This is a genomic window from Flavobacterium sp. LM5 (assembly GCF_002017945.1).
GTDB classification, from domain to species: domain Bacteria; phylum Bacteroidota; class Bacteroidia; order Flavobacteriales; family Flavobacteriaceae; genus Flavobacterium; species Flavobacterium succinicans.
In genome coordinates this window covers 57,672-115,342 of the sequence record NZ_MUFX01000006.1, presented here as the reverse complement: position 1 = coordinate 115,342, position 57,671 = coordinate 57,672, and the positions used below count along the sequence as shown (strand labels likewise).

Genomic DNA, 57,671 nt, shown 5'->3' with positions numbered 1-57,671 from the left:
AAATGCTCGACACCCTGCAAACCGTCAAAAAATTCAAGCAACTCTATAGTCTGGTTTCTATTTTAGGAAGTGGCTATGTCGAATTTGATAATTTCGATTTTGGAAGTGTCTACTCCACCTTCGGATTCAACGATGTAGAGGGAATTCGTTTGCGTTTAGGAGGCCGAACGTATTTTGGCCCCAATGACACTTGGCGTTTGCAAGGCTTTACCGCCTATGGTTTTGACGATAACAAATTCAAATATGGCGCTTCGGGCAAATGGATGGTCGACAAGAAAAACCGCATCATTATCTCCGGAGGCAATCGTCGTGATGTAGAGCAAATAGGGGCTAGCTTAACCACGACCAACGATGTTTTGGGTAGAAGTTTTGCCTCTTCAGCCTTATTTACCACAGGTAACAACGGCAAACTAACCAATATTAATCTAACCAACGTTTCCTTTGAAATTGAACCCATCAAAAACTGGACGTTTCAAGCAGGACTTTCGCATCGAACGCTGGTATCGGCATCGCCTACCTTTAGCTTAGACTACTACACCACACTACCCTCGGCTGCAAATCCTTTGGGAGTAATAAAAAGTGAGGTCAAACAATCAGAAGCGAACCTTCAAATCGAATACACCCCCAACCGACAAACCATTGGTTTTGGCGTAGAGCGCGATATTGTGGACAATCCGTACAGTCGTATTTTTATCAACTTTAGTCATGGATTCAAAGGTGTTTTAAACAGTGATTTTAAGTACGACAAAATTCAGTTGTATTACAAACAACCCTTCATTATTGGTCCCCTCGGAAGAACCAATTTGATTCTGGAAGCCGGCAAAACATTTGGCATCATACCCTTGGGATTAATGAGCGTCATTCCCGGAAATCAAACGTATTTCAGCATCGAAAACACGTTTAACAATCTGAATTTCTATGAATTTATAAGCGATCAATACGTGACCTTGCAGTGGAATCACAACTTCCAAGGCCGCTTGTTTGCCCGAATTCCATTCATGCGAAAACTCAATTGGCGAGAAGTTGTGGGTATAAAAGGGGTTTACGGCACCATTTCAGATGCCAATCGAGCCATCAACGCTTCAGGAATTCCCTACCTCGCTCCCGAAAACATCTATTGGGAATACAGCGCAGGCATTGGCAACATTTTCAAAGTATTCCGCATCGATTTTGGCTGGAGAGGCAATTACCGAGACCTGCCCGACGCGCAAAATTTTACGGTTAAAGGCACTTTTGGTTTTAATTTTTAGGAGCTATTCCAGCTGTACGCTATATCTCTAGTGGCGAACCCCGCCACTAGAGGATGCCGCTTCCATCTGGGCTAAAACACATCCGTTATGCAAGAACCATTTACTTTTTTAATTGCACAAGAACCTGTTTTCAAAGGCATCTACGACCAATACGGTTTGCCCACTATTCCGCAACGCCCTGAGGGTTTTGAGACCTTGGTCCTTTTAATTTTGGAGCAACAAGTCTCGATTGACTCCGCCAAAGCCACATTTTTAAAACTCAAAACAATTGGCACGGCCATCCATCCTGAAATTCTGCTTGATCTTTGCGAAACACAATTCAGAACCGCAGGAGTGAGTCGTCAAAAAACCAGTTACATCAAAGCACTAGCATCTGCCATCCTTTCCAAGGAACTCCTTTTAGAAGCCTTAGCCACAGCACCACCTTACGAAGTACGCGAAACATTACTCAAAATAAAAGGTATAGGCCATTGGACCATCGATATCTATTTGATGTTTGCTCTTAAAGCCCCAGATGTGTTTCCACTTGGCGATATTGCTGTAGTCAACACCCTAAAAGAATTATTTAACGTACACGAAAAATCCGAGATGGAAATATTGTCACAATCTTGGTCCCCGTATCGTTCGTATGCTACGTATTTATTATGGCATCATTATTTAGGCAAACGCAAACGCACCATCAATTATAACCCTTAACAACTGGAAAAGATATCCGTAGATATCTTTACTTTTTATTGGTGAAACTGATTGGTTTAACTACTTTTGCAAAAAATTATAAAACGTTAAGACTTACTAAAAATGACTGCAGACAAATTAAAAACTTTCGATGTATTGATCGAGATACCAAGAGGAAGTAGAAACAAATACGAATATGATTTTGCCATCAAAAGAATGCGTTTCGACAGAATGTTATTTTCTTCTATGATGTACCCAGCAGACTACGGTTTTATTCCTGAAACTTTAGCTTTAGACGGCGATCCATTGGATGTATTGGTATTAGTAAACGAACCTACTTTTCCTGGATGCGTAATGGAAGTAAAACCAATTGGCGTTTTTCACATGGCAGATGATAAAGGTCCAGACGAAAAAGTAATTTGTGTACCCGTTTCTGATCCTATTTGGAATTCATTAGAAAATCTTTCAGATGTAAATCCACACTTATTAAAAGAAATTGAACACTTCTTTCAAGTTTACAAAGATTTAGAAAACAAAAAAGTAGATGTTGAAGGTTGGGGAGATGTGAATGAAGCCTATGCTATCATTCAAGAATGCACCAAGCGTTTTGATGATATCGAAAATAAACCAGAGGGATTATTTAGTATAAAATAATTTTACCCTTCCTATTTTATAAAAAAAGCAATACTCAGCAATGAGTGTTGCTTTTTTTTGCTTAAATTCGTTTCCAACAAGATTTTATAATTAATTAAAAATAACATTTTTTTTATGAATACATTTATGATTTATGTGCCAATTGTCATGGCACTTATTGGACTTCTGTTCATGTTCGCAAAAAGAGCCTGGGTGCTCAAACAAGATGCTGGAGACGGCAAAATGAAAGAGATTTCAGATTACATATACGAAGGAGCTTTAGCTTTTTTAAAAGCAGAATATAGATTATTAGCTGTATTTGTTCTTATCGCAAGTGCAGTATTGGCAGGGATCACTTTCTTGCCTGGCGTAAAAACCCATCTATTAATAGTTATAGCCTTTATTTTTGGAGCATTCTTCTCTGCATTGGCGGGGAATATGGGAATGAAAATCGCCACCAAAACCAATGTAAGAACCACACAAGCGGCACGTACTAGTTTACCTCAAGCTTTGAAAGTGTCTTTTGGTGGCGGAACTGTAATGGGATTAGGTGTAGCCGGTTTAGCTGTTTTAGGGTTGACCGGTTTTTTTATTATCTTTTTCAGAATCTTTATGAACGGAGAATGGACGTCTACTGAAGACATGACCATTGTTCTGGAAACCCTAGCTGGTTTTTCTTTAGGAGCTGAATCTATCGCTTTGTTTGCTCGTGTTGGTGGAGGAATTTACACCAAAGCGGCCGATGTGGGTGCCGATTTAGTTGGTAAAGTAGAAGCTGGAATCCCTGAAGACGATCCAAGAAACCCCGCTACAATTGCAGACAACGTAGGTGATAACGTAGGTGACGTTGCTGGTATGGGCGCCGATTTATTTGGTTCGTATGTAGCGACTGTATTGGCTGCAATGGTTCTTGGAAACTACGTGATTAAAGATATGGGTGGTAAAATCGAAGATGCCTTTGGCGGAATTGGTCCAATTTTATTGCCGATGGCGATTGCTGGTTTTGGAATTTTGTTTTCTATTATCGGAACGATGTTGGTAAAAATCAGTAGTGATGATGCCAAAGAAGCTCAAGTACAAAAAGCCTTAAATATCGGAAACTGGGTTTCTATTGTTTTAACCGCTATTGCTTGTTTCTTCTTAATCGATATGATGTTACCAGAAACAATGCAAATGTCATTCTTTGGCGAAGGAGTTCAAGACATTTCTTCTATGAGAGTTTTCTATGCCTCTTTAATTGGATTATTTGTTGGTGGAGCCATTTCATCAGTAACAGAATATTACACTGGTTTAGGAACAAAACCAGTAATGGCTATCGTCCAAAAATCATCAACTGGTGCTGGAACTAATGTAATAGCTGGTTTAGCAACAGGTATGATTTCTACTTTCCCAACGGTATTGTTATTCGCAGCTGCTATCTGGTCTACTTATGCATTAGCTGGATTTTATGGTGTGGCTTTAGCTGCTTCAGCAATGATGGCGACTACTGCTATGCAATTAGCTATTGATGCATTTGGACCTATCTCAGACAACGCAGGTGGAATAGCTGAAATGAGTGAGTTACCCAAAGAAGTACGTACCAGAACCGATATTTTGGATTCTGTTGGAAATACAACCGCAGCCACTGGAAAAGGTTTTGCTATTGCTTCTGCGGCTTTAACTTCATTGGCTTTGTTTGCGGCTTATGTAACTTTTACAGGAATTGACGGCATCAACATTTTCAAAGCTCCTGTTTTAGCGATGTTATTTGTGGGAGGAATGATTCCGGTAGTGTTCTCTGCTTTAGCAATGAATTCTGTTGGAAAAGCTGCGATGGATATGGTGTATGAAGTACGTCGTCAGTTCAAAGAAATTCCTGGAATTATGGAAGGAACAGGAAAACCAGAATATGGTAAATGTGTGGAGATTTCAACGAAAGCCGCTTTACGCGAAATGATGTTACCTGGTATTTTAACTATTGGTTTCCCAATTGCAATTGTTTTACTTGGAAAATTAGTGTATGCAGACAACAACCAATTGATTGCTGAAATGTTAGGAGGCTATATGGCTGGAGTAACGGTATCTGGAGTATTGTGGGCAGTTTTCCAAAATAATGCTGGAGGTGCTTGGGACAATGCTAAGAAATCTTTCGAAGCTGGGGTTATGATTAATGGAGAAATGACATATAAAGGTTCTGATGCACACAAAGCGGCGGTAACTGGAGATACAGTTGGAGATCCATTCAAAGATACTTCTGGACCTTCTATGAATATTTTAATTAAATTGACTTGTTTAATTGGGTTAGTGATTGCTCCTATCTTAGGAAGTGGACATTCTGATACGGCTGCTACAGCGTCTTGTTGTAAAAATGGTTCTAAAACTGAAATGATGTGCGAAGCCAAAAAATGCGATCCAGCAAAAATGGCCACTATGACCAAAGACGAGTGCGCAGCGATGTGCAAAGAAAATGGTTGTTCAGAAGAATGTACTGCCAAATGTTTGTCTATGTATGACGCTGACGGAAAATTTATAGGCGAAAAAACAGAAACAATTTCATTGACCACCTCTAAAGATGTTCGTGTGGAAATGACCAACGAAAACGGAAATTCCAAAGCGACAGTAACCACTACAGCCAATGGAACGACCACCACGCAAACTTTTGAAGGAACCGAAGAAGAAGTGAAAGCGAAGGTGCAAGCTTTGAAATAACACTATTACTATGTTAAGTTAATTGCTTTGGCACTAGTTCAAACTACAAACACCTCACAACATTATTTTGTTGTGAGGTGTTTTTTTTATCCAATCAACAAAAAAGCCTTGCGTCTGCAAAGCTTTTAGTTTTTTATAAATGTGGTAATCTGTATCTCTAAAACAATCCGTTCAATTCTGCGTCAATTCTGTTAATGATATTACCTAAGTCTTCGGGATTATCTACAAAATTGATATTATCTACATCAATCACCAAAAGTTTCCCTTTGGTATAACTTTGAATCCACGCTTCGTAACGTTCGTTCAAGCGGCTCAAATAATCAATAGAAATAGAATTTTCATAGTCGCGTCCGCGTTTGTGAATTTGACCTACCAAATTAGGAATGGAACTTCTTAAATAAATCAATAAATCTGGTGGTTGCACCATCGTTTCCATCAATTCAAATAAGGAAGTATAATTCTGAAAATCACGATTGGTCATTAAACTCATTGCATGTAGATTCGGAGCAAAAATATGAGCGTCCTCATAAATGGTACGATCTTGAATGATTTTTTTACCACTTTCTCTAATTTGCAAGATTTGTCGGAAACGACTATTTAAGAAATAAATCTGTAAATTAAAGGACCAACGTTCCATTTGGTGATAAAAATCGTCCAAATAAGGATTATCGACAACATCCTCATAATGAGGTTCCCACTTGAAATGTTTCGACAATAATTGTGTTAAAGTAGTTTTTCCTGAGCCTATGTTTCCTGCTACTGCTATATGCATTACGGTAGTATGATTTTAAAATTAGAAATTCCTTCGGCGGTAAAAATAGCTAAATTTTGCGCTTGGTAATAGAAATTTTGAAACCTTTTTTCCGTTAACGATATCTTAGTACGCAACCAAGAACTGTCTTTTTGACGAGATAAATAAAACAGCGCATCGCCTTGTGAAAAAAACACACTATTAGAAGAAATTATTTGAAGCTGATCCGCTGCTGGAAATTCGCCCAAAGGTGTAATGTTGCCAAAAATAGAACAAGCGTAGCCCTGATTATTTTCATCGATCCATACAAACGAATTAAAGTCGGTTGCATAATAATTAATTTTAGTGGTGAGCGGAGTTCCGACCGTTTTATATGTTTTTTTAAGGTAATCATACAATCCTATATGCTGATTGAGACTATTATAAACCCAAAGCTGATTGAGCGACGCAATCCCCATAGCAGTAACATTCATTGGAACGCTTTCTTGTGAGAAGTCAATTTTTTGAGTTTCATTTAATTGATTATCAAGCAAAACCACCGTATTAAAATCTTCATAATACAGCATCAATTTGAGTGGATTTTGAATGTCAACTTTCGTGATTTTTCCTAAGGAAATATTCTTGTATTCCAACTGTTCTTTGTGGAGGGTTTTGCTAAATACGTTGCCTTGCACAGCATAAACATACTGAAAGGAATCAGTAGCGTAATAGGAATACGAACCTGAAAGCGTGTTGTTTTTTTCAACTGCTATTAGGTTGTTTTGCCCTTGCACGAGTAGACCCAGGAACAAAAACATGATCCAAATCAAAAATTGCTTCATAATGCTAATGTACAATTAAACCTTTTCAATTTTCAATTGTCTTATTAGATTTTCTAACTACTTGTGTAACAAAACGAGATCGTTTTAGTCTTATTACCAAAATCTATAAATCATGTATAAAATTATTTTGTTGTTGACGGCGCTGGTTTTGACCAGTATTGGGCTTAGAGCTCAGGAATTTCAAGGTATGGCGGTGTACGAATCCAAAACAAGTACAGCCGATTTTAAAACCCGAATGGAGGGAAATAAAAACATGACTCCCGAGATGATGAAAAACATCGAGGAAAGAATGAAAAAGATGTTTGAGAAAACATTTATACTCAATTTTGACAAATCAGCCTCTATTTACAAAGAAGAAGAGAAACTAGAAGCGCCCGGACAAGGCGGTGGTGGCGGAATGCGAATGATGGCCTCTTTTACTGGCGGCGGCGGAACGTATTATAAAAATGTAAAAGACAAAACGTATACTGTAGACAAAGAATTTATGGGTAAGGAGTTTTTGGTAAAAGATACGCTCACGCAAATGAAATGGAAAATGGAAGGCGAAACCCGAGTAATTGGAGGCTACAATTGTTATAAAGCTACTGCTGTGGTACCCATAAACAAATCGGATTTTAGAAATTTTAGACCAAAAGAGGATAAAAAAGCAAAAGAAACTGCCGATAAAGACAAAAAAGAAGCGGCGACTGAAAAGAAATCGAGCATCATGGATATGATCGAAATGCCTAAGGAACAAACCATCACGGCTTGGTACACTCCCGAAATTCCGGTTAACCAAGGTCCAGAAGGCTATTGGGGATTGCCTGGACTGATCTTGGAGGTAAACGATGGCAGAACGGTAATTTTATGTTCTAAAGTAGTGCTAAACCCAAAAGAAAAAGCAGCCATAAAACCAGCTACCAATGGTAAAGTGGTAACCCAGAAAGTGTTTGACGAAACGATGATGCAGAAAATGGAGGAAATGCGAGAAATGAATCGCGGTAGAGGTGGTAATGGTGGACAATTTATTATTAGATCTGGCGGATGATCCCAAAGAACTTTTGTTACCCTATTTTATTTTTTTACAATTTTTCCAAATACAAAACCATGTTGGTCCATAGCCCCGGTGGTAGCGGCATCCTTTGCCTTTTTGTTTTCAAAAAAGGCAAAGATATAGCGGACGACGGGACTTTGTATCTTAATGAAGCCCTTTGCTCCTGCTCCAAAAAAGCCTAACAATTCTATTAACGCATTCAAAAAACCACTTTATGAAAGCATTGCTTCGCCTCGTCTTATTCTTTTTTTCTACGCTATCTTTTGCCCAAACTGTTAAGCTGGACGGTTTGATTACCGATGCTAAAAATGCGGGACTTGAAATGGCCAATGTTATGGCGGTCAACAAAACCTCCAAAGCGATGGACGCCTATGCCATAACGAATGACAAAGGTAAGTTCAGTTTGAATTTGAAACCGAATACGACTTACATAATCAAAGTGAGTTTTTTGGGGATGCAAAATAAAGAGGTCGAAGTAACTACAGCTACTACTAATTTGGTCAAAAATATTGCTTTGGATGCGGGTGGCATTGAATTGGACGGAGTTGAGATTATACGCGAAATGCCTGTCTCGATCAAAGGAGACACTATTGTGTACAATGCGGATTCGTTTAAATCGGGCACCGAACGAAAACTGGAAGATGTACTGAAAAAATTACCTGGAGTAGAGGTAAATGCCGACGGCGAAATTGAAGTGGAAGGTAAAAAAGTAACCAAGTTGATGGTAGAGGGCAAAGATTTTTTTGATGGCGACACCAAGTTGGGAGTGAAAAATATTCCTGCCGATGCCATTGATAAAATTCAAGTATTGCGTAATTACAACGAGAATTCGATACTCAAAGGGGTTGAAAACAACCAAGATAATATTGGGATGAACATTAAACTAAAGTCGGGTAAAAAGAACTTTTGGTTTGGAGATGTTAATGCGGGTTCGGGTATTGGTCACAAAGAAAGTCGTTATGTAATTAATCCTAAATTGTTCTATTACAATCCAAAATATAGCGTAAATTTTATTTCAAATTTTAATAACATTGGAGAATTGCCATTGACCGTACAAGATTATTTCAAATTTACGGGAGGTTTTAGAGGGTTGTCGGCCAAAGGTGGATCAAGTTTTAATGTGGCTTCGAATGATTTGGGCTTATTTGGAGCCCGAAACAATAGAGCCAAAGAAATTGACACCAAGTTTGGCGCGACCAATTTCGCTTACAACGTAAATAAAGCATGGAGTTTTAGTGGATTTGGCATTCTTTCGTCCTCGATCACGGATTTAGAAACCACTTCTCAAAACAACATTTTGAAACCGAATTCCTCAGAAGTATTCTCTACTGAAAACCGTAAAGAGGTGGTGCGTCAAAATAGTAATTTAGGTTTGTTCAAATTGAGTACGTCGTACAAACCCAGCACCAACTTTCAGTTGGATTATGATGTGTTGACCAAACTATCCAAACAAAACGAAGACAATTCCTTGTTGCGTCAATCTGTTGTCAATGGCAGTAGCGACCTTGAAACGATTACCACCAATAAAAATCAAGAGCCCATATCGGTCAATCAAAATTTGAGTGCTTATTTTACCTTGAGTGAAAAGAATGTTTTTGCGCTTGAAATGCAAAGTTTATACCAAGAAGAAGATCCCTTTTATCAGGCCAATTTAAAAACACGTCCTTTTGATTTAGTGGGGTATACTAATGGTCAAAACCGAAACAACTTGAATCAAAATCGGTTTGTAAAAACCAATAAAATAGATGCCAAAATAGATTACTACTACATGCTTACCAACAAAAGCAACATCAATATTACGTTAGGAAACACCTATTCGTACCAAAATTTCAACTCGTCTATGTTTCAAATTTTAGACGATCAAACGATCAATAATCTTAACGACAAAACCAATACCAACGATGTAGATTATCGTTTCAACGACCTGTATTTGGGCTTGCACTACAAATTGTTAACTGGCAAATTTACCTTTACTCCAGGCGTAAGCCTTCATAGTTATGACATGACCAATGCGCAATTGGGCTCTGCTTTTAATTTGAAATTTTATAGGGTTTTACCTGACTTCTTAGCCATTTATCAAATCAAAAAAGCGGAGAGTTTGACCTATAATTATTCCTTGACCAATAATTTCACAGATATCAACCAATTGGTCGAAGGTTATGTCTTTTCGAATTACAATAGTTTGGTACAAGGAAATAGAACCTTAGAGAATGCTACTGCACAACAACATTCCTTGCGCTATTTTAAATACAATATGTTCAATTTAGAAAACATTAGCGCCTCAATAAACTATACCAAACGATTGGATGCCGTTAAAACCGATGCACAATTTGATGGAGTCAACCAAACCTCTACGCCCATTAACTCCCCTTTTGCCGACGAAACCATTTCAGGCTTTGGGTCGTATGGCCGTTCATTTTTAAAACGATATAAAGCGTCACTCAACGCAAACGTAAACTGGTCAAAATTCAACAACATTCAAAATGATCAAGCCGTCGTTGTGGAGAGTTTGACTCAAAGTTATACGCTACGAGCTTCAACCAACTACAAAGATTTACCTAATCTAGAAGTGGGCTACAATATTGTAATCAATGATTTGAACAACAATACATTTTACACCGACAGACCTTTTGCTAAATTGGATTATTTTTTCTTTAAAAGCTTTTCGTTTGTGGCCGAGTATGAATTTTATCATTACTACAACACCAACAGAACGGTCGACAACGAATATGATTTTTTGAATGCCAGTATCATTTATCAAAAAAAAGATAGCAAATGGGAATACAAAGTTAGTGGTACCAATTTATTGAACACGACTTCGCTTAATGATGATAGTTTTACACAATTTGCCACCCGTACTTCACAATATACCGTACAACCACGCTATTTAATTTTATCGTTGAAGTATAATTTATAAGAAGCTATTCCAGCAATCCATTACAATCTTTACTGCAAAAACCTCTTTTTCTAAGCTCCAAAAGGAGCTTCCGTTGGTCGCTCTTTTGGAACAAGAAAAAAGTAGGCTTTTGCAGCAAAGGATTTTCATTCCTTTCTGGGCTAATGTCTATTTTATTTTCAAAAGGACTTTAATATTATAACTTTCTGTTGTCTTTTTTCCATTTTTGATAGTACCCGCTGCTTCAAGATAAGTAATAAGCAGAGTGTATTTTGTGTGCTCTACGCGTTGTGTGATTTTTTTGGAATTAGCATTATGAAAACCAGCATGGCCATTAATAAATTCAAACAAACGCAACGGCATAGTATCCTGATTCACCTGAAGATCTAGACCATAGGGCTTCTTACTAGATTGTACATTGTACGGAATACCATTCAATGTAATGCAATTGGTACAGTTCACTTCATTGTAATTGGAAACGGAAAACAACAAATCATAGCCACGAATGTTTTCAATGAGATGAGCAGCATTATCATAAAAAGTATAATTAAAAACCGTTGGATTGCTAGTCTCCAAATCATAACGCGACCTATAAGTAAGCCCTAACGCCTCCATAATCTTAGACACACTTGGCTTCTCCTCTTGAGCAAGTAATGCAGTCAATTTACCTTTACTATACGGCTGTAATACTTTGGCAGTATAATTATCTTGTAAAAAATAAACAATAGAACTCAGATCCTTTTCTGCTTCAAAGCTTAATTTCTTGGTATCTAATTGCTGCATGTAGTATTCAAAACGAAGCAACTGACTCCTTTTCGAAATGCTATCGGCACTTTGCGGACCTGCAATTGAGAAAAGTGCCGCAAGACACATACTTATGGGTATAAATTTAATTTTAGGCGTATTGTTCACCAAAAAGTATCCCACAACTACGGCCAACCAAATGGACAACAGTAAAACATAATAACGTTCATGGGTAAAACCATAGCTATAAATTCGGTAACCTATGGCCCAAAACAACAAGCCCAATAAAGGAATTAACAAGTAATAAAACCAACGATTGAAGGTTTGCATCCACAAATTACTTGCCGACGAAGCAATGGGATGAACCAATAAAAAAGACAAAATACCGATAATAGCAAAAACCAATACCAAATACGAAACCCAGCCAATAGGCAAAGAAAGAGTAATAAGGATCTTCGTTTCATAACAAAGCAATATCACCAAATAAAGACTAATTAAAGGAAGTAATACATATTGAGTGAATTTCTTAAGACCAATAGGATAACTAAGTGTGAGCGTCGTATTGACGCTTTGAATAACAGGTACACCACTCAAAAAAAAGAGTGTATTAAATGGCCCAGCTATTACTACAAAGAGATAACCAAAAATCTTTTCATCCAACTCAAAACCGAACAATTCCTTTATAGCAACGATGGCCAAAGCCAAGCCTGCAAAAAGAAAACCACTATACAAACCAGCCGTTATAATTCGTAAAAAGAGTTGTTTATTGAATTCCCAAAATTCCTCTTCGCAATACTGTTTTGCTAAAAAAGCAGCAAAAGAAACCAGCAAATGCAGGGCAATCGACAAAACAAAAAATTGTAAAAAATCAATACTAGCCGTGGGAATCTCAAGACTAAATACAAACAGAAATAGCAAAAATCCCCCTAAACAACTACTCAAAACCCTAAAAACAATAGATTTATTACTTGTGTTAAAAAACAGCGTGCAAGACAAAAACCATACTAAACACAACGAACAGCTCATAATGGTTTTGATCATTTGTGCTTCCTCTGCTGTTGCATAGTTATTTTTAACCATTAACAACGCAAATAGGGTTCCCAATAAAGTCACAACAAACTCAAGTGGAAAACGAAGAACGGTTGTAGAGGTGGCAAGCCATACTTTTTGAAGCGAAGGAAATGAAGCCATAATAATTGGGTTAGTAATCTAAATTAGTAAAAAATAGCGTGCAAAAAAAACCAGTTACAAATTAATGTAACTGGCTTCTAAATATAATAACTAAACTTTATTATCGATTACAAACCGAATTGTTTTCTGTTGTCTTCGATTGTAGCCGCTGCTTTCAAAGCAGGAATGGCTCTATTCATATCACCACTACTTTGTGTTTTCAATTTAGTGATGTAAGGCGCATGACTTTTCAAAGCTGGTGCTTTGATAGTACTTACATTTTTCACAACATAAACACCTGTATTTCCTTCTATCGGAGCCGAAATTTTATTGGCAGCCAATGCTAAAGCATTACCTACAACTTTAGCTTCTTGTCCTACTCCACCTGGCAATACTGCATTTTCTAAAGTTAATCCTGTTGCTTGTTGTACCGGTGCGCCTACTGCTTTGGCAATAGCCTCAAGTGAAGCACCTGTCATTTTAGCTTTAATTAACTCTGCTTTTTTCTTGTTCTTAAGGATTGGCTCAACGTAAGGTCTAGCGGTAGCGATTGCAATTAAACCTGAATTGTCAATACTTTTTACTTTAGCAATTACGTGACCAACGTTAGCTATTTCAAAACGTTTTACCGTACCTACTTTAGAATCTCCTTCAAATGCCCATCTCACAATATTTCTTTGAGCACCTAATGAACCAAAATTTTCATCCATTGCTGTAACGTTAACCACAGGAGCAACAGTCAATTTCATGTCTTTAGCCAATTTATCAAAATCTTTGTCTGCTGCTTCCATTTCAAATTGCGTTGCTTGTGCAAACAATTTGTCTGAAGTAACTTCAGAAGGCTCGATACGTTGTGCTACAGTTGCTAAACGAATACCGTCTTGCTTATCAGTAATTTTAATAATATGAAAACCAAAAGGAGTTTCAACCAAACCAATTTTTCCAATTCCATTATTGAAAACAAAGTCATTAAATGGTTTTACCATGGCATTAGGTCCAAAATATCCTAAATCTCCACCTTGTTGTGCAGAAGAATCATCAGAAGCTGTAAAAGCCAACATCAAGAAACTATCAGGATTTGCTTGCACTTGCGCTAAAATAGATTCAGCTTTTGCTTTTGCTTCTTCTTTAGTTCTTAACTCACGTTTGTTAGGCACTTGTGTTCCTTCATAACTGATCAAAATGTGACTTGCTTTTGCATTCACTCCCGATTTAAAACCTAAAGATTTTGACAAGCAATAGTAAGTTCCAAATTTGTAAGGCCCGTAAACTGCACCTGCAGGCAAAGCAAACAAACGATCTGCATCAACTGCTGGTAAATCTTTCTTAGCGATATAAGTTGAATCGTAAGGAACATCAGAATTTGCATTTACAAAATCAATCGCGTTTTTAGCATTTTTAAAACCAGGAACGGTATCGTTTTTGGCAGTAGCTTGGTTATACACCACGCTTCCTGATAACAAACTTGTAATTTTATTTTTAATTTCAGCTTCATCTTGTGCTGAAGCTTTATCTTCAATCAAAACATAAGAAATTTCACGAGACTCATCAGCTTTGAATTTCTTTTTGTTTTTAGTCATATACTCAGTGATTTCAGCATCAGTGATTTTTACCTCACTATCTTTAATGGTAGAATATAAACCAGCTACATAAGCAAAATTAACCTTGTTTGCTTCTGCTTCATATTTCATTTTTCCTTCTGCTTCTGTAGTATACAATGCTGATTTGATCAAAGAATTATACATTTGATATTTTGCATTGATTTCAGCATCTTTTTCTCTCTCTTTTAAGAACTGTGCTTGCTCAGGATTACTGCTGAAAAATTGTTTGAATTTTGCAATATCAAACATACCTGCTGCATTCAAGAACATTGGGTTTCTACCAATATTTTGATCTGCTTTCAACACTTCAATAATGTGTTTTTCACCTACTCTTAATCCTAATTTTTCAAATTCTTCAGACAACAAAGCAATAGTCACTTCTTGTTCCCAAACTCTATTTGCTGCTTCTGTTGCAGAAATCCCTTGACCACTTTTTTCTAAATTAGTAACTTTTAGTCTAAAATCTTCAAAAGCAATATCTTTATCATTTATACTTCCTACATCTTTTGTATTTTGACCAAGACCACCTTTTCCAATAAGGTCTTGAATGATAAATGCAAACAATGCTAATGCAATTGCTCCAATCAATAGTGCGGAACGTTGTCTAATTTTTGCTAAAACTGCCATTTCTATTATAGTTAATTTTTATATTCGATTTGCGAAAATACAATTATCTAGTTAATAATAACACTTGGAGTGTTTTATTTTAAAAGTTTTTTTTATGTTTTACGACATTTTGTAGTTACTGAAAAAACAACAAAAGTAAATTAAGCACAAAACATTCACTTTTCAACTAGCTTCAAGATTTTCTAGAGTCTATTTTTGGGCATCGCGATCTTCAAATCGTTTGGCATATTTAGTTCTAAAAAAGAACATAAAAACAGCCACCACTGCAATTCCTAAACTCAACCAAGGCCCAGATGTTGGGTCATTCCACTTTTTAACACCATCATAAACACAAATCAAAGCAATAACAAGATAAGCGTAAGAAGTAAATTTTAAATATTTCATAATTATTTTTATTTATTGGTATCCACCTCACCAGATATTTTTTGCGAATTAATCACTTTGAAATCTTTACTAAAATCAATCCCTTGACCTTCAGAATTTCCTTTCGGACTGGTAAAGACAAAATGTCGCTCGGTGTAAAACCATTCATTTTTTTGATCAAAATACAATTGTTCAGTTGCTAAAACCTGACCTTCTTCTGTGGTAATTCGAACCTTTCCTTGCAAATCAATAATACCTGTTTTTTTGTAAGATATTGCGTAATTGGATTTCACAAATGTCTTTTTGCCTTTAGCATCAAACAAAGTAACATCAATACCTTTTGGGAATTCCGTAAAAGGAAAATCTACGGCTGAATAATCTAACATTTTAGAACTAATCAAAATCGCCGAAATACGCCCAGAGTCAGTATATTTTACATTGATAGAATCTGCTTCTCCTGAAGGATTAAATTCGGAATAATTGATTTTTTGAACTTCTTTGAAATTGCTTTCACAAGCAATCACACTCCACAATAGAGTTACACAAAGTAGTTTTGAAAATATTTTTTTTAAGGAAATTGTCATTAGAAAGCCTTACGTACTACTAGTAGAATTTTCGTTTTACGAACCATTTGTCATTAAGAGAAAAACTCACACTTGCATTGAAGTAGTTTTCTTTGATCAATCCCGCAGCAGTAGTCCCTTTGATGCCGTATTCTAAACCAATATTAAAATTAGAAAAGGTTCCTATCGCGGGCAAACCAAAACCTAAAGTAAAAGACTTATCCTCTATGTGTTGATTCTTAACTACCAAACCTGTTTTTTCATATCGAATTCCAGCTCTATATACTACTCTTTCCAAATAACTCGTGAAAGAATTAAAATTTGGAATATAATATCCACCCACACTAACTCGCTTGTAAGGATCAAAAGTAACCCCTGCAACATTATTAAAATTATTGGCCAAATCGCCCGCTTCACGAAGCGCAATTTCAGTACCTAACATCCATTTTCTGGCTTGTCCAACACCTACCCCAAAGGTAACTTTACTGGGTAAAGAAAGACTTTTAGATGATTGCAACTCATCAAAACCCTCTGGATCAATATTAACAGTTCCATCATAGTCAATCGTTGAAATATTTCGAGTGTTTTCAGAAGTTAAATTTCCTTGAAAAGTATAATTCAAACTAGAATAAAGGCTTAGTTTTGGAGAAATTTTAGCTTGATACATTGCACCTACATTAAAATTGGCACCATTGATATAGGTCAGATTCGTTTCTCTTGTTCCCACAGGAACACCTGTAATATACTCTAAACTTTCGGTTTGAATTTTACCAAAATTATATTGAAAGTCAGCACCAAAACTAAAGTTTTTTGTCAGTTTGTACCCCGCGCCAATAAACGCTTTGTTGACACCTCCGGTTCCTTCTAGACGTGAATTATTTTTATCCAAATCAGCCGAAACAGACTGAATTTTGTATCCTACCGAAGAATACGGAATTAATCCAAAACCAATTCCTAATTTCCCCACAGGTATAGCTACTACCATATAATCAACAGTGGTTCTAGCTGTTGATGCTTTCCCAACATTATCTTCCAAGGCTCTTCTACCATAAGTCCCGCCCATGGTCAAAGTAGTTTGTCGTAAACTAGCGTAACTAGCAGGATTTTCAACATTAACATGGATACTATCTTGCTCTACAGCAACACCTCCCATAGAACGATTTTCTAACATTCCTCTATATCTTATTTCACCAATTCCATAATAAGAATAAGGAGAAGATGTACCTTGTTGTGCAAAAGATACAAATGAAAAAAGCAAACCAGTTGCTACAATTATTTTTTTAATCATTGTGGATTGAATATTGAAATGTTTGATTCAAACTCTCTAAAAGGAAATTTGAATTGGCAAATATGGTATTTTTTAATTGCATCGCCAAAAAAAGTGCATCACCCCCCGTTAAAATTATGATAAAATTTGAATACTTTGCTTTGAATTCCTCTATGAAGCCATCAATTTCATATACAAGCCCATTGACCACGCCCGAGTGTATGGCCGAAGCTGTAGAATTACCAACAAAATCCAGCGGAGGCTCCAAGGATAGCAAGGGTAACTTTGCCGTATAATTGTGTAATGCTTCGTATCGCAACCGAATTCCTGGCGATATAGCTCCACCCAAATAACGATCATCAGCATCCACACAATCATACGTTACACAAGTACCCGCATCAATCACCAAGCGGTTCTGACCCGGAAAACTCAAAGTGGCTCCAGCAGCCAAAACCATCCTATCGATTCCTAAGGTCATGGGTGTGGCATAAGTATTCACAAAAGGAAAAGCGCTTTTGTGCGACACAAAATGAACAACGATTTCATTTTCCAATGCTAAAAATACGTCTTGAGTCACATTTCCAACTGAAGAAACAACCAAATGCGTTACTTCTGGATATTTTTTTAAAATTTTTTGAAGTTGATTTTGTATCTCTTTTGTATCAAAAACAAAAAACTCCACCGAAGTATTCTCCTCAAAAACAGCCGCTTTGACTCTAGTGTTCCCGACATCAACTGCTACAATCATTTTTACAAATTTAAGAAAGCAAGGTACGAATTGATTTTTTTTTACAAAATGTTTTGGATAAATTAAAAATGGTTCTATATTTGCACCCGCAACAAGCAAGGTACCTTAGCTCAGATGGTAGAGCAATGGACTGAAAATCCATGTGTCCCTGGTTCGATCCCTGGAGGTACCACAAAACCCGAATAGCAATATTCGGGTTTTTTGTTTTATAATCTCATGGAACTTCCATTTCGCTATTTTCGGCTGTTCTCGCACTAGCGATTCTCCTTTTTTATACAAAATTTAAAAAAACGCAACGCTGTGAGCTAATCAAAAGCAACGAAGCATAATCGAACATTCTTCATTTTTTTGCTATAAACTGATTTTTTGACTAGAAAAACATGGAATTCTAAAAAAATAAGCTTCATTTTTTTAAAAATATATTTACAATGTTGCAAAATTACTATATTTATGCAAATTAAATATATATGGAACTTTTTAGCTGTCCGAAATGCTTGAGCGACCATCTGATCAAAAGCGGAATCATAGCCAACAAACAAAGATATACTTGTAAAAAATGCAAGTATAGCTTCACAGTAAACAAGCTTGGAAAAAAAATTGACGAGTATTATGTTTGTAAAGCATTGCAATTATATCTAGAAGGCCTAAGCTATCGAGAAATTGAACGCATACTTGGCGTATCCCATGTTACAATTAGCAACTGGGTAAAATCATACAATATCAAAAAACCTTCACACGCAAACTACCATCCTACCTACAAAATCCTAAATCACACTGAATTAATAGAATACATTAAAAACAAAAACCAACTCACAGGTGCTGGTATGATCATTACTGAGTTGGGCGATAAATTTATGCTCATTAAATGGGAGCGTTTTAAGGATTAACTATACTATTTTACACTTATCTATAGCATTATTTGCTAATCAAAAATTAAATTGGAATTTGGCTTCACGAAAATCAAACAAAAATTTAATTTTCTATGTCATTGAATTTAAACTCCTTTTGTTCAAATTAAAACAATCACATAGACATTAGTAACCCATAATTTGTAGCTATATGAAAAAAATTAGTGCACTGTTACTCCTACTCCTACTAACATCTCTATTTAGCTTTGCCCAAGGCTCAAGTGAATACACGAGTGGTATGAAATTCAACCTCAACGATGCTGGATCGAAATACATGCGATTTATTGTGTGGAATCAAATTTGGTTTCGCTCTTCGCAAATGAATCCTGGAACCATGGTGGGCAATGAAGCAGCCTCAAGCGCCACTGATATTGGGAACCGTAGATTGCGTTTCTTGGCCTACTCCCAAATCTCACCGCGTTACATGATTGTGACACACTTTGGAATCAACAACCAGTCCTTCACCAGTGGTGGTGCATCAGGTACAACAGGCACTGGGGGTTACGGAGCAGGTAAAAAACCGGGGTTGTTTTTTCATGACGCTTGGAATGAATACGCCTTGGTTTTACCACAAAAAGACAAAAAATTCAGTTTGTCACTAGGTGGAGGCTTACACTACTACATGGGACTTTCAAGAGAAACCATGGCTTCTACACTAAACTTCTTGACCATTGACGCCCCAATATTCAATTGGCCATTAATTGAAAACTCTGATCAATTTGCCCGACAAATGGGATTATTCGCGAAAGGAAAATACGGCAAGTTGGAATACCGACTAAGCCACAACAAACCCTTTGCGACCAATGTAGTGCCAACCAATGTTACAAATGCCTCCAATGCTGTTGCAGTAGACAACAACGGTAACGCAAAATGGGCTACGGCAGGTTATTTTGAATACCAATTCTTAGACCAAGAATCTAATCTATTACCTTTTAAAGTGGGGTCATACGTAGGAACCAAAAAAGTATTCAACATTGGCGCAGGTTTTTATAGAGCACCCAACGCCACGAAATCCTCTGTCAACGCTCAACTTCAAAAGCACGACATGAATCTTTTCTCTACCGATGTCTTCTTGGACTTGCCAGTAGGCAAAAAAGAACATAAAATGGCCGTTACCGCATATAGTGTTTATTATAATTATGATTTTGGCCCTAACTATCTACGCAATATCGGCATCATGAATGTAGGCGTTGCCGACCCTTCATTTACAGGAAACAGAGCCATGGCAGGACCAGGTAATGCTCAACCTACCATTGGAAGCGGCTCTATTTGGTATACGCAAGCCGGTTTTTTATTGCCTAGCAAAGTGGAAAAACCAAATGTGCGAATTCAACCCTTTGGCGCCATCACCTATAAAGATTTTGATGCCTTACAACAATCAAGTACACAATTTGATATCGGCACCAACTTTTTACTCGATGGGCAACATTCAAAAATTACAGCTCAATATTCTACTCGACCAGTGTATAGCGCAGATGGCGTAAAAGAAAACAGTAAAGGCGAATTTATAGTGCAATTACAAATCTATTTATAAATCCAAAAAACAACCAAAAAAAAAATCAACCAATGAGCAACAAATCAACAAAAGGAATCTGGAAAGTAATTTCCGCTTCCTCCATGGGTACCATGATCGAGTGGTACGACTTTTACATCTTCGGCAGTTTGGCTGTGGTGATTTCTACCAAATTTTTCCCAGCCGACAACCCAACTGCGGCCTTCTTAGCCACCCTAGCCACCTTTGCTGTTGGCTTTGTAGTACGCCCGTTCGGAGCTCTTTTCTTCGGGAGATTAGGCGATATTATCGGACGCAAATACACCTTCATGGTCACCTTACTTTTGATGGGAGGCGCTACCTTTTTGATCGGTTGCATTCCGAGCTACGAAACCATTGGCTTTATGGCGCCTTTATTGGTTCTTATTCTAAGAATGTTACAAGGATTAGCCTTAGGTGGCGAATATGGTGGAGCTGCCACTTATGTAGCCGAGCATGCCCCAGTGGGACAACGAGGCTATTGGACGTCATGGATTCAAACCACAGCTACCGTTGGTCTGTTCATTTCATTAATGGTTATTTTGGCCACAAGAAACGTGTTAACTCCAGAAGAATTTGATAATTGGGGATGGAGAGTACCGTTTTGGGTATCCATCGTAATGGTAGGAATTTCATATCTCATTCGAAAAAACATGGACGAATCTCCGGTATTCGCCAAAGCCAAATCCGAAGGAAAAACGAGTACGAATCCGTTAAAAGAAAGTTTTGGAAACCGCTACAATTTGAAGTTTGTGTTGTTAGCACTATTTGGCGCCACGATGGGACAAGGTGTCGTTTGGTATACTGGGCAATTTTATGCCATGAGTTTCTTAAAAACCGTAATGACCATCGACTCCTCGCAAGTTGATCAATTACTTGGAATTGCCTTGATATTAGGCACACCTTTCTTCATATTTTTTGGATGGCTCAGTGACAAATTGGGTAGAAAATACATCATGATGGGCGGCATGTTAATCGCAATTCTTTTATATCGCCCGATTTACCAAGCCATGTTTGAAACCACCAACATCAAAAACAAAACGGAACTGGTAGACCAAACCACGATAGTAGCCGAAACCAAAACCAACAAACAAGCCCTAGATTCCATATATACCACCACAAAAGTTTTTGAAGATGGCACAAAATGGGTCGAAATCAAAACCATCCCTCTAGAAAATGGTCAGGCTAAAATTGTAGATGGAAAACCGAAAGCAGACATCAAAACAACCCTTACCATAAACAACACCGATATGTGGATGTTGGTTTTTTACATTTTTGTCCAAGTGCTATTTGTAACTATGGTGTACGGTCCAATTGCCGCTTTTTTAGTGGAAATGTTTCCTGTAAAAATTCGTTATACTTCCATGTCATTGCCTTATCACGTGGGGAATGGAATATTTGGAGGACTACTACCTGCCATCTCAACTTATTTGGTGACCAATGCCAAAGAAGCAGGCGATGTGAATTACTATCTTGAAGGATTGTGGTATCCCATCATTATTGCTTCGGTCTGTTTTGTGATCGGAATGATTTATCTTGACAATTCAAAAACCAATAAACACGTTTAAAATTAACATTATGGATCAGATAAAAAGAGTTCTAGGTATGGTATGGATTGCCTTGGCTGTAGCAGCCGCCTATTTTTGTATTTTTGAGTTTGGCTTACCCAAAATTGCTTCAGGAAAACAAGATGATTTGGTGTTTGGCATCATCATACTGTTTGTCCTCACACCCTTAGTAGTCTTGGGCATGGGAATATTTGGCTATTATTCGCTCATGGGTGAATATGACCATTCCAAACGATAAAAAAGAATCGCGATCTCTTTAAAAAAGAGGTTGCGATTTAACTTTAAACTTCTTACTTTGTTAAAAGGAAAAAGCAATTATGAAAAAAAGACACGAGCAGAAATTTCTAATTTTTAGCCTAGTACTGTTTTTGGCGCTAAATTTTCCATTGCTATTATTGTTTGATAGCACCGATTCAATTGCAGGTTTACCAATTATTTACGTCTATATTTTCATGGTTTGGTTTTTTTCGATTGTCATGAGCTTTATGTTAATAAAAAAATACGATGAATAGCCTTGGCATTTTACTGGTTCTGACGGTGTATGTTTCCATTCTGTTTTTTATTGCCCACTGGGCCGAAAAAAAACAACACTACAAATGGACCAACAATCCGTATGTATATTCCTTGTCACTTGCGGTATATTGCACGGCATGGACCTACTATGGTAGTATTGGGGTAGCCGCCAAATCTGGGTTGAGCTATCTTCCTATTTACATTGGCCCCATCATCATTATTCCTGCATGGATGTTGATTTTGAAAAAAATTATTCAAATAACGAAAGTCAACAAAATTTCAAGCATTGCCGATTTCATTTCGCTTCGATATGGCAACAGTAGGTTTTTGGGAGCGATGGTTACTCTAGTGTGTGTGGTCGGCATCATTCCCTACATTGCTTTGCAACTCAAATCGATATCCGACACTTTTCATGTTATTACTCGAACCCAATCCACTGAAAATATTTTTTTTGACACGACTACCTATGTTTGTTTGGCTTTAGGGTTATTTACTTCTTACTACGGCACCCGTTATGTAGATGCTTCTGAGAAAAGACGTGGTATCGTTCTGGCAGTAGCGATAGAATCGATTTTAAAGTTGGTTTTCTTTCTACTATTAGGTATTTATGTAACTTATTTTGTGTTTAATGGTTTTGATGACATTTACAACAAAGCTCTTTCTCTTCCAGATTTTAACCAAAAAAACACCATCGGATCTATTGAAAATGCCCTCAATTGGTTTTTTCTTTGTCTTGTTTCTATGTTTGCCATGTTTTTGCTGCCCAGACAATTTCACACGAGCGTTGTAGAAAACAATCATAGCAAACATATCAAAACCGCTACCTGGTTATTTCCGTTATACCTCTTGCTGTTTAATATCTTTGTATTTCCAATTGCGTGGGGAGGTAGTATTTTATTTCGAGGACAAAATTTAAATTCCGATACCTATTCCTTATTAATTCCGCAATTGTTCCAAAACGACACATTGACGTTATTAGTGTTTTTGGGTGGATTTTCGGCAGCGATTTCCATGATTATTGTTTCGTCTATCGCCTTGGCTACTATGGTCAGTAACAATTTATTGATTCCCTACGGCTTTATTGGTTCGTTAGAAAATCAACAAAAAGAGAACAGCCGTCGCATCGTCAACAGCCGAAAAATAGGTATTTTCACCTTGATTGTTTTGGCTTATATCATTTACAAAGTTTTTATTTTAGATTACTCACTCTATTCCATTGGCTTAGTATCGTTTGTGGTCATTGCTCAATTGGCTCCTGCCTTTTTTGGTGCTCTGTTTTGGAGAAGAGGTTCAAGTAAAGGCGCGATTACAGGAATACTTATTGGATTTCTCACTTGTGCCTATACCTTAATCATACCTTTTGCATTGGGCTTACAAGAAACAAATAGTTCATTCGTACAAAACGGCCCTTGGAATCTAACGCTATTAAAACCTTTTCAACTATTTGGCTTGGATTATTTGGATCCGATTCCGCAAGCAGTATTTTGGAGTTTATTATTCAATACCCTTTCATATTTAGCGGTATCCGTTAGTTTTAAAGGAAATTACAGAGAAAGAAACTATGCCGAAATGTTTGTAGATATCAATAAATACAGTGGTCATCTTGAAAATGCTTTTGTTTGGAAAGGGATTGCTTATGTAGCGGATATTCAAAAAATATTAGAACGTTTTTTGGGGATTGAAAGAACCAAAAGAGCCTTATCGCTTTTTCACATCAAGTACAACATTGATCAAAACATCACTACGGCCGATGCGAGATTCATCAAATTTGCCGAAAATCTTTTAACGGGCCATATCGGAACGGCGTCATCCAAGATTTTAATTGCTAGTGTGGTTAAAGAAGAAAAAATAGCTTTACCTGAAGTGTTGCGTATCCTTGAGGAATCACAAGAAAACATTATTGTCAACAAAAAACTGACTGAAACAACCCATGCTCTCCAAAAAATATCACAGCAATTACAGGAGGCCAACTTGGAACTTTTGAAAAAAGATGCACAAAAAAATGAATTTTTGGACACCGTTACTCATGAATTACGAACTCCAATTACCGCCATACGAGCCGCAAGTGAAATACTCATTGATGACGAAGAAATTCCCAAAGAATTACGTCAACGCTTTCTACAAAACATTATTTCAGAATCCGATCGTTTGAACCGTCTCATTGATAAAATCTTGGATTTAGAAAAATTTGAAACCGGTAAACAAAAAATTTATTTGTCCAAAAATGATCTCATACAAACCATAATTAAAACATTACATCCATTACAACATGTAGTACAAAGCAAAAATATTCAAGTAGTATTTGATCCACAAAAAAAGGAAATCCGTGCTTTTTATGATGAAGAGCGCATGGTGCAAGTGGTTCACAATCTACTGTCGAACGCGATGAAATTCTGTCCTAATCCCAACGGAAAAATAACCATCACTATAACCGAAAACCCAACCTTAGTATTGGTATGTATCCATAACAACGGAAACAAAATCAATGAGGAAGAATACGAATCTATCTTTGATAAATTTTACCAATCCAAAAATCAAAACGTTCGAAAACCAATAGGAAGCGGACTGGGATTGGCCATTTGTAAACAAATCATTGAACATCATAAAGGAAAAATATGGGTAGAAAATTCGAGTGAACAAGGCGTAAACTTCTATTTTTCATTACCCAAGTATAACACAACTGAAGCTGCAACATCATGAAAAAGATACTCTTAGTGGATGACGAACCCAACATTCTAATGTCGTTAGAATACACCTTTAAGAAACATAATTTTGAGGTTTTTGTTGCCAGAGACGGCCAAGAAGCCCTAGATATAGTACAAAACCAATTACCCGATGTGATCATCTTAGATGTGATGATGCCTTTGGTAGACGGTTATGAAACTTTACGACAAATCAAAAAAAACGATAAACTCCAACATTGCAAAGTGATCTTTTTATCGGCCAAAAACAAAGAAAAAGACATTGAAAAAGGACTTGCATTGGGCGCTGATTTATACCTCTTAAAACCTTTTTCGATAAAAAAAATAGTAGAACAAGTACAAGCATTATTATAACTAACTAAAAAAACAAAAGATGAGCTATTACAAAATCAACACCTTAGAAGAATACTTTAAACATTATAAAAAATCGATCCGTGAACCTAAAAAATTCTGGGACAAAATAGCCTCAGAAAATTTTGTTTGGTACCAAGAGTGGGACAAAGTGATTGATTTTAATATGGCAGAAGCCGATATCAAATGGTTTGTCAATGCCAAAGTGAATATCACCAAAAACTGTATTGATCGCCATTTGGCCAGAAACGGAAAACAAACCGCCATCATTTTTGAACCCAATGATCCCAATGAAGATGCCCTTCACATTAGCTACAACGAACTTTCGGAACGCGTCAATAAAATGGCCAACGTATTGCTTGATCAAGGCATACAAAAAGGAGACCGAGTGTGTATCTATCTACCTATGATCCCAGAATTGGCCGTTTCGGTTTTGGCTTGCGCTCGTATTGGTGCTATACATTCTGTAGTTTTCGCAGGATTCTCAGACACGGCGGTAGCTGCCCGAATTAACGATAGCGAATGCAAAATGGTCATTACTTCTGACGGTGGTTATCGTGGTAATAAAACCATTGATCTAAAAGGAATTATTGATGAAGCCTTAAAAAAATGTCCATCGGTGGCCAAAGTACTCGTGGCCAAACGCATTCATAGTGAGGTGAACATGCAAACTGGTAGAGATTTATGGTTACAACCTTTATTGGACAAAGCCTCGGATTCGAACGTGGCCGAAATCATGGATGCGGAAGACCCACTATTTATATTGTACACCTCTGGCTCCACAGGAAAACCCAAAGGAATGGTACACACTACAGCTGGCTACATGGTGTATACCGCTTACACATTCAAAAACGTATTCAATTACCAAGACAATGATGTTTTTTGGTGTACTGCCGATATTGGTTGGATCACAGGACATTCCTACATCTTGTATGGTCCATTATTGAACGGTGCAACTACCGTAATCTTTGAAGGCGTACCCTCGTATCCTAATTTTAGTCGCTTTTGGGAAATCATCGAAAAACACAAGGTCACTCATTTTTATACCGCCCCTACTGCAATTAGAGCGCTAGCCAAAGAAAATCTTGAGTATGTACAAAAATACCCTTTAGCGTCGTTAAAAGTGATTGGTTCTGTAGGAGAACCTATTAACGAAGAAGCTTGGCACTGGTACAACGACCACGTAGGAGGCAAAAGATGCCCGGTGGTAGACACATGGTGGCAAACCGAAACCGGTGGGATTTTGATTTCGCCCATAGCTTTTGTAACACCAACTAAACCCACCTATGCGACACTACCTCTTCCTGGAATTCAAGCCGTTTTGATGGATGAAAAAAGAAATGAGATTGAGGACAATCAAGTTACTGGAAGTTTATGTATCAAATACCCATGGCCGAGTATTGCTAGAACCATTTGGGGCGATCATAAGCGATATAAAGAAACCTATTTCAGTGCTTTCCCAGGGAAATATTTTACGGGTGATGGCGCACTTAGAGATGAAGTAGGCTACTATAGAATCACAGGTCGTGTAGATGATGTCATTATTGTTTCGGGGCACAATTTGGGTACAGCACCAATTGAAGACGCGATCAATGAGCATCCAGCGGTGGCCGAATCAGCTATTGTAGGATTCCCACACGACATAAAAGGAAATGCATTATACGGTTTTGTGATATTAAAAGAAGTTGGCGAATACCGTGATCGCGACAACTTGAGTAAAGAAATCAATCAATACATTTCGGATCACATTGGTCCGATTGCGAAACTCGATAAAATTCAATTTGTAAACGGTTTGCCGAAAACACGTTCTGGAAAAATCATGCGAAGAATATTACGCAAAATTGCCGAAGGGGATTTTTCTAATTTCGGGGATACTTCCACCTTACTGAATCCAGAAATTGTGGAAGAAATAAAGAATGAAAAAGTGTAACCATCAACAAAAATAGTGTATACCTAAAAAGCAAAAAACGGCTGCCTCACATGAGACAGCCGTTTTTATTTATTTTGATTTTGTAGGGATTACAACTAGTTTTTAATCAATTTTAAAACCTGCGTTTGTTTTTCAGCATTTTGTGCTTTAACCAAATACATCCCTTTGTTCAAATCACTAATTGAGAATTGTTGATCCACAGCTTCGGCACCTTCAAACTGCTTCACTTTTTGGCCCGAAATCGTGAAAATTTCAACTTTAGTAGTAGCTGTACTTAAGGTAAAATAGTTGGAAGCTGGATTTGGATACAATCTAATTGAAGCTTCTTTTTCATAATCTTCAATTGCTAAAGTAGCGGTTTTGTTGCCTAGAATTTTAAACTCTCCTGGTTGCAATGTAATTGTTTGATTAACATTGGTCACATTGAGCTCTGAATTATTCATCAAATCATACCAAGTACCAGTATATTGAAAACCAGTTGCAACACTAGTTGCTACTACTCCAAAATTAGCCACAATCAAGACATCTTTAAGCGCTGTACTTGCTAATGTTGTATTGGTAATTTTGATATTTGGCGTTACACTATTAGTACTAGAAATAGTCACATCTCCTAAAAAAACAGGCTCATTAATTTTTAAACTAATCATTTTCGCCCAGTCATTATAGATCTTACTTCTCTCGGAATTCCCTAACCAATTCCCTGTCCATTGTGGTTGTGGTTTGGTATCTAATTTACAATCTCCAACAATAGTAGCCGATTGATCATTTACTGTTCCATTATTACAAGTAAAAATGGAAGATTCCCAACCTAATTCACCAAAATGCCAAATCATTTTTGGCCCAGGCACCAAAAGAGATACCGCGCCAATAGCAGACATTCTAGATAAAGCAACATTCAATGTTTTTACGTTATGAGCAGCATTCGTACTATTACCAAACTGTAAATTTTTGTACATCAAGCGTTCTTCATCATGACTTTCGGCATAGCCCATTAATCGTTGTTTGGTAAAACCACGACTTGCGCTGCTCATTCTTGAGATGTTTTTATTAGGCCATCCCATAGAAAGTTCGTTGTACTGTTCTGTCATTTTACCCCAAAGCATAATCCCATCCTTGTAGTTTGCCCATTCCTTTTCTTCAGTATCTGTCCCTAAGTGCTCGAAAATCACGTAATGAGAAGGATCAGTAGCCCAAGAAAAATCAGCATATTTTTTTAAAACATCTACACGGTCTTGTTGATACGCATCGGTTTGTGCATCTGATCCCTGCGCATTTTGAGTAAATCCTTTGGTTAAATCCCAACGGAAACCGTCGATTTTAAATTCTTTGATCCAATGTTCTACTACTCGTTTTACATAGTTCTGTGTACGTGGTAGCTGATGATTAAAATCTTCACCTACACTGTAACTGTGTTTTGCTACCGTATTAAAATATGGGTTTTCAACTGTTGGAGTTCCCCATCCATCGTTTTCAGGATCATTCATCCACATACGCACCATTGGGTTGCGACCAAAAGCGTGATTCAATGCAATATCTAAAATTACAGCGATACCATTTTGGTGACACAAATCGATAAATTCTTTCAATTTTTCTGGAGTACCATAATACTTATCCAACGCCATATGAAACGAAGTGTTGTACCCCCAACTTTCATTACCTTCAAATTCCATTACAGGCATCAATTGAATGGCATTTACTTTCAGATTTTTGAAATAATCTATTTTATCAATTAAATCCTGATAATTTCTTCTGGAATCAAAATCACGAACTAGTACTTCGTACACTACCAATTTTTCCTTGGTTGGTTTTTCAAAATTAGTAGTAGCTTGGCTCCAAGCAAACGGAGCTTGACCTGTTTTGAACCAAGTCACTTCACGCTCTTGACCTGTTGGATATGCCGGAATATTTGGAAAAGAAGCCGATGGAATACCACCATCATCAAAAGGAGAAAGCACCAAAGTAGAATATGGATCGGCCGTTTTGACCAATTTTGGTGAATTGGCTAAAGAAGCTTCTTTTCCTACCCAATATTGATAAGTATAATTGGTCCCTGCAGTAAGACCCGTCAATTCCAACCAAAATTTGGTAGAACCAGCAGTAGCATCCTTCTTCATAGCATACGCATTTGTAGGTTGCCAGTTGTTGAAACTACCAGCTACGTATACAAAATCTTTTAAAGGTGCATCTAACACCAAAGTAGCTTTAGTAGCATCATTTGCATTATAGTTGATACCATCCACTAAACCAGCAGGGATCGTTTCTGAAACCACGGATGGATTCACGACAACAGAAAACTTCTTTACTATAGTCGTTGTGCTTTGCAATACTTCTAATTCATAGTTTTGATTTCCAGTAATATTGGCATGATTAAAGGAATAGCTTGCTGTAGCAGCAGCTGTATTAAGAACAGTGCCATTGGATTTTAAAGTATAGGAAGCATTGCCATTGGTATTGGTTGCCGTAATATTTAAGCTACCTCCTGAAGATAAAATCGTGGTGCTGTTTTGAGCCGGAGTATTCAAAGTAACTTGAAACGTTCCTACTTCAGCAAGTATGTTTTGCGATTTTTTGTCACCTGTTCCGTCTTTAGCCTTGATTAAAAAACCTATTCTTCCAAGCCCATTACGGTTAAAAAAAACATTAGGAACAAAAGTTAGCGTATAAGTATTCGATACAGCATTGTAAGTAAAACGATTGGCTTCGTTAGAATTCGTCCATGTACCATTGGTTGGGCAATCCCTTTCATTAGTATCATTGCTATCATAGGACCAAGCCCACATATATAGCGCATTTCCCGTAACTCCCCAAGTCGCTTCGTTGATACTAGCCCCATCAACAGTAATAGTAATCGAAGTGGTTTCTTCAAAAGTGGCGGGACTAATGGTGTGAGTGGCTGTTTGCTGCTGTGAAAAAACACTCCAACATACCAAAAGCATTAGTATAAGTAATTTTTTTCTCATTATTATTTAAAGTTTGGATTAAAGAAAAAAGGGCTGCCTTAGAGACAACCCTTTTTAATAAATGAACTAAAATTATTTTTGATTTGGAATCATAGAATAACTTCCGTCAATGTCACTGAAATACACAATGAATTTTGATTTTCCAGCTACTGGAATATTCTTTCCATTTGAACCGATAGCAGAGAATGCTGTTTCATTACCCCAGCTATCATCCCACTTATTTTCAGCTCTGAATTTAGTTTCACCTTTAGTTAAATCAATTTTTACGGTCCAAACATGAGGATCAAATGTAGACTTAACCATATCTTGATCAGCATCCCATCCACCTGCTGTTGCAGTACCAATCATACCAATAGTAGTAAAAACCTTAGCTGTACTAGCATCATAAGGAGTTAAGGTATACTTTAAAGTTGTTGTATCGATTGTAAAAGTATAATATCCTGCGGTTGTAACTGAAATAGATGCTGGATCAGCATCTGATTCTGTCGGTCTAGCTACAAGATTACCATCTGAACCACCATACATTGGAGCCCATTGTCCTAAAGTAGAAACTAATTTAAATGCACCTGCTTTAAAATAACCTGTGAAGCTATATTGATTTGCCTTTGTACCATTTCTAAATAATGGTTGATTACCATTATTGTTGTTCCAACCTGCAGCAGTAGCATCTCCAACTAAAAACCAATCGGTTTTGTCATAAGCTAAAAGACCTGTGTAAGGCTTAACTTTTAAAGTGATCACATTAGAATATTGTTTGATAGCGTTAGTAGATGTTCCTAACTGTCCCATAATTCTAACATCAATTGACGACTGAACAGCTGGAGCAAACCCTCCCTTAGTCAACACATCATTCAATTCTTTAACTGTCCAAGATAAAAAACGATCTGCTGTAGTACCTGCTGCTATAGGTTCTTTAAAGTCCGTTCCTGCTTTTGCAATTTCAACAGTATATGAAACAGCAGTTTCAATACCAAAATCACTGTAATCCCATACTAACGTAGTAGCAATATTATCTTGATTGGTTTCTAATAACACTAATTCAGTTCCTGATGCTGGCGTTAAAAGCTTAGCTCCTGATTGCTTGGTTGCAACCGCTTCAATATCATTTTCACAAGAGCCTAATGCCGCAAGCAAGAAGGCAAAAATGGTGGTTTTAAAAATGTTCTTCATTTTGTTTTTGGTTTTAAAAAATTAATAGCCTGGGTTTTGTGTTAAATTAGGGTTAGATTGAAGAGCCGTTAAAGGAATTGGAAACAATTTGTATGTATCTGGAATAGAAATTCCATCTTTAGATCCACCTTTCCAAGGCCATAAATACGTTCCTCCTGTAAATCTTCCAAAACGAATCAAATCTGTTCTTCTGTGCCCTTCTAAATTTAATTCACGTGCTCTTTCATCAATAATGAAGTTCAATGTTAAACTAGAAGCTGTAATAGTTGAAGCATTGGAACGAGTTCTAACTTTGTTTACATACTCTAAAGCTTGAGTAGCGCTTCCACCTGTTGCTCCACGTAATACACATTCTGCGTACATTAAATAAACATCAGCCAATCTGTAAAGAGGGAAATCTGTATTTGAGAATGACGTTGGGACAGTAGACCCTTGGAAATTGGTGTTTCTAAATTTTACACTTGGATAACCGTCTGCCCATTCTCTATAATCAGTCATTTCAAAATTATGACCTGTAGTCCAAAATAATTTAGCTCTATCATCAGAGGCATTAGCAAGATCAGTTGCTGAATTACCAAACAAACCATACCATGCTTCTGTGGCACGGTGACCTTGCCATCCATCAGTCGCACCAAAAGTGGTAAGCGGCATTGTAACATTACTCAAATTACCATTTACGATATAAGTAGTATTACCATAACTTTGGCTTACAATTGGATCTGCAATTAATGCATAGATAATTTCATTTTTTGCTGCAGTTTTGTCATTATCCCCAGAGAATAAGCTCACATAATTAGGCGCCAATGTAAATCCACCTTCGGTGATAATTTTATTACAGTAAGATAATGCTTCATTATATCTAGAAGTTCCTGTATACACCTGAGCATTCAAATACAATTTAGCCAAAAGCATTCTTACTGCTGATTTATTCGCTCTACCATATTCGTTTTTAACAGGAATTATAGACTCGATTTCTAACAACTCTTTTTCAACATAGTTAAACATCTCTATCCTTGTCGACTCTTTGATAGGCACTCCACTACCTAAATCATTTTCGGTAGCAATTACACCTTTACCAAAACAATCTATCATATAATAGTAAGCTAATGCACGTAAAAAACGCAATTCGCTTCTGTACAATTCTTGATCTGGTACGGTAACATTGTTTAGTACACTTAAAAGATTATTAGATTGAGGTACTACAAAATAAATACGGTTGTATAAATATCTAAAGAACTTATTATTCTCGTCCCAGTTTGAGGTTGTAGTCAATTGATCTAAACCATTATCTCCCCATCGGTTTTTCATACCATCGGCAGTAAATTCCTGAAGGTTAACAATCCCTCTCAAAAATGGTGATTCACCTGCATTATCTCCTGCTCCTAAATCAGATTCTCCAGCTCCTTTAGAACTAGATAATGCAAAAGCGCCGTAAATTTTGGACACCAATCCTTTGATTGCATTAGGGTCCCTTTGCAACAATTGCTCTAGGTCTAGTTCTACTTTCGGCTTAGTATCAAGATCATCAGAACAACTATTAAGGGATAGTAGCATTAAACCTAATCCTACTAAACATAATTTTAAATTTTTCATATCTCTTAAAAGGAATTAAAAATCAAGACTTACACCAAACGTATACGTTCTTGGTCTTGGATAAAAGTTATTATCAATTGCATTAAAGTTCTCAGGATCTTGTCCAGAGTATTTAGTCAATACAAACACGTTGTTTACAGATCCATATACTCTTAATGATGAACTACGAACAAATTTATTGAACTTGTAACCTAACGTTACGTTGTCTAAACGTAAAAACGTAGCATCTTCTAGCAAGTAATCAGAAAAAGTATCATTACCATTAAAGTTTTGGTATAAAGGGTCTGCTGATCCATCATAAAAATTAAGTACATTATTCAACGCACTTGAAGTTCCTTGCGTAGCTCTATCTGTAAAACCAGTGGTTACCAATCTAGAGTTGTACACTTGCCCACCTATTTGCCCTCTGAAGTTAGCTACTAAATCCCAGTTTTTATAGTTGAAATTAGTAGTAAAACCATACGTCCAATTTGGTCTTAACGCTTTGTAGTATCTATCGTCATTGTCAATTTTGTTATCTCCATTTAAATCTCTGAAAGCACCAGGAATTGGTTTTCCACTTTCATCGTAGATTTGTTGGAACACCCAAGCAGAATAAGGTTGTTGTCCTACAGCATGATTCGCTAAAAACAATCCAGTCCCTGTTGGCAATCCACTTTCAGATGCTTGAACTTGAGTAATTCCTTTTAGACTAGTTACTTCACTGTAGTTATAGGCAATATTACCTCCAATTGTGAATGAAAAATCTTCTGTTTGAACCGCTTTCACATCAACATTAGCTTCAAAACCTTTACTTTCTATAGATCCTACGTTATCAATAAAAGTACTAGTTAATCCTTGTCCTGAAGGAACCGGAACTACTGCTAACAAGTCATTGGTGTTTCTTTTATAAAAATCAACAGCTCCTGAAAGCAAACCACTTTTAAACAATTCGAAATCCAATCCTATGTTGTAATTGTCTGTTTTTTCCCATGTAACATTTGGATTGAATGCTCTTGCAGAATAGGTTGGTGAACCAGGTAAATACTGACTATTAGGATCCCCAATATCAAATAATGGCCTTGATGGATAATACCCAACGGAACCTGTAATATTTTGTTGTCCTGTTTTACCCCATCCCAAACGCAATTTAAGATTTTGGAAAAACTCAGAATCTTTGATAAAAGTTTCCTCTTTAATTTTCCAAGCCGCACCTACTGCTGGGAAATAGCCCCATCTTTGATCTTTTTGGAACAATGAAGATCCATCAGCTCTAAAAGTAGCTGTAAACAAATATTTGTCTAAAATATCAAAGTTAGCTCTAGCAAAATATGCTTGTAAGTTTAAAGGATTGTAATATCTATTACTTGGATTGTTAACATCAAAACGAATTTCTCTTAATCCTGAATCAATATTGTATTGATAAATATCTTTATTACCATCTATTTTGAAATTTTGGTAAGTATACCCCCCTTGAATATCTAATTTAGTCACAAAACCAGTTAAGCTTTTGTTGTATGCTAAATAAGCATCCATAGTTTGGTTCGTTGAAGTCTGATTCTCCAAGTAATTTTCTCCAGGATTGAACACGTAATTGGTTAATGGATCTTTACCTTGGTTAAATCTGTAGGTTGCAATAGCGTTGTCACTATACACTTCTCTAATTCTAGCTTCTGAAGCGTCTAAACCTAAATTTACAATCGCTCTCAAATCTTTTAAGAAAGGCATCTTGTAGTCAAACTCAATATTTCCTAAGAAACGGATCGCCTTTTCAGGTCTAGTTCTTTGCTCCAACAAAGCTAAAGGATTCGTTGCGCCTTCTAGTTGATTTCTACCACTGTTCAAACGAGTGTTTTGGTAAAATCCTCCAAAGATACTATTGCTATCATAGATAGGTTTTGTTGGATCCATAGCCACTGCTCCACCAATAGCTCCACCATCATCTACAGAATTTTTGGTAGTAATGGTTCCCTTAGCATTGAAATCAACTTTCAAATTATCATCCAAAAATTTAGGAGTCATTTTTAAGGAATAACTGTATCTTTCAAAATCATTGTTTTTCACAAGACCTTGAGTTTTATTGTACCCTACAGAAGCTCTAAAAGGAATTCTGTTGTACAAGTTAGCTCTAGCACTGAAGTTATGATCTGTAGAAATAGCTGTTCTGTATACTTGATCTTGCCAATTAGTATCGGCAATGATACGCCCTTCAATTTCTGGAGTAGTTGGGTTATCGACTAAAGTATTACTTGGATCATCAATCCCTAAGTCATTTGTTCTTGTTGGGTGGTATTCTTGAATAAAACGCAAGAAATCACTTGAATTCATAACATTAATTTTCTTACCAACTTGCCCTACGGAAACGTTTGAGGAATAATTGAACTGAGGCGCTCCAGATGTACCTTTCTTAGTAGTAATGATAATTACCCCGTTCGAAGCACGTACACCATAGATAGCTGTAGCAGATGCATCTTTAAGAATAGAGAAACTTTCTACATCATTTGGGTTCACCAATGATAATGGGTTGCTAACCCCTGCAGGGTTTTCATTACTAATTGGCACACCATCAATGATAATTAACGGATCATTAGAAGCACTTAACGAAGCACCCCCACGAATCCTGATGTTTGGTGCAGAATCAGGCTGTCCACCATTGTTTGTGATACGTACACCGGCGGCTTTACCAGATAACAATTGATCCACGGAAACGATTGCGCCTTTATTGAAATCCTTAGCTCCAAGTATAGCAACAGATCCTGTAGCGTCTTTCTTCTTTACAGAACCGTACCCAACTTGAACTACAACTTCTTTCAATTCGTTTGCATCTTCATCTAATGAAACATTCAAGGTAGCCTGTCCATCATAAGTTACAGTAACGTTTCTTAACCCTATAAAAGAAAACACAATCTTATCCCCTTTTTTGACATTGGTTAGTTTGTATTTACCATCAAAATCGGTAGAAACACCATTTGTCGCTCCTTGTACATTTACATTGGCTCCTGGGATCGGTTGACCGGTACTTTTTTCAAGAACGGTTCCCGTAACAGCATTCTGAGCCAGCATGCTGAAAGGCAGGAGTAACAATAAAAATAACAACTTTTTATAAATTGTTTTCATACTTTTTGTTTAAATTAATTATTGGTTTGGTTTTTTTTGTTAAACTTTTCTTTACTTCGAACTTCAAAATTAACAGAATATTAATACGATCGACATGACATAAATCAGACAGCCTTACGAAAACGTAATAGTGTTGAAAACTTTATATTTTATTTATTATTCATGTCTGAAAATTACCAGAAATCAAAAAAAACAAGCATTAATAACGAATTCCTTTTTTAATGAAGAATGAAAAAAATGAGTTTATATACAAATAGCAAATAAAACAGACACCCATCTCAACTATTTTAAAATCAATACGTAACAGCATAGACACCCCACTAGCATTCACCTCAAATAAACGCCATTTACTAACAAAAAAGGAGGCCTACAGAGTATGCTGCTCCAAAGCATTTTCAGCCGCCTTCAAGAGACTTAATTGATACTAGAACTGTAATTCTCAGATTCAGCAATAGACTTCGTATTAGGCCAAAAAAAAGGCTGCCCATTTTGAGGCCACTGAAAAAGTACTTTAAGGAATAAAAGCGATAATTAAAGGAGTAGAAAGCTTAGCTTTCCTGCTCCTTTTTTATTATATTTAGCTGTAATTTTAATATTTTTTAAGTGTTAGTACAGCAACAAACAATACGATTCAGCGAGCATTCTACATTGTATGATTTAATCGTTCCAAAGGAAAATATTTTAAGAAAGATCAATGATTTGATTGATTTTTCCTTTATTTACGACGAGTTATTGAATAAATACTGCGCCGATAATGGGCGTATGGCAGAAAGTCCTGTTCGTATGTTCAAGTATCTGCTTCTTAAAACAATTTATACCGTTTCTGATGTTGATGTAGTAGAGCGTTCGCGTTACGATATGTCCTTTAAATATTTTTTGGACATGAATCCAGAAGACGATGTTATCAATTCTAGTTCGTTGACAAAATTCAGAAGACTGCGTTTAAAAGACACCGATTTATTAAATCTATTGATAAACAAAACGGTAGCCATCGCTATTGAAAAAGGTATCATCCGTTCGAGGTCTATTATCGTTGATGCCACACATACTTTATCAAGATCCAATCCATTTTCAGCTATCGATGTATTGAGAGAACGTTCAAAACTTCTTCGAAAAACAGTATACATCTTTGACGACCAATTCAAAGAACGTATGCCTGAAAAAAATACCGATAATGATTTAGAAAAGGAACTAGCTTATTGCAAAGACTTAGGAAAACGTATCGAAAATGAGCCATCGATAAGTTCAATACCCGCTGTGAAAGAAAAATTAAATCTGCTAAAAGAAACCCTAGAAGATACTCAAGAAAATTTAACGCTATCAAAAGATACCGATGCAAAAATAGGCCATAAATCTGCCGAGAGCTCCTTTTTTGGATACAAGACCCATTTGGCAATGACCCAAGAACGCATCATTACAGCGGCCGTAGTTACATCAGGAGAAAAAGGCGATGGACCGGAATTGCCTAAACTTTTAGAAATTAGTCAAGAAAACGGAATTGATGTTGACACCATTATTGGCGATGCTGCTTATTCTGGAAAAGAAAACCTAAAAATAACAAGTGAACAAAACATTAAAATAGTAGCAAAACTAAATCCATCGATAGCACAAGGATTTAGAAAAGATGAAGATAAATTTGACTACAATAAAGATGCTGATAGGTTTGTTTGCCCAGCAGGACGTATGGCAATACGAAAAGCACGAGGGGGAACCAAAGATGTCGGGGCAAATCAAGTAGATACTTATTATTTTGATATCAAAAAATGCAAGTCTTGTCCTTTAAAAGAAGGTTGCTATAAAGATGGAGCCAAAACAAAAACGTATTCGGTATCTATAAAATCAAAATTACATCAAGACCAAATAGATTTTCAAGAAACAGAATATTACAAGGAAAAAGCAAAACATCGATACAAGATAGAGGCTAAAAATAGTGAGTTAAAGAATGTACATGGTTATGACAGAGCACTATCGTACGGTATAGACAATATGCAAATGCAGGGTGCAATGGCTATTTTTACAGTCAATTTAAAAAGAATACTGAAATTAATGTAGCAAATCAAGTCTACTTCCAGATTCATCTAAAATGAACTTAGATAAATCGAAATGTAGCCACAATAAAATCTCAAATAAAATTAATCAAAAAGAGAAAACGCTTATAAAAGGAAGGTAAAATTCCAATTATAAGCGTTTTTTTATTGTCTAAAAACAATGCCTATCAAATTCGACGAGGTTTTTCAGTGGCCTCCCCATTTTGGACAGCCCTTTTATTGAATTTACAAAAACTATTGTTTTTCTAACTTATAAGTATAAGCTCTTGAGTGGCTTAAATCTAAAGTAATTTTGTAAGTACCAGCTCCTGGAGTTGGAATATCCGCTCCACCAGCGTTTGCGATACCATCAGCTTTATCAGAACCAAAATTAATATCCCAACCACCATTGGCTCTAAACTTTAATTTACCCGTTCCTTTCAACACTATAGTGCCTGTCCAAACATATTTTACAGGATCATAAGTTAACTCAGTATCTGCACCCCATTCTCCTGGAGTTGCATCACCAATAACTCCCCATTTAGTAAGTGTGGTAGAATACGTTAATTTTTGAGTATCTGCTTTAATTAAATAGTAACCTGCAGCAGCGCTTAAATTTCCTCCTTTAGCATCTAATTTTCCGTCATCTGCTGATTTACCGTAAGCAACATTTTTATTAAAATCGAATACTAAATTATCATCTGCTTCAAGTAATTTGAATCCTCCATTTAAATAAATGTAGCCTTCAAAATCAGCATTCCCTTTTGCAGAAGGTTTCATTTGGAATGGAAAAGTCACACCCGCTTTATCTGCCCAACCTTGGTGATCTCCAACAGCTGCGATAAGTGGCGCTGTTTTAAATGCAGTAATTGCGATTTCAATTGGCTCAGAGCCGATAGATTGTGTTCCTACTACTGCTTTAACACGAGCCAAAACTGATGTTGACACAAATGGAGTAACTCCTAAAGCAATCGCTGCTTTGTTCAAATTTTCTCCAGTAACGGCAACATTATTGCTATTGGATGATTGAACCAATTGCGGTTTTGCAAACGCTTTGTCATCAAGACTAGCAAGTTCAACCTCATACTTAACTAAAACGTCTCCTCCAAAGTTAGCAGCAGTCCAAGTAAAACGATCAAAAAGTTGACCCGAATTGGCTGGTGTTATTTCATAAATAGCTCCTGTTGATGGAGCAGTTAATACTGGAGCATCAGTAGCCTCAATAATTGGACGATCTTGAACGTCCTCTACACTACAAGAAGCAATAGCTAGTGTAAATAAAGACAAAAATATTTTTGATAAATTTTTCATTGTATTCTTTTTAATTAGTTAATTAATATCCAGGATTTTGTTGAAGTTTGGGATTAGCGGCTAAAGAACCAGCTGGAATTGGGAATATGTTTCTGTTAGAAGGAGTAGCTGTACCGGTAGCAATTCCACCTTTCCAAGGCCATAAATAAGATCCACCAGTAAATTTATTAAAACGAATCAAATCCGTTCTACGGTGACATTCCCAGTGCAACTCTTTAGCTCTTTCATCAAGAATGAAGTCCAAATTAAGTTCTCCAAGTGAAACAGTAGGAGCTTTTGCACGTGTTCTCAATGCATTTACATAGTTTAAAGCAGTTGAATTACTTCCACCAGCACCTCTTAGGTTACATTCAGCATACATTAAATAAGCATCTGCCAAACGGAAAACTGGAAAATCAATATCTACAAAGTCACCAGACTTGTCTGATCCTTGCACTCCTGCTTTGGTTAAATTACTAAACTTTTGAATGGCATACCCATCAGTAAAAGCACCAAGATCTTTGATCTCTTTGTTTTGTCCGTCGGTGTAGAAATCTCCTCTTACATCACCAGTTGATCCGTTAAATTTGTTAACAAAAGCTGAAGTAGTTCTAATACCAGCCCAACCACTATTAATACCATACTTCTCAGGCTTCATAGAACCACCAACAGAGGCATGTGCTAAGAAAGTAGTACCACCAAAGGTTTTTGTATTTAAACCATCATGAGCTATAGCAAAAATAAATTCATTTTGTGCGCCATTTTTATCATTATCCGCCAAGAACAAATCTTTATAATTGTTATGAATAGTGTACCCAGAAGCAATTACTTTATTGATTAATGGTAAAGCCTCTGCATATCTTTCAGTACCCACGTACACTTTTGCATTCATGTATAATTTAGCATGCAACATCCAAGCAGCTGCTTTGTCTACACGATTCAATTCGTTTGTTTTAGGATCCTTCAACTCTACCGTTAAAGCAGTAAGTTCTTCATCTATGAATTTATAGATCTCAGCTCTGTTAGCATATTCTGGAAGATAAAAAGAAGTAGGTGAATTTTCAGTCACAATCGACCCTCCTCCAAAAGTATCCACCAAATGCCAATACGTTAAGGCTCTTAGGAAACGTGCTTCTGCTCTAAAGGTTTTAATCTCAGCAATAGTAGCGGCATCAATCCTCTACTGGCTAATTTCTCGTCTGTAGTTTGACGTAAAAACTCATTACAGTTCACAATTTGAAAAGAGAAACGAGAAAAGGTTGCCGCAATAAAGGTGTCTAATGATGACCAGCTTTGAGCGTGAAAATCTTTAATTGTATCATCATTCCAAGCAATTACTGCTAAGTCGGTGGTTAATTCTTGCATTAACCATAAACCTCTAATGTACTGACTTGTTCCTTCATCAATTCCAGATATATCGCCATTTCCAGCAGGACCTGATTGACCTGTGGTAGCCAAACCTACATAAAGTTTAGCCAAAAACTGCTTGTACGAAGCGGGATCTTTGAATAATTCCTCTGCATCTATATCAGCGCTACCATCTATCGGGGACTGATTTAAATCGTTGGTGCAAGATGGGAATAGCATCACCATCAGCACTAACAATAATCCCATTTTTTTAAGTGATTTTTTCATTTTTCTTTAATTTGAATTAGAAATTAACGTTTAAACCCAACGTGAAAGTAAGAGGTCTTGGGTACAAGTTTTTATCTATACCACCAGAAATCTCAGGATCAATTCCAGTATAATCAGTGATAATAAAAACGTTTTGTGCACCAAAAGATAATTTAACCAAAGTATCAGAATCTGGTTTTTGATTAAAAGTATACCCAATACTTACGTTGTCTAATCTCAAGAAAGAAGCATCTTGAATGTAATAATCAGACTCATAACGTTTGGTGTCATTAGAGGTAAAACCTGTTTCTAATACATTATGCACCGCATTAGACAAGTCAGTGTTTCTAATAAACACCCCAGCCAAAGTTCCATTGTTTGAATCTACGTTGTTGTAGTTATAATTACCCCAAGACCCTCTGAAAGTAGCAGCAAAATCCCAGTTTTTATATACTACACTAGTGTTAAAACCATAAAATACATCAGCAGCTGGTTTGTGAAAACGGTATTTATCTTGACCATTAATAATTCCATCCCCATTTCTGTCTACAAATACACCATCTAAAGGCTTACCATCAGCGCCATACGCTTGTTCATACACATAAAAAGAATTTGGAGCGTACCCTACTTGGTGATTTTGAATAAAGTTTCCTGTAGGTCCTTCATAACCTCCAACATTAAATCCAGGAGAATTAGGAGAATCACTAGCTAATTTTGTGATTTCAGAATTTTGGAACGTAATGTTTCCTCCAATAGACCATTCAAAGTTTTCCGTTTTTACTGGAATTACATTACCAGAAATTTCAATACCTCTATTTCTAATAGCTCCAACATTGTAGTTGTCGAAGTTAGAGAACCCAAAGAAAGGAGGATTTTGTGTATACAACAACAAGTCTTTAGTATCTCTTTGATATACATCAAAAGTACCCGTAATTCTATTACTAAAGAATCCAAAATCAATACCAGCATTCACCGTAGTGGTTTGCTCCCACTTCAAGTTACTGTTGTAGGGTTGTGGTCTAAATGTTTGGTAATACTGATTCCCAAACTGGTATTGCGCTTGTGGATTAGAACCACGGTACAAAGGGATAGATGGGTAACTTACCCCAATATCTTGTTGTCCTGTAATACCCCAACCTCCTCTTAATTTAAGCGTAGAAACCGCCTCTACATCTTTAAGGAAATTCTCGTCATTGATTTTCCAAGCTACCGCAAAAGCAGGGAAATTAGCCCAACGGTTTTCTTCTGTAAAACGAGAAGTACCATCTCTTCTCAAAGAAGCTGTCAAAATATACTTATCAGCAATGGTGAAGTTCGCTCTAGCAAAGAATGATTGTAGGTTTACCCTAGATGGTACTCTAACGTTTGGCGTATTCTCTTGATTATTACCAAAATTGATAGAATAACCATCATTATCGTCTCTAAAATCTTGATAAGAATAACCACCTGTTACATCAAATTGTGTATTAATAGACTCTACCAACTTATTGTAGTTAAAATACAAGTCCATTAATTTATTGTTTCTCTTAGAAGTATTTAAATAAGAATTATTGAATCCAGAACCTGCTAATCCATTTAGGAAATCGGCGCTTGTATTACCCAAGAACGACCACTCATTTCGTCATAACCAAAGTTTGCTACCGCTTTCAATTCTGGGAAGAAATGCAATTTATAATCGAATTGAATGTTACCAATACTTCTGTAAGAAGTACCATAATTATTTTGTTGTTCAATTAATGAAACTGGATTTTTTCCTGCCAAAGTGTTGATTTGAGTCGGTGACGAATACCATTGGAAGTAAGTACCATCAGGGTTCTTTATCGATTGCGTAGGATCAAAACGAACAGCTGACCCAATGGCTCCTCTATTACTAAAATCACTGTTAATGATAGAAGTATTACTATTTACTTGAACTTTCAAATGTTTATCAAAGAAATCACCAACAAGAGAAGCCGAAATAGTGGAACGCTCCATGTTATCTCGTACCAAAATACCATTCATGTTTGCATAACCCACAGAGGCTCTATAGGAAATATTATCTGTACCACCACTCATCGCAATGTTGTGATCTGTACCTAAAGCCGTTCTGAAGATTTCCTTTTGCCAATCAGTATCCGCATCACCCATAAGTGCAATTTGTGACGCATTACCTTTAGAATTTACTAAATCTCTAAATTGATTCGAAGACAAAGCATCTACCGTCTTAGTAATTTCAGATACTTGGAAAGTAGCATTGTAATTTACTTTCATGTCTCCTTTTTTACCTTTTTTGGTCGTAATGATGATTACCCCATTAGAAGCTCTAGAACCGTAGATCGCAGTAGCAGAAGCGTCTTTCAATACTGTAATCGACTCAATGTTGTTTTGGTTGATCGTTGCCAAAGGGTTTCTTGAACCAGAAACTCCACCAGCAGCTACTGGTACACCATCAATAACATATAAAGGGTCGTTTTGAGCATTCAAAGAAGATCCTGAACGAATTCTGATCGTAGCACCTTCTCCAGGAGAACCACCACCATTGGTAATTTGCAAACCAGCCACTTTCCCTTGAATCATTTGATCTGCTGAAGCAACTGGGCCTTTATTAAAGTCTTTAGTACTTAATACGGCCACAGACCCCGTAGCATCTTTCTTCTTAACAGAACCGTACCCAACGTTTATGACTACTTCTTTTAATTCGTTAGTATCTTCTTCTAACGAGGCATTAAGTGTTGCTTGTCCGTCATAAGTAAGTACAACGTTTCTCAATCCTATATAAGAAAATACAATTTTATCCCCTTTTTTTACGTTGGATAGTTTATATTTACCATCAAAATCGGCAGAAACACCATTTGCAGCTCCTTGTATATTTACATTGGCTCCTGGAATAGGTAGGCCTGTTGCTTTTTCAACAACAGTTCCAGAAACAGCTTGCTGAGCCAGCATGCTGAAAGGCAGGAGTAACAATAAAAATAACAACTTTTTATAAATTGTTTTCATACTTTTTGTTTAAATTAATTTTTAATTTTGGTTTTAGTTCCACTTTTCCTCTACTTCGAGGCCCAAAATTAACGTAACATTAATGCGACTGATATGATAAATATCAGATAAGCAAACTGCAAGCCATATAAGCCAACTAAAACGTGATAGTGTTGAAAACTTTGCGTTTTATTTATTAATTATATCTTAAAATTGATGAAAATCAAAAAAAATAAGCATACATAACGAATACTGCATTTTTTAAAAAAAACAAAGAATGAAAAAAAAGGTCACTTTAAAACAAATCGCAAAAGAATTAGATGTTTCTATCTCAACTGTTTCAAAGTCACTCCGTAACAGTTTAGAAATTGGTGAAGAAACGAGGTTGAAAGTGCAAGCTTTTGCCAAATTTTACAATTACAGGCCTAATAATATTGCACTAAGCTTAAAAAACAGACGCACAAAAACCATTGGGATCATTATCCCTGAAATCGTACATTACTTTTTCTCTACAGTTATTAATGGTATTGAACAAGTCGCCAACGAAAAAGGATACAGCGTTATCATTTGCTTGTCAGACGAATCTTTTGATAAAGAAGTCATGAATATGGAACTTTTGGCCCACGGTAGCACCGATGGATTTATCATGTCCTTATCTAAAGAAACGCAATTCAAAAAAGATTTCCATCATATTACTGAAGTAATAGACCAAGGTATGCCAGTAGTTATGTTCGATAGAATTACCGACGAGGTACTTTGCGATAAAGTAATTATTGACGACAAAAAAGCGGCCTATGAAGCTGTAGAACATCTAATTAAACAAGGGCGAAAAAAAATAGCCTTAGTCACCACAGTAGATTATGTAAGCGTAGGCAAACTGAGAACTGACGGATACACCAATGCACTTAAAGACTACAACATTCCTTTTGATGAAAATTTAATTATTAAAATTGAAGATGTAGACACTTGCGGTATTATCATCAGCAAGCTACTTGAAGACAAGGCCATTGATGCGGTTTTTGCAGTAAACGAGCTTTTTGCCGTAACTATTTTGAAAACGGCTAATAAAATGGGCTTAAACATCCCAAATGACCTAGCAATTATAGCCTTTACTGATGGAATTATCTCAAAATATTCAACACCTACCATTAGCACCGTAAGTCAAAGTGGCAAGAAAATGGGAAGACGTGCCGCCGAAATATTAATTCAACGTCTTGAATCGGAAGATCAAGAATCGGAAGAGGAAATTTACGCCACCGAAATTATTGAAACTCATTTAATAGAAAGAGAATCAACTTAACAAATCGAATTTGTTAAAATTATAGATTTAATTAACACCGTCCCAAATTGGCAGAACTTATCCTAATTCGGGACGGTGTTAATCATCACAACAAGACTACTCTCACCCAATCCCTTCTCTTTCAAAACATATTGATTATTGTTTAGAAAAAAGCACTAAACAAAACCAATTTATCAACAAAAAACGTTGGAGTACAATTTATTCTTCAACCTAATACTTCCTAACGTGAATATTTTATATATTTACACTAGTCAAAACTTTTTCTTTTACTTCGAACTTTAAGTAAAGTTTACTGGCATCTCTCCATACCTCTCAATTTAATTTTTTGATGTAAATGGTGAACTCCCAACAAAACCAAGCTTATACAAGCAAAAACAAACTATTCTTTATTTTGTAATTTTCTCTGTATCTTTATTTTACAAAGAAACAAAACGCCAAAGCACAAAGAATCTTTTAGCGAAACTTATTTTAATGCAATCCAGATTTTTTATTCTTCAACATAATTAGCTCCTAATTTTTTGTTGTTCTTTTAAAAACATAGCCCTACATTAAATACACAAATTGCTAAACCCCCTTTCTTAATGCTTGAGTGGACTCATCATTTATAAGAATTCGTTTTTATCAGCATTAGACATAAAAAAATCACTATAGCATATTTATAGTATTTAACTTTTAAAAATAGATCATATGGAAAAACCAAAATTAAGTTTCTGGCAAATTTGGAATCTAAGCTTTGGATTTTTAGGTGTACAAATTGGATACTCTCTACAAAACGGAAATACTAGTAGAATTTTAGAAGCTCTTGGCGCTGATGTTCACAGTATTGGCTATTTTTGGCTAGCAGCCCCATTAGCGGGACTAATAGTACAACCAATTATTGGACTTTCAAGCGATAAAACTTGGACCCGATTGGGCAGACGAATTCCATTTATTTTTTTCGGAGCAATCGTATCAGCACTAGCTATGTTTTTTATGCCTAATGCTGAGTATTTTGCTTACCTCTTACCGCCGCTTTTCTTTGGTGGTTTAATGTTGCTTTTAATGGACACTTCCTTTAATGTGACCATGCAACCTTTTAGAGCCTTAGTAGGCGATATGGTCAATGACGACCAACGCAATTTAGGCTATTCACTGCAAAGTGCTTTAATCAACTTTGGTGCAGTATTTGGTTCATTACTCCCTTGGATTTTGACCCAATCTGGCATCTCTAATGTTCCAGCCGCAGGCGAAAAAGTGGCCGAATCCGTAATTTGGTCCTTTTACATCGGAGGAGGAATATTGTTGGTTAGCGTACTTTGGACGGTTTTCAGAACCAAAGAATATGCTCCTAAAGAACATGCTCTTTACAACAAAATCGATTTGGATGCCGAAGTAAAAAAAGAAAAAACTAGCATTCTAAAATTAATCACAACTGCTCCAAAAATCTTTTGGCAGTTAGGATTTGTACAATTCTTTTCTTGGTTCGCCCTCTTTTTAATGTGGGTGTATACCACAAGAGCCATTGCTAATCAAGTATGGGGACCAGATGCCCTTGATGCCAAATCCATCGGATTTAATGAAGCTGGAGATTGGACCGGTGTTTTATTTGCCTTTTACAGTGCCGTAGCCGCTATTTACTCTTTATTGATGCCTTCTATAGCAAAAACTATTGGCCGTAAAAAAACCTATTCCTTCTCGTTACTTTTAGGAGGTTTAGGATTAATATCCATGTTCTTAATCGAAGACAAAAACCTATTATTAGTATCAATGGTTGGAGTTGGACTAGCATGGGCTGCAATTTTAGCCATGCCGTATGCCATGTTATCAGGATCACTTCCTGCCGACAAAATGGGGGTTTACATGGGCTTATTCAATGCCACAATCACACTACCACAAATTGCCGCAGGCCTTTTAGGAAGTACACTAATCGCACTCTTTGGAGGATTTCCGATGGCGATTATTGTCATAGCAGGATGCTCCATGTTGATTGCCGGATTAGGTGTTGTTTTCATTAAAGAGAAAACAACAAATCAATAAGAAGCCACAAAGTGAACGGCTTTGAATTTTGAAATAAAATAAAATTAGAACGCTGATATTTCAGCGCTAAAACAATATAGTACAGAGATAGCCACCAATACAATTAAAATGAAAAAGAAAAAAGGATTTATATTCGATTTAGATGGGGTAATTGTAGATACCGCAAAATACCATTATTTAGCTTGGAAGCAAATTGCAGACAGTTTAAATATTGAATTCACACACGAACACAATGAATTATTAAAAGGAGTTAGCCGAGTGCGATCGCTAGATATTATCCTAGATTTAGGAAAAATAGAAGCTTCACAAGCACAAAAAGACCAATGGTTAGTGCAAAAAAACGATGAATATCTTTCCTATTTAGTAGATATGGATCAAACAGAAATTCTTCCTGGAGTACTAGACGTTATAAATTTCTTGAAAGAAAACAATCAAGGTATTGCCTTAGGATCTGCTAGTAAAAACGCCAGACCTATTTTAGAAAAAACAGGAATCCTTTCCTATTTTGATGCTATTGTAGATGGTAATGATGTCTCTAACGCCAAACCGGATCCTGAAGTATTTTTAATTGCCGCACAACAACTGCAGGTAGAGCCAATTCACGCTTTTGTATTCGAAGATTCAGTGGCTGGCGTACAAGCTGCTAATATTGGTAACATGACCAGTATTGGTATTGGAGAACAAAGTGTGCTGCACGAAGCGCACCATAATTTCAAAGACTTCACCTTTATTAGTGAGGATTTCTTAAATGAATTAATCAACAAATAAACACTTTTTGCCCCCAAAAAAGATCCCAATAACATTTCAAAAGAACAATAAAAATTAAAAAAATGAACCAAGATTATATAAAACCCGACAATTGGTCCATCATTGAAGAAGATTTTGATGTAGAAAGAGTAAAATCATCAGAAAGTCTTTTCAGTATTGGAAATGGCGCCATGGGACAACGAGCTAATTTTGAAGAAAATTACTCTGGCCCGACTTTTCAAGGAAGCTATATTGCAGGAATTTACTATCCCGACAAAACCAAAGTGGGATGGTGGAAAAATGGGTATCCAAAATATTTTGCAAAGGTTTTGAATGCACCTAATTGGATCGGAATCAACATAGCCATCAACGGTGAAAATTTTGATTTATTTACTTGTACCGAAGTAAAAAACTTCAAAAGAGAATTAAACATGAAGGAAGGTTGGTATAACCGATCTTTCGAAGCTACATTAGCCAATGGTACAGCAATCGCGGTAAATGTGCGTCGTTTTTTAAGTTTAAATCTTGACGAAGCTGGTGTTATCAATTACGAAATAACACCATTAAACAAAGATGCAAAAATTGTTTACCAACCCTACATTGATGCAGGTGTTACCAACGAAGACACCAACTGGGAAGAAAAATTTTGGGAACCGTTAGAAGTAAAAAAAGCAACTAACGAAGCTTTTGTAACTGCTCAAACGTTCAAAACGCATTTTAAAGTAACCACTTTTATGCACAACACCATTTTAATTAACGGTGTACCTTCTCAAATCTCTGCTTCTTCTGTTGAATCTACTACAGATAAAGTACAATACACCTACGAAACTTTAGTAGCCAAAGGGGAAGTATCCGCTATTCAAAAAATTGGTGGTTATACCGTTTCATTAAATCACGACAATACACAAGCAGCAGCAGAAAAAGTAATTCAAGCCGCTGTAGCCAAAGGATATGATGCTTTGTTACTAGAACAAATTGAGGCTTGGGCCAAAATTTGGGAAATGTCAGACATTACCATTGCTGGCGATGTAAAAGCACAACAAGGCATTCGTTTCAATATTTTCCAATTGAATCAAACCTACTTAGGTAAAGATTCTAGATTAAACATTGGTCCAAAAGGATTTACTGGAGAAAAATACGGTGGATCAACTTATTGGGATACTGAAGCCTATTGTATTCCATTTTATATGGCGACCAAAGACCAAGAAGTGGCGCGTAACTTGTTAACGTATCGTTACAACCAATTGGACAAAGCCATCGAAAATGCTAAAGATAATTTAGGATTCAAAAACGGTGCTGCCTTGTATCCAATGGTTACCATGAACGGAGAAGAGTGCCACAACGAATGGGAAATTACCCATGAAGAAATTCACCGTAATGGAGCTATTGCCTTCGCCATTTATAACTACTACCGTTACACCGGAGATTACTCGTATATTCCAGAAAAAGGATTAGAAGTATTAATTGGTATTGCTCGTTTCTGGCACCAAAGAGCTTCGTTCTCTACCCACAAAAATCAATACATGATTTTGGGTGTAACTGGACCTAATGAGTACGAGAACAACATCAACAATAATTTCTACACCAATTATATTGCCAAATGGTGTATTGATTATGCTTACGAACAAATCCAAAAAGTAGCTACTGAATATCCATCAGACCACAAACGTGTGATTGAAAAAGTAAATCTAGCCGATGCAGAATTACAAGATTGGAAAAAAGTTTCTGGCAATATGTATTTCCCAAAATCAGAAGAATTAGGGATTTACTTGCAACAAGATGGCTTCTTAGACAAAGATTTAGTTCCAGTAAAAGATTTAGACCGCTCACAACGTCCGATCAACCAAAAATGGTCTTGGGATAGAGTATTGCGTTCGCCTTACATCAAACAAGCCGATGTGTTACAAGGTTTCTATTTCTTCGAAGATGATTTTACAACCGAAGAATTAAGAAAGAACTTTGAATTCTATGAATCTTTCACGGTACACGAAAGTTCACTTTCTCCTTGTGTTCACTCGATCCAAGCAGCAAAACTAGACAAAATGGATATGGCTTATGCTTTCTACTTAAGAACGTCTCGTTTGGATTTAGATGATTACAACAAAGAAGTAGAAGAAGGATGCCACATTACCTCTATGGCGGGTACTTGGATGAGTATCGTAGAAGGTTTTGGTGGAATGCGTGTTAAAGATAACGCGTTACACTTCGCTCCAAAAATCCCTAAAGAATGGGAAGGATATTCCTTTAAAATTAACTTTAGACACCAAATACTTAAAATGGAAGTCACACATAATGAAACCAAATTTTCATTAGAAGGTGACAAAGCATTGACCGTATTTGTCAACGGAAAAGAAGTGGTGGTTCAACCCAACTAATTCAATTCAGCTAATAACAATAACCCTTTCAAAGTAATCTTTGGAAGGGTTTAAAATTTAAAAAAAATGAGAAAAATAATCGTATTCCTATTATTCAGCTCACTAGCATTGGCCCAAAATGCCAATCGAAAGTTTGAAAGTTTCAAAAAAACCAATCAATCCCTGGAAGTTACTACATCAGATGGTGTGTATACTTTCCAACCGTATTCTGACAAAATCATTTCCACTTCGTTTGTACCAACTGGAGAAAAAGCCAATCCAAAATCGCATGCTGTAGTAGCAACACCTCAAAAGGTCAACCTAAAAATTACCACAACTCCAACTTCCCTTAAAATGGCAACTAATGGAATTGTGGTCGTTATTGAAAAAGCACCTTTTAAAATCTCGTATTCTTACCAAAACAAAGAATTGATTTCGGAAAAAACAGGCTATTTCAAAAAAGAAACGAACGAAATTCTTGATTTCAATTTAGATGCTACGGAAATATTGTATGGTACAGGTGAACGCGTGTTGGGCATGAACCGTCGTGGTCATCGTTTGCAATTATACAACAGAGCACATTATGGTTACGAAACGCATGCTGAATTGATGAATTTCACCATGCCATTGGTACTTTCTTCTAAAATTTACGCCATCCATTTTGACAATGCACCAATTGGTTATTTGGATTTAGACAGTAAAAAAGACAACACTTTAGCGTATGAAACCATTTCGGGTCGCAAAACCTATCAAGTGATAGCTGGAAATTCTTGGACTGATCTGATCGACAGTTATACGACATTGACAGGAAAACAACCCTTGCCAGCACTTTGGACTTTAGGGAATTTCTCTAGCCGATTTGGTTACCATTCTCAAGATGAAGTCAACAAAACTATTGAAAAATACATCAAAGACGGAATTCCAGTAGATGCGATTATTTTGGACTTGTACTGGTTTGGAAAAGAAATTACTGGAACTATGGGTAATTTAGATTGGGACAAAGACAATTTTCCGAATCCTTCCAAAATGATCGAAGACTTAAATCAAAAAGGTGTAAAAACCGTTTTGATTACCGAGCCGTTTATCACTAAAACGTCTAGCAAATGGGACGAAACCGTTGCCAAAAATGTTTTGGCCACTGACAAAGATGGTAAACCGTTTACTTTTGATTTCTTTTTTGGTCATACCGGAATTGTAGACATTTTCAATCCCGATGGAAAACAATGGTTTTGGGACGTGTACAAACGATTAATCCAACAAGGCGTTGGCGGATTTTGGGGCGATCTAGGCGAACCAGAAGTATTCCCATCCGCGGCCATCACTAAAGGCGGAACCGCTGACGAAGTACACAATATCTACGGTCACCACTGGGCAGAATTAATTGCAGATGGCTACAAAAAAGACTTTTCAGCTACACGTCCGTTTATCTTAATGCGTTCGGGCTACTCTGGGTCACAACGTTTTGGTATGATGCCCTGGACAGGCGATGTGAATCGTACTTGGGGCGGATTACAACCTCAAACTGAAATCTCACTACAAATGGGATTACAAGGTATTGGATACATGCACTCGGATCTGGGTGGATTTGCGGGCGATTATTATGACAACGAATTGTACTTACGTTGGTTACAATATGGCGTTTTTCAACCTATTTTCCGTCCACATGCCCAACAAGATGTGCCGTCAGAACCTGTTTTCAAAGACATCGTAACCAAAGCCAATGCTAAAAAACAGGTGGAATTGAGATACCAATTGTTGCCTTACAATTATACTTTGGCTTTCGAAAATAATCAAAAAGGAACACCTTTAATGCGTCCGTTGTTTTTTGAAGAGCCTGAAAACAACAACTTGCAAACAGTTTCCCATACTTACCTATGGGGGAATGACTTTTTAGTACACCCGATCACCGAAGCAGGCAAAAAATCGGCAGAAATTTATTTTCCAAAAAACAATTCTTGGTTCGACTTTTATTCTGATGCAAAATATCAAGGCGGAAGCACTGCGAATGTAGCTACGGCTACTGATCATATTCCTGTTTTTGTGCGTGGAGGCGCTTTCATTCCGATGATCAAAACCATTCAAAGTACTACAAAATATAGTCTAGACAGCTTTGACGTTCATTATTTTATGGACGAAAAAACACCTAATAGTGAAGGAAAATTATACAATGATGATGGTGTAACTGCTAATGCTTTCGAAAAAGGTCTGTATGAAATGATCACGTTCAATGCCCAAACAAAAGGGAATAGTACTACAATTACAGTTGCGACTAAATCAGGAAAAGCATTCTCTTCTAAAGACAAAAAAATAAATATGATCCTACATAATAGCGCAGCTATAAGCCAAATCAAAGTAAACGGAATCGTTACTCCATTTACCAAAGAAGGCCAAACAATTACTGTGACTGTTCCTATAAGCAAAAACAAACCAACACAAATTCAAATGCAACACTAATGAAAAAACAAACGATAGCGCTTACTTTAGCTCTTTCCACCTTAGTTGGTGGAATGGCTAGCGCACAGCAAAAACAAGCTCCCAAAAAAGAAACCATCCCTTTTGTTTGGGAAGGTGCCAATTTGTATTTCTTAATGACTGATCGTTTTAATGACGATAACAACCAAAAAGAAATCTATTTTGACAGAACCAAAACCTCAGGAAAACTCCGTGGGTTTGAAGGTGGAAATCTAAAAGGTATCACCCAAAAAATTGAAGAAGGCTATTTTACTAAACTCGGAATCAATGCCATTTGGATGACACCCATTGTAGAAAATATTCACGAAGGTGTAGACGAAGGAACTGGTTTAAGCTATGGCTTTCACGGATACTGGGCGAAAGATTGGACAGCCTTAGATCCGAATTTCGGAACCAAAGAAGATTTGGCAGACTTGGTGAAAAAAGCCCACGCCAAAGGCATCCGAATTGTTTTGGACGGAGTAATCAATCATACAGGACCTGTAACTGAGAAAGATGCCGTATGGCCATCGGATTGGGTTCGAACAGGACCACAATGCGATTACAAAAATTTTGTAGGAACTACCGAATGTACCTTGGTGGCCAATCTTCCCGATGTATTGACTGAAAGTGAAAAAGAAGTTGCCCTCCCTCCTTTCTTGATTGAAAAATGGAAAAAAGAAGGGCGTTACGAAAAAGAAATCGCTTCGTTGGACGCGTTTTTCAAAAGAACCGGTTACCCAAGAGCACCAAAATATTACATCATCAAATGGTTGACGGATTATATCGTTGAATTTGGAATTGATGGTTATCGTGCCGACACCGTAAAACATACCGACGCGAAAGTTTGGGGCGAATTCCAAAAAGAATGTCAATATGCCTTTGAAACTTGGAAGAAAAACAATCCTGCCAAAGTACTAGACAACAACTCGTTTTACACCATAGCCGAGGTGTATAATTACGGGATTAGCGGCGGACAAGATTTTGATTTTGGAGACAAAAAAATCAATTACTTCCAAAATGGCTTCAACAATATGATCAATTTTGAGTTCAAATCCGATGCACAAAAAGACTACGAATTCATTTTCTCAAAATACAGTTCCAAATTGAATAATGAACTCAAAGGGTACAGCGTTTTGAATTATTTATCCTCTCATGACGACGGTGGCCCATTTGACCCGAAAAGAGAAAAAACCATCGAAACAGGAACGAAATTACTACTCTCTCCAGGGATTTCTCAGGTGTATTATGGAGATGAATCGGGACGTTCCTTAGTAATCGAAGGTACTCAAGGCGATGCCACTTTGCGCTCGTTCATGAACTGGGACGCCATCAAAAACAATCCCGAAACCCAAAAAACATTGGCACACTGGCAAAAATTAGGGCAATTTAGAAAAAACCATCCTGCAATTGGCGCTGGGGTTCACAAACAAATCTCGGCTACTCCTTATGTATTTAGTCGTCAATTTGCTAAAGACAATTTCAATGATCAAGTGGTGGTTGCTTTAGATGTTAAACAAGGCAAAAAAGAAATTCCAGTAGGTAGTATCTTCAAAAACGGAACTACCGTTCGCGATGCCTATTCCAACCAAACCGCCAAAGTAAAAAACGGAAAAGTGACTATTACTTCTAATTTTACTTTTGTGCTTTTAGAGGCTAAAAAATAGAAAATTCATAAAAGTTCTAAAGATCGCAAATTCGCAAATTTCAATCCTTATTTAGGAAAATGAATTTGCGAATTTGCGGTTATTTTTTTATAAAGAAAAAGAAAAAATTACGAAGAAACACGAAGATATACTTTTTTACTTTGCGTTCCCTTGCGTAAATCTTTGCGAACCTTGCGGTTAATTTCACAAAAAACATAAAACAATGATAACTTACTATTTAGCTAAGAAGTAATTGCTTTTTCCTATTTTAGACCAAAAGAAAAAAAATGAAACTTCAACCGTATCTTTGGCTTATTTTTATTGGATTAACTAGTTGTACTACTATGCACAAACCACTCAACATTGCCCACAGAGGCGCCATGGGACACGAAACCCAAAACACCGTTCCCGCGATTAAAAAAGCATTAGCAATGGGCGTCGACCGCATCGAGATTGATGTGTTTGTCATCAAAACAGGAGAAGTGATGGTATTTCACGACGATATTTTGGATAGCCTAACCAATGCAAAAGGTCCGATAGAAGACTACACTTTCGAAGCTTTGCGAAAAGTAATCGTAAAAGGCGGACATCACATTCCGACGCTAGAAGAAATCATCACCACCATCGACCGAAAAGTACCTTTGAATATCGAATTAAAAGGCAAAAATACCGCCGAAGCTACACATATAATTGTTGCTGCTTTTGGCAAAAAAAGCTGGAAAACTTCTGATTTTATCATCTCCAGTTTCCTTTGGAACGAATTACAAACCTATCGAAAACTCGATTCCAAAATAGCCATTGACGTCTTAACAGAAGAAAATCCGCTAGACGCACTCCCAATGGCGCATCAAGTAAAGGCACAATCCATCAATCCTTGGTTCAAAACCCTTACGCCCGAAAATGTAAAACGCATTCACCAAGAAGGATTTAAAATCAATACGTACACCGTAAACGAGCCTGAAGACATTAAAAAAGTAATCGCATTGGGTGTCGATGGAATTTTTTGTAATTTTCCCGAAAGATTACGATGATGTACGACTGTTTAATTGTGGGAGGTGGCGCTGCAGGTTTTTTTACTGCCATCAACATTGTAGAAAGAAATCCAAAAGCAAAAGTAGCCATATTAGAACGTGGCGCCGAAGTGCTAGGCAAAGTGCGCATTTCGGGAGGAGGTCGCTGCAATGTAACACACGCTTGTTTTGAACCCAATGAACTCGTAAAATTTTACCCAAGAGGCGAAAAAGAATTGCGAGGTCCTTTCCATCAATTTTGTTCCGGGGACACCATCGAGTGGTTTGAACGCCACGGTGTAGCCCTCAAGATTGAAGACGATGGCCGAATGTTTCCTGTTTCGAACTCTTCTCAAACCATCATTGACTGTTTTCTAAAAGCCACCCAACAATTGGGTATTAAAGTCCTCACGGGTCAGAGCGTACAATCTATATTCAAAAAAGACAACTACTGGAAAATTGATACCCAAAATCAAAATTATCAAGCCGAGAAATTGATTTTAGCAACGGGAAGCAACCCAAAAATTTGGGAGATGCTACAGGAATTTGGCCACGCCATCATTCCGCCCGTGCCCTCTTTATTTACCTTTAACACCAAAGACCTCCGAATCAAAGAATTACCAGGCGTTTCGGCAAAAGTAACCGTGCGAGTAAAAGACACCAAACTCGAAGCCACTGGGCCACTTTTGATTACCCATTGGGGTATGAGTGGACCCGCTATTTTGAAACTATCCGCTTGGGGTGCCCGCATTTTGCACGACAAAAACTATCAATTTACGCTTTTGGTGAATTGGCTTAATACTATCGATACCGAAGAAGCCATCGCGCAACTGAAAACCCTTAAACAAGAACAAGCCAAAAAAACAGTCTCCAAAAAATCACCGTTTGAACTCACCAATCGCTTATGGGAAAGCTTGGTGTTGGCTTCTGGCATTACTACTGAAACCAAATGGGCCGATTTGTCCAAAACCCAATTGCAAAACTTAGCACAACAACTCACTAATGGTGTTTTCCAAATCAATGGGAAAAGCACTTTCAAAGAAGAATTCGTTACAGCTGGCGGTATTGATTTAAAGGAAATCAACTTTAAAACGATGGAAAGTAAAATTCATCCCAACCTTTATTTTGCGGGTGAAATTGTCAACATCGACGCCATTACAGGTGGTTTCAATTTCCAAAATGCTTGGACTAGCGGGTTTATTGTCGCGAATGCGGTGGGGTAATCATAACTAAAAACACAAATCGTTATAAATCAAAACACAAGACATCTCTGGCCACAAAACTTTTTGTAAATTTGAAAAAAATAAGCGATGACAACAATAACCTTAAAAATAAATGAAAAGTCAAAAAAAGGAAAAGCTTTTTTAGAAATGGCTCGTGTGTTTTCTGAAAATTCAAAAGAAATTGTTTTAATTGAAGAAGAGGATAAAAGCCCTTACAATCCTGAATTTGTAAAAAGAATCAAAAAAGCAAGCACTGAGAAAGGCCGACTAATGGAAAGTGCAGAAGATTTATGGGAAAGTATCAAGTAATCATTAAAGCAACTGCTGAAAAAGATTTGTCTAACCATAAAAAATCAGGCGATCTTGCTTCCATAAAAAAAATTATAAAAATACTCAATGAGTTGAAAGATCATCCCTACACTGGTAGTGGAAACCCCGAACCGTTAAAATTTGAATTAAGTGGATATTGGTCAAGAAGAATCAACAAAAAAGACCGTTTAATATATGAAGTTCGAGACGAGATTGTTACAGTGTTTGTAATTTCTGCACTAGGACATTATTCTTAATACTAAAAAATACATTCTTTACTTCAAATTATTCTTCAGGTGAAATTGCCAATATCGACGCCATTACAGGTGGTTTCAATTTCCAAAATGCTTGGACTAGCGGGTTTATTGTGGCGAATGCGGTGGTATAATTGTTTACAATTTATTAGACCTCCAAAACCATAACTTAATTTTAGTAGATTCAAAGAAAACTTGTACACCAACTACTTCCCTGTTTCTATAAATTGAATCGCTCGTTCCAATACTTCATCCTTACCTTCACGAAGACCCAAGATGGTCGGTTTTGCCTCGATATCGGGAACTATCCCAATGCGTTG

The 57,671-nt window shown here is 36.8% G+C and carries 42 protein-coding genes, 1 tRNA gene and 1 pseudogene (2 of these 44 cut by a window edge); 26 read left to right on the top strand and 18 right to left on the bottom strand.

The genetic code is table 11. The features are described from left to right. The 4 genes from BXU11_RS15625 to BXU11_RS15610 all read left to right on the top strand — a co-directional run. Positions 1–1,250, top strand: partial view of a DUF5686 and carboxypeptidase-like regulatory domain-containing protein gene (locus BXU11_RS15625; RefSeq protein ID WP_078213244.1) — the 3' end only. The gene continues 1,252 nt to the left of window position 1, outside the view; only the last 1,250 of its 2,502 coding nucleotides appear in the window; its start codon lies beyond the left edge, outside the window; its stop codon occupies positions 1,248–1,250. Between the two features lie 87 nt (positions 1,251–1,337). Beyond that, a complete protein-coding gene (locus BXU11_RS15620; protein WP_078213217.1) occupies positions 1,338–1,946 on the top strand; it encodes a DNA-3-methyladenine glycosylase in 609 nt (202 codons plus the stop codon). A gap of 102 nt (positions 1,947–2,048) precedes the next feature. After that, positions 2,049–2,579, top strand: a complete 531-nt coding sequence (locus BXU11_RS15615) for an inorganic diphosphatase (RefSeq protein ID WP_078213216.1) — start codon at positions 2,049–2,051, stop codon at positions 2,577–2,579. Between the two features lie 114 nt (positions 2,580–2,693). Beyond that, positions 2,694–5,246, top strand: a complete 2,553-nt coding sequence (locus BXU11_RS15610; protein ID WP_078213215.1) for a sodium-translocating pyrophosphatase — start codon at positions 2,694–2,696, stop codon at positions 5,244–5,246. Positions 5,247–5,403: 157 nt separating this feature from the next. Here BXU11_RS15610 and BXU11_RS15605 read toward each other — a convergent pair whose 3' ends face one another. Together BXU11_RS15605 and BXU11_RS15600 are read right to left on the bottom strand one after the other, a co-directional pair. Further along, positions 5,404–6,018 (bottom strand): deoxynucleoside kinase, encoded by a 615-nt coding sequence (locus BXU11_RS15605; protein ID WP_024982229.1) that lies wholly within the window; start codon positions 6,016–6,018, stop codon positions 5,404–5,406. Then, positions 6,018–6,818 (bottom strand): hypothetical protein, encoded by an 801-nt coding sequence (locus BXU11_RS15600; protein ID WP_078213214.1) that lies wholly within the window; start codon positions 6,816–6,818, stop codon positions 6,018–6,020. Before BXU11_RS15600 ends, BXU11_RS15605 begins: the two co-directional genes overlap by 1 nt. 112 nt (positions 6,819–6,930) lie before the next feature. On the opposite strand from BXU11_RS15600, the gene BXU11_RS15595 reads away from it, so the two are divergent. Continuing rightward, the gene (locus BXU11_RS15595; RefSeq protein WP_078213213.1) at positions 6,931–7,845 is read left to right on the top strand and encodes a GLPGLI family protein; all 915 of its coding nucleotides are present in this window, start codon (positions 6,931–6,933) and stop codon (positions 7,843–7,845) included. 220 nt (positions 7,846–8,065) lie between these two features. Beyond that, positions 8,066–10,768 carry a carboxypeptidase-like regulatory domain-containing protein gene (locus tag BXU11_RS15590; protein WP_078213212.1) on the top strand — a complete coding sequence of 901 codons (2,703 nt, stop codon included), beginning with the start codon at positions 8,066–8,068 and terminating at the stop codon, positions 10,766–10,768. A gap of 147 nt (positions 10,769–10,915) precedes the next feature. Here BXU11_RS15590 and BXU11_RS15585 read toward each other — a convergent pair whose 3' ends face one another. From BXU11_RS15585 to BXU11_RS15560, 6 genes are all read right to left on the bottom strand, one after another. After that, complete coding sequence (locus BXU11_RS15585) at positions 10,916–12,682, bottom strand: DUF4153 domain-containing protein (RefSeq protein ID WP_078213211.1); 1,767 nt, start codon at positions 12,680–12,682, stop codon at positions 10,916–10,918. Between the two features lie 107 nt (positions 12,683–12,789). Then, complete coding sequence (locus BXU11_RS15580) at positions 12,790–14,889, bottom strand: peptidylprolyl isomerase (RefSeq protein WP_078213210.1); 2,100 nt, start codon at positions 14,887–14,889, stop codon at positions 12,790–12,792. A 189-nt stretch (positions 14,890–15,078) separates the two neighbouring features. Then, complete coding sequence (locus BXU11_RS15575) at positions 15,079–15,273, bottom strand: hypothetical protein (RefSeq protein ID WP_024982223.1); 195 nt, start codon at positions 15,271–15,273, stop codon at positions 15,079–15,081. Between the two features lie 8 nt (positions 15,274–15,281). After that, the gene (gene lptC, locus BXU11_RS15570; RefSeq protein WP_035717840.1) at positions 15,282–15,836 is read right to left on the bottom strand and encodes an LPS export ABC transporter periplasmic protein LptC; all 555 of its coding nucleotides are present in this window, start codon (positions 15,834–15,836) and stop codon (positions 15,282–15,284) included. A 19-nt stretch (positions 15,837–15,855) separates the two neighbouring features. Continuing rightward, positions 15,856–17,103, bottom strand: coding sequence for a hypothetical protein (locus BXU11_RS15565; protein WP_024982221.1), 1,248 nt, complete (start codon positions 17,101–17,103; stop codon positions 15,856–15,858). Further along, a complete protein-coding gene (locus BXU11_RS15560; protein WP_078213243.1) occupies positions 17,096–17,830 on the bottom strand; it encodes a type III pantothenate kinase in 735 nt (244 codons plus the stop codon). The genes BXU11_RS15565 and BXU11_RS15560 overlap by 8 nt, the downstream gene beginning before the upstream one ends. A gap of 99 nt (positions 17,831–17,929) precedes the next feature. On the opposite strand from BXU11_RS15560, the gene BXU11_RS15555 reads away from it, so the two are divergent. The 8 genes from BXU11_RS15555 (at position 17,930) to acs (ending at position 27,333) form a co-directional block, all read left to right on the top strand. Next, positions 17,930–18,002, top strand: a tRNA-Phe gene (locus tag BXU11_RS15555). 295 nt (positions 18,003–18,297) lie between these two features. Further along, positions 18,298–18,717, top strand: a complete 420-nt coding sequence (locus tag BXU11_RS15550; RefSeq protein ID WP_024982219.1) for a helix-turn-helix domain-containing protein — start codon at positions 18,298–18,300, stop codon at positions 18,715–18,717. A gap of 172 nt (positions 18,718–18,889) precedes the next feature. Beyond that, complete coding sequence (locus tag BXU11_RS15545) at positions 18,890–20,272, top strand: porin (protein WP_078213209.1); 1,383 nt, start codon at positions 18,890–18,892, stop codon at positions 20,270–20,272. 32 nt (positions 20,273–20,304) lie between these two features. Then, positions 20,305–21,837, top strand: a complete 1,533-nt coding sequence (locus BXU11_RS15540) for an MFS transporter (protein WP_035717838.1) — start codon at positions 20,305–20,307, stop codon at positions 21,835–21,837. A gap of 10 nt (positions 21,838–21,847) precedes the next feature. After that, entirely contained in the window at positions 21,848–22,075 is a 228-nt protein-coding gene (locus BXU11_RS15535; RefSeq protein WP_024982217.1) for a DUF6814 family protein, read from the top strand. Between the two features lie 266 nt (positions 22,076–22,341). Further along, entirely contained in the window at positions 22,342–25,050 is a 2,709-nt protein-coding gene (locus tag BXU11_RS15525) for an ATP-binding protein (protein ID WP_078213207.1), read from the top strand. Continuing rightward, positions 25,047–25,406 (top strand): response regulator transcription factor, encoded by a 360-nt coding sequence (locus tag BXU11_RS15520; RefSeq protein ID WP_078213206.1) that lies wholly within the window; start codon positions 25,047–25,049, stop codon positions 25,404–25,406. Before BXU11_RS15525 ends, BXU11_RS15520 begins: the two co-directional genes overlap by 4 nt. A gap of 19 nt (positions 25,407–25,425) precedes the next feature. Next, positions 25,426–27,333, top strand: a complete 1,908-nt coding sequence (gene acs, locus BXU11_RS15515) for an acetate--CoA ligase (RefSeq protein WP_024982213.1) — start codon at positions 25,426–25,428, stop codon at positions 27,331–27,333. A gap of 95 nt (positions 27,334–27,428) precedes the next feature. Here acs and BXU11_RS15510 read toward each other — a convergent pair whose 3' ends face one another. The 4 genes from BXU11_RS15510 to BXU11_RS15495 all read right to left on the bottom strand — a co-directional run bounded on the left by BXU11_RS15510 (position 27,429) and on the right by BXU11_RS15495 (position 36,152). Further along, positions 27,429–30,293 (bottom strand): alpha-amylase family glycosyl hydrolase, encoded by a 2,865-nt coding sequence (locus BXU11_RS15510; RefSeq protein ID WP_078213205.1) that lies wholly within the window; start codon positions 30,291–30,293, stop codon positions 27,429–27,431. Positions 30,294–30,365: 72 nt separating this feature from the next. Continuing rightward, positions 30,366–31,463, bottom strand: a complete 1,098-nt coding sequence (locus BXU11_RS15505) for a SusE domain-containing protein (protein ID WP_078213204.1) — start codon at positions 31,461–31,463, stop codon at positions 30,366–30,368. Positions 31,464–31,484: 21 nt separating this feature from the next. Further along, a complete protein-coding gene (locus BXU11_RS15500; protein WP_078213203.1) occupies positions 31,485–33,056 on the bottom strand; it encodes a RagB/SusD family nutrient uptake outer membrane protein in 1,572 nt (523 codons plus the stop codon). A gap of 15 nt (positions 33,057–33,071) precedes the next feature. Then, positions 33,072–36,152 carry a TonB-dependent receptor gene (locus BXU11_RS15495; RefSeq protein ID WP_078213202.1) on the bottom strand — a complete coding sequence of 1,027 codons (3,081 nt, stop codon included), beginning with the start codon at positions 36,150–36,152 and terminating at the stop codon, positions 33,072–33,074. A gap of 603 nt (positions 36,153–36,755) precedes the next feature. Here BXU11_RS15495 and BXU11_RS15490 point away from each other — a divergent pair. After that, positions 36,756–38,204, top strand: coding sequence for an IS1182 family transposase (locus BXU11_RS15490; RefSeq protein WP_078213201.1), 1,449 nt, complete (start codon positions 36,756–36,758; stop codon positions 38,202–38,204). Between the two features lie 230 nt (positions 38,205–38,434). Here the strand turns inward: BXU11_RS15490 and BXU11_RS15485 are convergent, their stop codons facing one another. From BXU11_RS15485 to BXU11_RS18140, 5 genes are read right to left on the bottom strand one after another with little or no spacing between them, the layout of a single operon-like run. After that, positions 38,435–39,490, bottom strand: coding sequence for a SusE domain-containing protein (locus BXU11_RS15485; protein ID WP_078213200.1), 1,056 nt, complete (start codon positions 39,488–39,490; stop codon positions 38,435–38,437). Positions 39,491–39,512: 22 nt separating this feature from the next. Then, the gene (locus BXU11_RS15480) at positions 39,513–40,565 is read right to left on the bottom strand and encodes a RagB/SusD family nutrient uptake outer membrane protein (protein ID WP_255373953.1); all 1,053 of its coding nucleotides are present in this window, start codon (positions 40,563–40,565) and stop codon (positions 39,513–39,515) included. Between the two features lie 23 nt (positions 40,566–40,588). Next, positions 40,589–41,104 (bottom strand): hypothetical protein, encoded by a 516-nt coding sequence (locus BXU11_RS18150; RefSeq protein WP_223253750.1) that lies wholly within the window; start codon positions 41,102–41,104, stop codon positions 40,589–40,591. Between the two features lie 16 nt (positions 41,105–41,120). Then, positions 41,121–42,686 (bottom strand): TonB-dependent receptor domain-containing protein, encoded by a 1,566-nt coding sequence (locus tag BXU11_RS18145; protein ID WP_223253749.1) that lies wholly within the window; start codon positions 42,684–42,686, stop codon positions 41,121–41,123. Next, on the bottom strand, positions 42,659–44,062 hold the full coding sequence (locus BXU11_RS18140; RefSeq protein WP_223253748.1) for a SusC/RagA family TonB-linked outer membrane protein: 1,404 nt from the start codon (positions 44,060–44,062) through the stop codon (positions 42,659–42,661). Before BXU11_RS18140 ends, BXU11_RS18145 begins: the two co-directional genes overlap by 28 nt. A gap of 256 nt (positions 44,063–44,318) precedes the next feature. Here BXU11_RS18140 and BXU11_RS15470 point away from each other — a divergent pair, with 256 nt between their 5' ends. The 11 genes and pseudogenes from BXU11_RS15470 to BXU11_RS17715 form a co-directional block, all read left to right on the top strand. Further along, positions 44,319–45,341, top strand: coding sequence for a LacI family DNA-binding transcriptional regulator (locus BXU11_RS15470; protein WP_078213199.1), 1,023 nt, complete (start codon positions 44,319–44,321; stop codon positions 45,339–45,341). 687 nt (positions 45,342–46,028) lie between these two features. Next, positions 46,029–47,357, top strand: a complete 1,329-nt coding sequence (locus BXU11_RS15465; RefSeq protein WP_078213198.1) for an MFS transporter — start codon at positions 46,029–46,031, stop codon at positions 47,355–47,357. A gap of 108 nt (positions 47,358–47,465) precedes the next feature. Continuing rightward, positions 47,466–48,125, top strand: a complete 660-nt coding sequence (gene pgmB, locus BXU11_RS15460) for a beta-phosphoglucomutase (protein ID WP_078213197.1) — start codon at positions 47,466–47,468, stop codon at positions 48,123–48,125. Between the two features lie 62 nt (positions 48,126–48,187). Beyond that, positions 48,188–50,479 carry a glycoside hydrolase family 65 protein gene (locus tag BXU11_RS15455; protein ID WP_078213196.1) on the top strand — a complete coding sequence of 764 codons (2,292 nt, stop codon included), beginning with the start codon at positions 48,188–48,190 and terminating at the stop codon, positions 50,477–50,479. A gap of 66 nt (positions 50,480–50,545) precedes the next feature. Further along, positions 50,546–52,912, top strand: coding sequence for a TIM-barrel domain-containing protein (locus BXU11_RS15450; protein ID WP_078213195.1), 2,367 nt, complete (start codon positions 50,546–50,548; stop codon positions 52,910–52,912). Next, a complete protein-coding gene (locus BXU11_RS15445) occupies positions 52,912–54,576 on the top strand; it encodes an alpha-amylase family glycosyl hydrolase (protein ID WP_078213194.1) in 1,665 nt (554 codons plus the stop codon). The genes BXU11_RS15450 and BXU11_RS15445 overlap by 1 nt, the downstream gene beginning before the upstream one ends. A gap of 266 nt (positions 54,577–54,842) precedes the next feature. Next, positions 54,843–55,586, top strand: a complete 744-nt coding sequence (locus tag BXU11_RS15440) for a glycerophosphodiester phosphodiesterase family protein (RefSeq protein WP_078213193.1) — start codon at positions 54,843–54,845, stop codon at positions 55,584–55,586. Next, positions 55,583–56,788 carry an NAD(P)/FAD-dependent oxidoreductase gene (locus BXU11_RS15435; RefSeq protein WP_078213192.1) on the top strand — a complete coding sequence of 402 codons (1,206 nt, stop codon included), beginning with the start codon at positions 55,583–55,585 and terminating at the stop codon, positions 56,786–56,788. The genes BXU11_RS15440 and BXU11_RS15435 overlap by 4 nt, the downstream gene beginning before the upstream one ends. Positions 56,789–56,875: 87 nt before the next feature. Further along, positions 56,876–57,097, top strand: a complete 222-nt coding sequence (locus tag BXU11_RS15430) for a DUF2683 family protein (RefSeq protein ID WP_024982200.1) — start codon at positions 56,876–56,878, stop codon at positions 57,095–57,097. Then, entirely contained in the window at positions 57,079–57,354 is a 276-nt protein-coding gene (locus BXU11_RS15425) for a Txe/YoeB family addiction module toxin (protein ID WP_024982199.1), read from the top strand. Before BXU11_RS15430 ends, BXU11_RS15425 begins: the two co-directional genes overlap by 19 nt. Before the next feature lie 29 nt (positions 57,355–57,383). Next, positions 57,384–57,485, top strand: a pseudogene (locus BXU11_RS17715) (NAD(P)/FAD-dependent oxidoreductase); the annotation flags it as partial. Positions 57,486–57,557: 72 nt separating this feature from the next. Here the strand turns inward: BXU11_RS17715 and BXU11_RS15420 are convergent. Continuing rightward, positions 57,558–57,671 carry the 3' portion of a S41 family peptidase gene (locus BXU11_RS15420; RefSeq protein ID WP_078213191.1) on the bottom strand. The gene runs 1,542 nt beyond the window's last position, so 114 of the gene's 1,656 nt are visible here — the last part of the coding sequence; the start codon falls outside the window, past its right edge — the gene reads right to left on this strand; its stop codon occupies positions 57,558–57,560.

What these genes read in the sequence shown, in the direction of transcription:
- BXU11_RS15425 (WP_024982199.1), top strand. Translation starts at nt 57,079, where the DNA reads ATGGGAAAGTATCAAGTAATCATTAAAGCAACTGCTGAAAAAGATTTG.
- BXU11_RS15485 (WP_078213200.1), bottom strand. Translation starts at nt 39,490, where the DNA reads ATGAAAAATTTATCAAAAATATTTTTGTCTTTATTTACACTAGCTATT.
- pgmB (WP_078213197.1), top strand. Translation starts at nt 47,466, where the DNA reads ATGAAAAAGAAAAAAGGATTTATATTCGATTTAGATGGGGTAATTGTA.
- BXU11_RS18140 (WP_223253748.1), bottom strand. Translation starts at nt 44,062, where the DNA reads ATGAAAACAATTTATAAAAAGTTGTTATTTTTATTGTTACTCCTGCCT.
- BXU11_RS15565 (WP_024982221.1), bottom strand. Translation starts at nt 17,103, where the DNA reads ATGATTAAAAAAATAATTGTAGCAACTGGTTTGCTTTTTTCATTTGTA.
- BXU11_RS15615 (WP_078213216.1), top strand. Translation starts at nt 2,049, where the DNA reads ATGACTGCAGACAAATTAAAAACTTTCGATGTATTGATCGAGATACCA.
- BXU11_RS15505 (WP_078213204.1), bottom strand. Translation starts at nt 31,463, where the DNA reads ATGAAGAACATTTTTAAAACCACCATTTTTGCCTTCTTGCTTGCGGCA.
- BXU11_RS15430 (WP_024982200.1), top strand. Translation starts at nt 56,876, where the DNA reads ATGACAACAATAACCTTAAAAATAAATGAAAAGTCAAAAAAAGGAAAA.
- BXU11_RS15500 (WP_078213203.1), bottom strand. Translation starts at nt 33,056, where the DNA reads ATGAAAAATTTAAAATTATGTTTAGTAGGATTAGGTTTAATGCTACTA.
- BXU11_RS15590 (WP_078213212.1), top strand. Translation starts at nt 8,066, where the DNA reads ATGAAAGCATTGCTTCGCCTCGTCTTATTCTTTTTTTCTACGCTATCT.
- BXU11_RS15620 (WP_078213217.1), top strand. Translation starts at nt 1,338, where the DNA reads ATGCAAGAACCATTTACTTTTTTAATTGCACAAGAACCTGTTTTCAAA.
- BXU11_RS15445 (WP_078213194.1), top strand. Translation starts at nt 52,912, where the DNA reads ATGAAAAAACAAACGATAGCGCTTACTTTAGCTCTTTCCACCTTAGTT.
- BXU11_RS15440 (WP_078213193.1), top strand. Translation starts at nt 54,843, where the DNA reads ATGAAACTTCAACCGTATCTTTGGCTTATTTTTATTGGATTAACTAGT.
- BXU11_RS15610 (WP_078213215.1), top strand. Translation starts at nt 2,694, where the DNA reads ATGAATACATTTATGATTTATGTGCCAATTGTCATGGCACTTATTGGA.
- BXU11_RS15595 (WP_078213213.1), top strand. Translation starts at nt 6,931, where the DNA reads ATGTATAAAATTATTTTGTTGTTGACGGCGCTGGTTTTGACCAGTATT.
- BXU11_RS15520 (WP_078213206.1), top strand. Translation starts at nt 25,047, where the DNA reads ATGAAAAAGATACTCTTAGTGGATGACGAACCCAACATTCTAATGTCG.
- BXU11_RS15510 (WP_078213205.1), bottom strand. Translation starts at nt 30,293, where the DNA reads ATGAGAAAAAAATTACTTATACTAATGCTTTTGGTATGTTGGAGTGTT.
- BXU11_RS15525 (WP_078213207.1), top strand. Translation starts at nt 22,342, where the DNA reads ATGAATAGCCTTGGCATTTTACTGGTTCTGACGGTGTATGTTTCCATT.
- BXU11_RS15450 (WP_078213195.1), top strand. Translation starts at nt 50,546, where the DNA reads ATGAGAAAAATAATCGTATTCCTATTATTCAGCTCACTAGCATTGGCC.
- BXU11_RS15550 (WP_024982219.1), top strand. Translation starts at nt 18,298, where the DNA reads ATGGAACTTTTTAGCTGTCCGAAATGCTTGAGCGACCATCTGATCAAA.
- BXU11_RS15585 (WP_078213211.1), bottom strand. Translation starts at nt 12,682, where the DNA reads ATGGCTTCATTTCCTTCGCTTCAAAAAGTATGGCTTGCCACCTCTACA.
- BXU11_RS15580 (WP_078213210.1), bottom strand. Translation starts at nt 14,889, where the DNA reads ATGGCAGTTTTAGCAAAAATTAGACAACGTTCCGCACTATTGATTGGA.
- BXU11_RS15435 (WP_078213192.1), top strand. Translation starts at nt 55,583, where the DNA reads ATGATGTACGACTGTTTAATTGTGGGAGGTGGCGCTGCAGGTTTTTTT.
- BXU11_RS15540 (WP_035717838.1), top strand. Translation starts at nt 20,305, where the DNA reads ATGAGCAACAAATCAACAAAAGGAATCTGGAAAGTAATTTCCGCTTCC.
- BXU11_RS15560 (WP_078213243.1), bottom strand. Translation starts at nt 17,830, where the DNA reads ATGATTGTAGCAGTTGATGTCGGGAACACTAGAGTCAAAGCGGCTGTT.
- BXU11_RS15605 (WP_024982229.1), bottom strand. Translation starts at nt 6,018, where the DNA reads ATGCATATAGCAGTAGCAGGAAACATAGGCTCAGGAAAAACTACTTTA.
- BXU11_RS18150 (WP_223253750.1), bottom strand. Translation starts at nt 41,104, where the DNA reads ATGAAAAAATCACTTAAAAAAATGGGATTATTGTTAGTGCTGATGGTG.
- BXU11_RS15495 (WP_078213202.1), bottom strand. Translation starts at nt 36,152, where the DNA reads ATGAAAACAATTTATAAAAAGTTGTTATTTTTATTGTTACTCCTGCCT.
- BXU11_RS15455 (WP_078213196.1), top strand. Translation starts at nt 48,188, where the DNA reads ATGAACCAAGATTATATAAAACCCGACAATTGGTCCATCATTGAAGAA.
- acs (WP_024982213.1), top strand. Translation starts at nt 25,426, where the DNA reads ATGAGCTATTACAAAATCAACACCTTAGAAGAATACTTTAAACATTAT.
- BXU11_RS15575 (WP_024982223.1), bottom strand. Translation starts at nt 15,273, where the DNA reads ATGAAATATTTAAAATTTACTTCTTACGCTTATCTTGTTATTGCTTTG.
- BXU11_RS15470 (WP_078213199.1), top strand. Translation starts at nt 44,319, where the DNA reads ATGAAAAAAAAGGTCACTTTAAAACAAATCGCAAAAGAATTAGATGTT.
- BXU11_RS15535 (WP_024982217.1), top strand. Translation starts at nt 21,848, where the DNA reads ATGGATCAGATAAAAAGAGTTCTAGGTATGGTATGGATTGCCTTGGCT.
- lptC (WP_035717840.1), bottom strand. Translation starts at nt 15,836, where the DNA reads ATGACAATTTCCTTAAAAAAAATATTTTCAAAACTACTTTGTGTAACT.
- BXU11_RS15465 (WP_078213198.1), top strand. Translation starts at nt 46,029, where the DNA reads ATGGAAAAACCAAAATTAAGTTTCTGGCAAATTTGGAATCTAAGCTTT.
- BXU11_RS15600 (WP_078213214.1), bottom strand. Translation starts at nt 6,818, where the DNA reads ATGAAGCAATTTTTGATTTGGATCATGTTTTTGTTCCTGGGTCTACTC.
- BXU11_RS15545 (WP_078213209.1), top strand. Translation starts at nt 18,890, where the DNA reads ATGAAAAAAATTAGTGCACTGTTACTCCTACTCCTACTAACATCTCTA.